Origin of the sequence: Micromonospora sp. H33 (genome assembly GCF_052068455.1) — a bacterium.
GTDB lineage: Bacteria > Actinomycetota > Actinomycetes > Mycobacteriales > Micromonosporaceae > Micromonospora.
Genome location: NZ_JBQHDE010000007.1, coordinates 228,292 through 284,220 on the forward strand (window position 1 = coordinate 228,292; position 55,929 = coordinate 284,220).

Annotated in this window: 52 protein-coding genes and 4 pseudogenes (1 of these 56 only partly in view); 29 read left to right on the top strand and 27 right to left on the bottom strand. The window is 69.2% G+C overall.

Annotation, left to right across the window (positions count from 1 at the left end; genetic code table 11):
- Positions 1-408: 408 nt before the first annotated feature.
- On the bottom strand, positions 409-1,227 hold the full coding sequence (gene map / locus ACTMS0_RS18180) for a type I methionyl aminopeptidase (protein ID WP_441156396.1): 819 nt from the start codon (positions 1,225-1,227) through the stop codon (positions 409-411).
- An 89-nt stretch (positions 1,228-1,316) separates the two neighbouring features.
- On the opposite strand from map, the gene ACTMS0_RS18185 reads away from it, so the two are divergent.
- On the top strand, positions 1,317-1,583 hold the full coding sequence (locus tag ACTMS0_RS18185) for a helix-turn-helix domain-containing protein (RefSeq protein WP_089011556.1): 267 nt from the start codon (positions 1,317-1,319) through the stop codon (positions 1,581-1,583).
- A gap of 85 nt (positions 1,584-1,668) precedes the next feature.
- On the opposite strand, the gene ACTMS0_RS18190 is transcribed toward ACTMS0_RS18185, so the two are convergent.
- The 3 genes from ACTMS0_RS18190 to ACTMS0_RS18200 form a co-directional block, all read right to left on the bottom strand.
- Complete coding sequence (locus ACTMS0_RS18190; protein ID WP_441156397.1) at positions 1,669-2,847, bottom strand: low temperature requirement protein A; 1,179 nt, start codon at positions 2,845-2,847, stop codon at positions 1,669-1,671.
- Positions 2,848-2,990: 143 nt separating this feature from the next.
- A complete protein-coding gene (locus tag ACTMS0_RS18195) occupies positions 2,991-4,304 on the bottom strand; it encodes a low temperature requirement protein A (protein WP_441156398.1) in 1,314 nt (437 codons plus the stop codon).
- A 143-nt stretch (positions 4,305-4,447) separates the two neighbouring features.
- Entirely contained in the window at positions 4,448-5,167 is a 720-nt protein-coding gene (locus ACTMS0_RS18200) for a hypothetical protein (RefSeq protein ID WP_441156399.1), read from the bottom strand.
- 88 nt (positions 5,168-5,255) lie between these two features.
- On the opposite strand from ACTMS0_RS18200, the gene ACTMS0_RS18205 reads away from it, so the two are divergent.
- Both ACTMS0_RS18205 and ACTMS0_RS18210 read left to right on the top strand, forming a co-directional pair.
- Positions 5,256-5,933 carry a TetR family transcriptional regulator C-terminal domain-containing protein gene (locus tag ACTMS0_RS18205; RefSeq protein ID WP_441156465.1) on the top strand — a complete coding sequence of 226 codons (678 nt, stop codon included), beginning with the start codon at positions 5,256-5,258 and terminating at the stop codon, positions 5,931-5,933.
- Between the two features lie 222 nt (positions 5,934-6,155).
- Positions 6,156-7,394, top strand: coding sequence for a PucR family transcriptional regulator (locus ACTMS0_RS18210; protein WP_441156400.1), 1,239 nt, complete (start codon positions 6,156-6,158; stop codon positions 7,392-7,394).
- A 4-nt stretch (positions 7,395-7,398) separates the two neighbouring features.
- On the opposite strand, the gene ACTMS0_RS18215 is transcribed toward ACTMS0_RS18210, so the two are convergent.
- Both ACTMS0_RS18215 and ACTMS0_RS18220 read right to left on the bottom strand, forming a co-directional pair.
- Positions 7,399-7,629: a potassium transporter TrkA gene (locus ACTMS0_RS18215; RefSeq protein WP_441156401.1), complete on the bottom strand. Its 231-nt coding sequence runs from the start codon at positions 7,627-7,629 to the stop codon at positions 7,399-7,401.
- Between the two features lie 52 nt (positions 7,630-7,681).
- Positions 7,682-7,906 carry a hypothetical protein gene (locus ACTMS0_RS18220; protein ID WP_441156402.1) on the bottom strand — a complete coding sequence of 75 codons (225 nt, stop codon included), beginning with the start codon at positions 7,904-7,906 and terminating at the stop codon, positions 7,682-7,684.
- 509 nt (positions 7,907-8,415) lie between these two features.
- Here ACTMS0_RS18220 and ACTMS0_RS18225 point away from each other — a divergent pair.
- The 6 genes from ACTMS0_RS18225 (at position 8,416) to ACTMS0_RS18250 (ending at position 13,075) form a co-directional block, all read left to right on the top strand.
- The gene (locus ACTMS0_RS18225; protein WP_441156403.1) at positions 8,416-9,231 is read left to right on the top strand and encodes a cell shape-determining protein MreB; all 816 of its coding nucleotides are present in this window, start codon (positions 8,416-8,418) and stop codon (positions 9,229-9,231) included.
- Between the two features lie 35 nt (positions 9,232-9,266).
- A complete protein-coding gene (locus ACTMS0_RS18230) occupies positions 9,267-9,581 on the top strand; it encodes a TraR/DksA family transcriptional regulator (RefSeq protein ID WP_441156404.1) in 315 nt (104 codons plus the stop codon).
- 255 nt (positions 9,582-9,836) lie between these two features.
- Positions 9,837-11,099 carry an NAD(P)/FAD-dependent oxidoreductase gene (locus ACTMS0_RS18235; protein WP_441156466.1) on the top strand — a complete coding sequence of 421 codons (1,263 nt, stop codon included), beginning with the start codon at positions 9,837-9,839 and terminating at the stop codon, positions 11,097-11,099.
- A gap of 195 nt (positions 11,100-11,294) precedes the next feature.
- Complete coding sequence (locus ACTMS0_RS18240) at positions 11,295-11,666, top strand: TraR/DksA C4-type zinc finger protein (RefSeq protein ID WP_441156405.1); 372 nt, start codon at positions 11,295-11,297, stop codon at positions 11,664-11,666.
- 237 nt (positions 11,667-11,903) lie between these two features.
- Positions 11,904-12,656 carry an FUSC family protein gene (locus tag ACTMS0_RS18245; RefSeq protein ID WP_441156406.1) on the top strand — a complete coding sequence of 251 codons (753 nt, stop codon included), beginning with the start codon at positions 11,904-11,906 and terminating at the stop codon, positions 12,654-12,656.
- Positions 12,599-13,075 carry a hypothetical protein gene (locus ACTMS0_RS18250; RefSeq protein ID WP_441156407.1) on the top strand — a complete coding sequence of 159 codons (477 nt, stop codon included), beginning with the start codon at positions 12,599-12,601 and terminating at the stop codon, positions 13,073-13,075. Before ACTMS0_RS18245 ends, ACTMS0_RS18250 begins: the two co-directional genes overlap by 58 nt.
- A 166-nt stretch (positions 13,076-13,241) precedes the next feature.
- On the opposite strand, the gene ACTMS0_RS18255 is transcribed toward ACTMS0_RS18250, so the two are convergent.
- The gene (locus tag ACTMS0_RS18255; RefSeq protein WP_441156408.1) at positions 13,242-15,026 is read right to left on the bottom strand and encodes a sigma-54-dependent Fis family transcriptional regulator; all 1,785 of its coding nucleotides are present in this window, start codon (positions 15,024-15,026) and stop codon (positions 13,242-13,244) included.
- 192 nt (positions 15,027-15,218) lie between these two features.
- Between ACTMS0_RS18255 and ACTMS0_RS18260 the strand changes: the two genes are divergently transcribed.
- The 6 genes from ACTMS0_RS18260 to ACTMS0_RS18285 all read left to right on the top strand — a co-directional run bounded on the left by ACTMS0_RS18260 (position 15,219) and on the right by ACTMS0_RS18285 (position 21,867).
- Positions 15,219-16,244, top strand: coding sequence for an NAD(P)-dependent alcohol dehydrogenase (locus tag ACTMS0_RS18260; protein WP_441156409.1), 1,026 nt, complete (start codon positions 15,219-15,221; stop codon positions 16,242-16,244).
- Between the two features lie 21 nt (positions 16,245-16,265).
- On the top strand, positions 16,266-17,867 hold the full coding sequence (locus ACTMS0_RS18265; protein WP_441156410.1) for an ABC transporter substrate-binding protein: 1,602 nt from the start codon (positions 16,266-16,268) through the stop codon (positions 17,865-17,867).
- A 77-nt stretch (positions 17,868-17,944) separates the two neighbouring features.
- Positions 17,945-18,841 carry a carbohydrate ABC transporter permease gene (locus ACTMS0_RS18270; RefSeq protein ID WP_441156411.1) on the top strand — a complete coding sequence of 299 codons (897 nt, stop codon included), beginning with the start codon at positions 17,945-17,947 and terminating at the stop codon, positions 18,839-18,841.
- A 2-nt stretch (positions 18,842-18,843) separates the two neighbouring features.
- Positions 18,844-19,686, top strand: a complete 843-nt coding sequence (locus tag ACTMS0_RS18275; protein ID WP_441156412.1) for a carbohydrate ABC transporter permease — start codon at positions 18,844-18,846, stop codon at positions 19,684-19,686.
- The gene (locus ACTMS0_RS18280; RefSeq protein ID WP_441156413.1) at positions 19,683-20,771 is read left to right on the top strand and encodes an ABC transporter ATP-binding protein; all 1,089 of its coding nucleotides are present in this window, start codon (positions 19,683-19,685) and stop codon (positions 20,769-20,771) included. Before ACTMS0_RS18275 ends, ACTMS0_RS18280 begins: the two co-directional genes overlap by 4 nt.
- A 1-nt stretch (position 20,772) precedes the next feature.
- The gene (locus ACTMS0_RS18285; RefSeq protein WP_441156414.1) at positions 20,773-21,867 is read left to right on the top strand and encodes an ABC transporter ATP-binding protein; all 1,095 of its coding nucleotides are present in this window, start codon (positions 20,773-20,775) and stop codon (positions 21,865-21,867) included.
- A 113-nt stretch (positions 21,868-21,980) separates the two neighbouring features.
- On the opposite strand, the gene ACTMS0_RS18290 is transcribed toward ACTMS0_RS18285, so the two are convergent.
- The 3 genes and pseudogenes from ACTMS0_RS18290 to ACTMS0_RS18300 all read right to left on the bottom strand — a co-directional run.
- A complete protein-coding gene (locus ACTMS0_RS18290) occupies positions 21,981-23,111 on the bottom strand; it encodes an acyl-CoA dehydrogenase family protein (RefSeq protein WP_441156415.1) in 1,131 nt (376 codons plus the stop codon).
- Positions 23,108-24,301 carry an acyl-CoA dehydrogenase family protein gene (locus ACTMS0_RS18295; RefSeq protein WP_441156416.1) on the bottom strand — a complete coding sequence of 398 codons (1,194 nt, stop codon included), beginning with the start codon at positions 24,299-24,301 and terminating at the stop codon, positions 23,108-23,110. The genes ACTMS0_RS18290 and ACTMS0_RS18295 overlap by 4 nt, the downstream gene beginning before the upstream one ends.
- Positions 24,294-24,593: pseudogene (locus ACTMS0_RS18300) on the bottom strand (acyl-CoA dehydrogenase family protein); the annotation flags it as partial. The gene ACTMS0_RS18295 and the pseudogene ACTMS0_RS18300, both read right to left, overlap by 8 nt.
- Positions 24,594-24,836: 243 nt before the next feature.
- Between ACTMS0_RS18300 and ACTMS0_RS18305 the strand changes: the two are divergent.
- Positions 24,837-26,066 carry a trypsin-like serine peptidase gene (locus ACTMS0_RS18305; protein WP_441156417.1) on the top strand — a complete coding sequence of 410 codons (1,230 nt, stop codon included), beginning with the start codon at positions 24,837-24,839 and terminating at the stop codon, positions 26,064-26,066.
- Between the two features lie 176 nt (positions 26,067-26,242).
- On the opposite strand, the pseudogene ACTMS0_RS18310 reads toward ACTMS0_RS18305, so the two are convergent.
- A pseudogene (locus ACTMS0_RS18310) lies at positions 26,243-26,713 on the bottom strand (hypothetical protein).
- Here ACTMS0_RS18310 and ACTMS0_RS18315 point away from each other — a divergent pair.
- From ACTMS0_RS18315 to ACTMS0_RS18340, 6 genes and pseudogenes are all read left to right on the top strand, one after another.
- The gene (locus tag ACTMS0_RS18315; protein ID WP_441156418.1) at positions 26,706-27,005 is read left to right on the top strand and encodes a hypothetical protein; all 300 of its coding nucleotides are present in this window, start codon (positions 26,706-26,708) and stop codon (positions 27,003-27,005) included. The pseudogene ACTMS0_RS18310 and the gene ACTMS0_RS18315 sit on opposite strands and share 8 nt — an antisense overlap.
- 102 nt (positions 27,006-27,107) lie before the next feature.
- Positions 27,108-27,341: pseudogene (locus ACTMS0_RS18320) on the top strand (Tn3 family transposase); the annotation flags it as partial.
- 844 nt (positions 27,342-28,185) lie between these two features.
- Complete coding sequence (locus ACTMS0_RS18325) at positions 28,186-29,283, top strand: L-dopachrome tautomerase-related protein (RefSeq protein ID WP_441156419.1); 1,098 nt, start codon at positions 28,186-28,188, stop codon at positions 29,281-29,283.
- Between the two features lie 330 nt (positions 29,284-29,613).
- Entirely contained in the window at positions 29,614-29,982 is a 369-nt protein-coding gene (locus ACTMS0_RS18330) for an SCP2 sterol-binding domain-containing protein (protein ID WP_441156420.1), read from the top strand.
- A gap of 5 nt (positions 29,983-29,987) precedes the next feature.
- Positions 29,988-31,985, top strand: a complete 1,998-nt coding sequence (locus ACTMS0_RS18335) for an amylo-alpha-1,6-glucosidase (RefSeq protein ID WP_441156421.1) — start codon at positions 29,988-29,990, stop codon at positions 31,983-31,985.
- Positions 31,986-32,099: 114 nt separating this feature from the next.
- Positions 32,100-32,276 (top strand): hypothetical protein, encoded by a 177-nt coding sequence (locus ACTMS0_RS18340; RefSeq protein WP_441156422.1) that lies wholly within the window; start codon positions 32,100-32,102, stop codon positions 32,274-32,276.
- Between the two features lie 21 nt (positions 32,277-32,297).
- Here the strand turns inward: ACTMS0_RS18340 and ACTMS0_RS18345 are convergent, their stop codons facing one another.
- Together ACTMS0_RS18345 and ACTMS0_RS18350 are read right to left on the bottom strand one after the other, a co-directional pair.
- Positions 32,298-32,504 carry a hypothetical protein gene (locus ACTMS0_RS18345; protein ID WP_441156423.1) on the bottom strand — a complete coding sequence of 69 codons (207 nt, stop codon included), beginning with the start codon at positions 32,502-32,504 and terminating at the stop codon, positions 32,298-32,300.
- A 49-nt stretch (positions 32,505-32,553) separates the two neighbouring features.
- Complete coding sequence (locus ACTMS0_RS18350; RefSeq protein WP_441156424.1) at positions 32,554-33,045, bottom strand: MarR family winged helix-turn-helix transcriptional regulator; 492 nt, start codon at positions 33,043-33,045, stop codon at positions 32,554-32,556.
- A gap of 109 nt (positions 33,046-33,154) precedes the next feature.
- On the opposite strand from ACTMS0_RS18350, the gene ACTMS0_RS18355 reads away from it, so the two are divergent.
- The 3 genes from ACTMS0_RS18355 to ACTMS0_RS18365 are packed head-to-tail and all read left to right on the top strand — an operon-like array spanning position 33,155 to position 35,985.
- Positions 33,155-34,204 (top strand): LLM class flavin-dependent oxidoreductase, encoded by a 1,050-nt coding sequence (locus tag ACTMS0_RS18355; RefSeq protein WP_441156425.1) that lies wholly within the window; start codon positions 33,155-33,157, stop codon positions 34,202-34,204.
- Positions 34,197-35,228: an LLM class flavin-dependent oxidoreductase gene (locus ACTMS0_RS18360; protein WP_441156426.1), complete on the top strand. Its 1,032-nt coding sequence runs from the start codon at positions 34,197-34,199 to the stop codon at positions 35,226-35,228. Before ACTMS0_RS18355 ends, ACTMS0_RS18360 begins: the two co-directional genes overlap by 8 nt.
- Before the next feature lie 40 nt (positions 35,229-35,268).
- Positions 35,269-35,985, top strand: a complete 717-nt coding sequence (locus tag ACTMS0_RS18365) for an NADPH-dependent F420 reductase (protein WP_441156427.1) — start codon at positions 35,269-35,271, stop codon at positions 35,983-35,985.
- Between the two features lie 121 nt (positions 35,986-36,106).
- Here the strand turns inward: ACTMS0_RS18365 and ACTMS0_RS18370 are convergent, their stop codons facing one another.
- Positions 36,107-36,280, bottom strand: a complete 174-nt coding sequence (locus tag ACTMS0_RS18370) for a hypothetical protein (protein WP_441156428.1) — start codon at positions 36,278-36,280, stop codon at positions 36,107-36,109.
- 155 nt (positions 36,281-36,435) lie between these two features.
- Here ACTMS0_RS18370 and ACTMS0_RS18375 point away from each other — a divergent pair, with 155 nt between their 5' ends.
- Entirely contained in the window at positions 36,436-37,419 is a 984-nt protein-coding gene (locus tag ACTMS0_RS18375; RefSeq protein ID WP_441156429.1) for a 2-dehydropantoate 2-reductase, read from the top strand.
- 931 nt (positions 37,420-38,350) lie between these two features.
- Here the strand turns inward: ACTMS0_RS18375 and ACTMS0_RS18380 are convergent.
- The 4 genes and pseudogenes from ACTMS0_RS18380 to ACTMS0_RS18395 all read right to left on the bottom strand — a co-directional run bounded on the left by ACTMS0_RS18380 (position 38,351) and on the right by ACTMS0_RS18395 (position 42,055).
- The gene (locus tag ACTMS0_RS18380) at positions 38,351-38,821 is read right to left on the bottom strand and encodes a (2Fe-2S)-binding protein (RefSeq protein ID WP_441156467.1); all 471 of its coding nucleotides are present in this window, start codon (positions 38,819-38,821) and stop codon (positions 38,351-38,353) included.
- 70 nt (positions 38,822-38,891) lie between these two features.
- A pseudogene (locus tag ACTMS0_RS18385) lies at positions 38,892-39,670 on the bottom strand (transposase family protein).
- A gap of 201 nt (positions 39,671-39,871) precedes the next feature.
- The gene (locus ACTMS0_RS18390; protein ID WP_441156430.1) at positions 39,872-39,997 is read right to left on the bottom strand and encodes a hypothetical protein; all 126 of its coding nucleotides are present in this window, start codon (positions 39,995-39,997) and stop codon (positions 39,872-39,874) included.
- Positions 39,998-40,984: 987 nt separating this feature from the next.
- Positions 40,985-42,055, bottom strand: coding sequence for a hypothetical protein (locus ACTMS0_RS18395; RefSeq protein ID WP_441156431.1), 1,071 nt, complete (start codon positions 42,053-42,055; stop codon positions 40,985-40,987).
- 1,219 nt (positions 42,056-43,274) lie between these two features.
- Here ACTMS0_RS18395 and ACTMS0_RS18400 point away from each other — a divergent pair.
- Positions 43,275-43,823, top strand: a complete 549-nt coding sequence (locus ACTMS0_RS18400) for a hypothetical protein (protein ID WP_441156432.1) — start codon at positions 43,275-43,277, stop codon at positions 43,821-43,823.
- A gap of 210 nt (positions 43,824-44,033) precedes the next feature.
- Here the strand turns inward: ACTMS0_RS18400 and ACTMS0_RS18405 are convergent, their stop codons facing one another.
- Together ACTMS0_RS18405 and ACTMS0_RS18410 are read right to left on the bottom strand one after the other, a co-directional pair.
- A complete protein-coding gene (locus tag ACTMS0_RS18405) occupies positions 44,034-45,044 on the bottom strand; it encodes a hypothetical protein (protein ID WP_441156433.1) in 1,011 nt (336 codons plus the stop codon).
- A 283-nt stretch (positions 45,045-45,327) separates the two neighbouring features.
- Positions 45,328-46,038 carry an SDR family oxidoreductase gene (locus ACTMS0_RS18410; RefSeq protein WP_441156434.1) on the bottom strand — a complete coding sequence of 237 codons (711 nt, stop codon included), beginning with the start codon at positions 46,036-46,038 and terminating at the stop codon, positions 45,328-45,330.
- A gap of 116 nt (positions 46,039-46,154) precedes the next feature.
- Between ACTMS0_RS18410 and ACTMS0_RS18415 the strand changes: the two genes are divergently transcribed.
- Positions 46,155-46,502, top strand: a complete 348-nt coding sequence (locus tag ACTMS0_RS18415) for a MerR family transcriptional regulator (protein ID WP_441156435.1) — start codon at positions 46,155-46,157, stop codon at positions 46,500-46,502.
- Between the two features lie 1,041 nt (positions 46,503-47,543).
- Here ACTMS0_RS18415 and ACTMS0_RS18420 read toward each other — a convergent pair.
- Entirely contained in the window at positions 47,544-48,743 is a 1,200-nt protein-coding gene (locus ACTMS0_RS18420; RefSeq protein WP_441156436.1) for a CapA family protein, read from the bottom strand.
- 373 nt (positions 48,744-49,116) lie between these two features.
- Between ACTMS0_RS18420 and ACTMS0_RS18425 the strand changes: the two genes are divergently transcribed.
- On the top strand, positions 49,117-49,476 hold the full coding sequence (locus tag ACTMS0_RS18425) for a hypothetical protein (RefSeq protein WP_441156437.1): 360 nt from the start codon (positions 49,117-49,119) through the stop codon (positions 49,474-49,476).
- A gap of 1,038 nt (positions 49,477-50,514) precedes the next feature.
- Here ACTMS0_RS18425 and ACTMS0_RS18430 read toward each other — a convergent pair.
- The 6 genes from ACTMS0_RS18430 to ACTMS0_RS18455 form a co-directional block, all read right to left on the bottom strand.
- Positions 50,515-51,117, bottom strand: a complete 603-nt coding sequence (locus ACTMS0_RS18430; protein ID WP_441156438.1) for a glycoside hydrolase family 15 protein — start codon at positions 51,115-51,117, stop codon at positions 50,515-50,517.
- Complete coding sequence (locus ACTMS0_RS18435; protein ID WP_441156439.1) at positions 51,114-52,322, bottom strand: glycoside hydrolase family 15 protein; 1,209 nt, start codon at positions 52,320-52,322, stop codon at positions 51,114-51,116. Before ACTMS0_RS18435 ends, ACTMS0_RS18430 begins: the two co-directional genes overlap by 4 nt.
- The gene (locus tag ACTMS0_RS18440; protein ID WP_441156440.1) at positions 52,319-53,275 is read right to left on the bottom strand and encodes a TIGR03885 family FMN-dependent LLM class oxidoreductase; all 957 of its coding nucleotides are present in this window, start codon (positions 53,273-53,275) and stop codon (positions 52,319-52,321) included. The genes ACTMS0_RS18435 and ACTMS0_RS18440 overlap by 4 nt, the downstream gene beginning before the upstream one ends.
- Positions 53,276-53,612: 337 nt before the next feature.
- Positions 53,613-54,242, bottom strand: a complete 630-nt coding sequence (locus ACTMS0_RS18445) for a universal stress protein (protein ID WP_441156441.1) — start codon at positions 54,240-54,242, stop codon at positions 53,613-53,615.
- A gap of 358 nt (positions 54,243-54,600) precedes the next feature.
- Entirely contained in the window at positions 54,601-54,876 is a 276-nt protein-coding gene (locus ACTMS0_RS18450) for a hypothetical protein (protein ID WP_441156442.1), read from the bottom strand.
- Between the two features lie 475 nt (positions 54,877-55,351).
- Positions 55,352-55,929, bottom strand: partial view of an FUSC family protein gene (locus ACTMS0_RS18455; RefSeq protein ID WP_441156443.1) — the 3' portion only. Its footprint extends 553 nt past the window's final position; 578 of the gene's 1,131 nt are visible here — the last part of the coding sequence; its start codon lies beyond the right edge, outside the window — the gene reads right to left on this strand; it ends in the stop codon at positions 55,352-55,354.

Below are 55,929 nucleotides of genomic sequence, written 5' to 3' on the forward strand. Positions count from 1 at the left end.
CTCATGACAGCACGCTACCCAGGCCTTCTGGTCCCCGAGCCACCGGCCTGGCCGGCCGATCGGCCCATCCTCACCCGTCAAGTGACCGCCATATCAGGACAGCGTCGACCGGAAGTGCCGCGCTGGCGCGCTGTGGGCCGCCCACCTCGGTCTCAGCCGAAGGTTCGACCGGTGCGGCCCGGGCGGGAGATCCGTATTGACCTGCTGTGGCGGTGTGGTTTTGTCCGTGGACAGCAAGCAGCCACCGCCGAGTCTCGAAGGTTGTGTGGACCCGATGCGGCGGTGGCTGCCGCCGACAGAGTAGACAGCGATGGTCTGAGCTGGTCGGCGAGTTGATGGACACGATCGAGGCACGCTAAGGCCCCATGCCCGGAACGCCCTGAGTCACGCCCGAAGGCGGGCAGTGGGTCAGGAGGCTGTGGCGGGCTTTTTGGTGGGATCGGCCGAGGTGGCGCCGTGAGTGGGGCGGCGGGTCAGGATCTGGGGGCCGGAAGCCGTGATGGCGACTGTGTGTTCGGAGTGGGCGGTGCGGGAGCCGTCGGCGGAGCGGATCGTCCAGCCGTCGTTGTCGAACGTGATTTTGTCGGTGGAGCGGCAGAACCAGGGCTCGATGGCGATGGTGAGGCCGGGGTCGAGTTTCATGCCGCGGCGGGCGCGGCCGTGGTTGGAGACGTGCGGGGCCTCGTGCATGGTGCGGCCGATGCCGTGGCCGCCGAACTCGGCGTTGACGCCGTAGCCGTAGGAGTGGGCGACCTCGCCGATCGCGGCGGAGATGTCGCCGAGGCGGCCGCCGGGCTGGGCGGCGGTGATGCCGGCCTCCAGTGCGACCTCGGTGGCCTCGATCAGCTTCAGGTCGGCCGGGTCGGGGGTGCCGACGATGACGGAGAGCGCGGAGTCGGCGACCCAGCCGTCGATGCGGGCCGCCATGTCGATGCTGAGCAGGTCACCGTCCCGCAGGACATAGTCGTGCGGCAGGCCGTGCAGCACCGCGTCGTTGACCGACAGGCACAGCACGTTGCGGAACGGGCCGCGGCCGAACGAAGGGGCGTAGTCCCAGTAGCAGGATTCGGCGCCGCGTTCCTTGATCCGGCGGCGGGCGTGGTGTTCGAGGTCCATCAGGTTGACGCCGACTGCGGCGACACCGCTCAGCTCGGCGAGCAGCTCGCCGACGAACTGGCCGGTCACCGCCATCCGGCCGATCTCCTCGGCGGACTTGAGCTCGATCACGACAGCCTCCCTCTCCGGATGCCGTATTTTTATACCGGTATTTTTATACCACGCCGGGTCGGGGATGCCTGGAGGGATATCCTGCTGGCATGGTTCGCCAACCACTCACCGCCGAACAGATCGCAGCGGGCCAGCGCCTCGGAGCCGCCCTCCGGGCCGCGCGGGCCGGCCGTAGCCTCGTCGAGGTGGCCCTGGCAGCCGGCATCTCCCCCGAGACGCTGCGCAAGATCGAGGCGGGCCGCCTTCCCGCACCGGCGTTCGGCACTGTGGTCTGCCTCAGCCAGGCCCTCGACGTCCCCCTCAGCGACCTGGCCGACGTCTGGCTGGCCGACATGCCCATCCGCCAGGCGTCCTAGAGACCAGCCGCCCTAGTTACTCCAGCAGGAGATCCGTTTCAGGGCTCCGTGAGGGCTTGCCGGGTGTACCCCGAAAGCGCCGGTCCTACGGGTGACGCCGCCGGAACCAGGTTGCATCCTCGTCGGCCGGGCGTGGCTTTTCTGGCGGGCGGTGAGCAGAACGGCGGGCGTCGATAACGGCAATGGCGAGCAGGACCACGATGGCAGTGATCCCAGCGGCTAGCGGCGGAGCGGCCAGTAGTGGCGCACCGGCGGCCAAGAGAACGGCAATACCGACCCAGCGGCGTAGGGAGATTCTGGAGAAGACCGCCCGCTCTAAAGCAGCCCGTCCGACCATGTAGCAGGCTGGCCCGCCGAGGATCATGGCCAACCATGCGGGGTGGCTGTGCGATGAGGGGTAGCTCTGGATGATTTCGTGCCCGATCGCGGCGACCACAATTCCGAAAATCATCACCATGTGGGCGGAGGCAACGAATCGCCCCACGCCTGCCGGATCGCGGGCGGCTGCGACGGCATCGCCGAGCACCTGACCGGCGCGATGGAAGTAGATGCGCCATAACAGCACCACGGTGACGAACGTGACGAGCAATCCGATGCTCTCGTAGCCGCCGGCCCGACCTGATCCGCTGGCGTACGTGATGCCGACGGCGAGGATCGTCTCGCCGAGGGCGATCAGGAGCAGCTGCTGGTACCGGTCGGCGAGATGGTGGGGCGCGTGCGCCCACACCGTCGTCCTCCCGCGTCCCAGACGGGGTACCGGCCAGCCCAGCCGCGCCGAGCCGAAGTCGATGACGACTGCCAAAATCCACAGCAGCACCTGCGCCCGGACGGAGGTCAGCGCGCCGAGGATCCAGAACAGTCCACCGACGCTGGCCCAGACCGTGGCTCGGAAGTACAACCGGGCCAGCGCATGCCCGCCGAGGGCATAGCCGAATATCAATGGACGACCGACCTGGATGAATACGTATGCCAGCGCGAATGGAATGCGGTCGGCGGTAAAGGCGTGCGGCACACTCGTGCCCATGACCACCATCGCGAAGGCGGTGACCAGGATCGACCACTGCGTCCCGGTCGCCCGTGGGTCGAAGCGCGAGGTCATGTAGGCGGTGATCGTCCAGGTCCAGATCAATGGCGCGAACAGCAGCAGCGTACGGCCAACTGCGATCCACGGGGTGAACAGGCCCGAGCTGCCAAGGCCCGGCACCGCGCCGGCGACCACCTGGCTGAGGGCGAACACCATCATCAGGTCGAAGAACAGCTCCACGTACGTGGCTTGCTGTGAGCTCTCCGGACTACGCAGCAACCTGACGGCCCGGCCGCGACTCCGACGCCTCCGATCTCTCGCCACGTCCCCATCGAAGCCGAGCGCCACCGGCGGTGCGGCGACAACTGCAGATGAATCACCCCTCAACCCGGGTCGTGCCAGCGGGCCCGCCAGTCGGCCTCGTGTTTCTCGTAGGTGGTCTTCTCCTCGAAGACGGCGCTGAGCAGGGCTCGGCGGGCGTCCGCCATGACCACCATCTCGGTCGCCACCAGGCCGACGCAGATGGCCGTTAGCAGGGCGAGGGCCGCCATTGCGGGGAGGTGTGTGGCGAGGGGGATGGCGGCCGCGAGCACGAGCACGGTGCCGACGCGGGTCCAGGAGAGCGTGCCGAGGGTGCGCAGTTGGAACAGCATGCCGCCGACGAGGTAGACGATCACCCCGACGAACAGCAGCGGTACGCCCGGGCCGTGCGTCGGCTCGGTCAGGCTGATGGAGCGGTCGGCTATCTGCCGCACGATCTCCTCGGCTCCGAGGGCGAACAGGATGATCCCGCCGATCATGACGAGCTGGCAGTACGTGTAGGCGACCCGCGCCATGGCGACCCGGGAGCGCCCCTGCGCCGCGTGCTGGGCGATCCGGGCGGCCGGAGCGATGACGTCGAAGTGCGTCCACCACAGGGCGGCGGTGAAGAAGATGCCGAGCACCGCCGCCGCTACCGCCGGCCAGGTGACCGGCTCACCGAGCAGGTTGCCGCCGACGCCGACGGAGATGATCGACTCGCCGAGGGCGATGATGAGGATGAGGTCGTACCGTTCGGTCCAGTGCTCGGCGGAGGTCAACACCCAGCCCCACGCGCCGGCGACCAGGCTGGCGCCGTACTGCAACAGGACGACGGCGATCCAGAGCCCGTCGCGCACCATGTCGGCCAGCCACTGGTCGTCGATCTGCGGCGGGACCAGCGCGGCAGCCAGCAGCAGAAGGGTACTCAGCACCAGCTCAGGGGAGTACTTCAGCAACAGGCGACGCTCGCCGGGACTCTCCCCGGCGACGTGCCAGTACAGCAGCAGGTGCACGCCGCGCAGCACCACGTAGCTCACCGCGAGCACCACCGGTCCGACAGCCCACCGCACCGGGTCACCAAACGCCTGCGGCAGGGACAGCGCGAAGCAGAACAGCGCGGCCATCGCGACGACCATCAGCGCCGGGACGAAGCCCACGCCGAGTCGGATCCGGGTCGCGACCACGGTGTGCGTCACCCATACCCGCCAGAGCACGGCGAGGACCAGCATGCCGTGCAGCAGACTGTCGGCGGTGATGTTCACCGCGGTGGCCCGGGTGATGATGAAGAACGAGAAGACGAAGACCAGGTCGAAGAAGATCTCGAACCGGTCCACCCGGGTGCCGGGGGCTACCGGGACGGCCGGCCCCAGCCGCTCCGCCCACCGCCTGCCACCCACCGACCGAGTGTCGCAACGCACGAGCCCTGTCCGGGCGCGATTCGCGTCAGCCCGCGAGGCGGACACTGCCTGAGCCCAATAGTCGGCGGCGGATCCCCCCGACCGAGAGCCCATGGCCGGGGGGACAGCGGCGGTTTCAGGCGTCAGATGAACAGGACACTGTCGATGTCGATGGTGACGAGTTCGATATCACGCGCGACTGCTCCGTCTTCACCCAGTGGGTAGACGCGCCGCCGGGTCGGGACCATGATTCCGCCGAACTCCTTGTGGTCGGAGCAGTAGTGTGCGGCCGGCCCGGCGTTGATGACCTCGGCTGTGTAGTCATGCCTGCGCAGCAGCCCGTCCTGGTCGAAGTAGAACGTCTGTTCCCGGCAGTGGGTGGCGATGTGGTCGGGAAAGGTGACCTTGAGACGGTTCCAGGTCTGTCCCTCCTCTGTCACGGGGGGCAGGTCCTCGGTCTGGAAGTCGGGCGATGCGAAGGAGAACGGGGACGTCAGGTACGTCCACATGGCGTAGCCGGCGAAGTAGGCGACGTGCAGGTCGTCCCACGGGGTTTCGAGGACGTGGCCCGCGAAGGCGGCACGGGGGTTGAGGCGCTCGGCCTTCACCTCGCCGGTGTCGCTCTCCACGGCCACTCGCTGCGCAGTGAACGAGGTGTGCAGATCGGGTGCCTTGAATGGGTAGTGACTGGCGTGCTGTCGGCGCAGGTCGACTCGTACGCCAGCCTGGTCGAAAATCCCTTCGTGGCCCTTGATGGCCCACAGCGCTCCTCCCGACCGGAAGTGGACCGTGGCCGATCTGAACCCCTCGTAGCGGTCCAGGCCGCCGTGGGCCTTGATGACGGCGTTCGTAAGGTCGTTCACAACGAATCTCTCCTCGTGATGTAGGTCGGTCTGTTGCCTGGGGTGGGGGCAGTCCCACCAGGCGCTCCTCAGCCACGACAAGTTGAATATGACCGGTCGTCTTACCCGGGTCAACGAGAGCTGGATCACGGCACCGCGGGCTTGGTGCAGCGGAGACGACCGGTCATATTTGCACCGGAGGTGGTATGACTTGGCCAGGAAGAGCATGCGCGAAGAAATCGTCACGGCCGCGCTCGAGCGGTTCCATGCCCGCGGGTACAACGCCGCCGGCGTCAACGACATCACCCAGGCGGCCGGCGTACCGAAGGGGTCGTTCTACAACCACTTCGACAGCAAGGAAGCCCTCGCCATCGTGGCGCTCGAGCGGTACGGCGCCGGACGCCGGCTCGAGGACCTCACCGACAGCTCAGTCCCGCCGGTGCAGCGGCTCCGGGCACACTTCGAGTTCCTCCGCGACGAGGTCGTCCGACACGGGTACAACCGCGGCTGCTTGTACGGCAACTTCGGCACCGAGATCGTCGACCACCGTGACGCCATCCGAGATGCCGTACGGCACAGCCTCGACACGTGGGTTGACCTCGTCGCGACAACCCTGACCGAAGCGCAGCGTGCCGGGACGGTCCGCACCGACCTCGACCCCGAGGTCACCGCCGGCTTCCTCGTAAACGCCTGGGAAGGCACGCTCATCCGGGCACGCACCGACCGCTCCCCCGCCGCCTTCGACGCCTTCTTCTCGGTATTCGACACCCTGCTTGCGCCGGTCTGAAGCGTGCCGGTGTGGTGGCCGCCGGAGCCATGCACGCGCGGCCATGGCGAGGGTGAGATGGGCTTAAGCGCTCCTAGCGAAATGATGTTGGGCGGGGAGAACACGGTCACGCGGACGAGTAACAACTGCGCCCCCGGCCGACCGTGACCGTACTTCGCCGCCATACGCTGGCCGGACTGGGTCGGCGGTCGGTGCCGGCCCCCGCGCCGGGAGGTGTCCGCGATGACCGGGAGCGTCCGCCGGTCGGGCCCGGCCGGGGCCCGCTCCGACGACGCGTGGCTGGTCGAGGTCGCCCGCGCGGCCAGCGCCGACGCCGGCGGGGTACCGGTGGAGCTGCTCGGCGACTACCTGCGGCTGCTCGCCGACGCGGCGGCGAGTGGGCGGCGGCCGCGCCGCGGCGAACTCGACGCGGTGGGTGTGCTCGGGCGTCGCGCCGCCGAGCAGGGCGTGTCCGCGGGGCGGGCGGTACGGCTCTACCTGTCCGCGGCCGGGCGGCTCTGGCAGCAGCTGCCGCATCTGGTGCGGTCCACCGACAGCGAGTCGGTCCGGGCGGCGGCGGAGGCGGTGCTGCACGTCGTCGACGCCGCGGTGGCGACGCTCGCCGAGGGGTACGCGGTGGCCCGTCGGGAACTTGTCCGCCGGGAGGAGGGGCTTCGCCGGGAACTCGTCGACGACCTGTTGCGGGGCGACTCAGACCTGGGCGGGCTGGTGGAGCGGGCTGAACCGTTCGGGCTGGACCTGGCGCGGGTGCACCAGGTGGCGCTCGCGTCGCCGAACCGGCGGCTACCGGACACCGATGCGGCGATCAGCGCTCTGGAGCGGGTCATCTTCGACCGGCTGGGCGACCGCGACGTGTTGGTGGCCACGAAGGAGGGGCTGCTCGTCGTGATCGCTCCGGCGGACACGGTGATGCCCGACCGGAGCTCGGGCGAGGGCGCATCCGTGGGGGACCTAGGCCGGCTGATGCACGCCGAGCTGGACCGGCTGGCGCGAGGCCGGCCGTGGCAGGTGGCGGTGGGTCGCCCGCACCCCGGCTTGTACGGCATCGCCCGCTCCTATGAGGAGGCCCGTGAGGCGCTGACCATGGCGCAGCGGCTGCACGCCGACATGGCCGTTGTCGACGCGCATGACCTGCTCATCTACCGGGTCCTGCTGCGGGACCAGCCGGCCATGGTGGACCTCGTGCAGGCGGTGCTGAGCCCGCTGCGCCGGGCCCGTGGCGGGGCCGAGCCGCTGCTGGACACCCTGGAGGCGTACTTCGCGACCGGCGAGGTTGCCACCGAGGCGGCCCGCCGGCTGCACGTGTCGGTCCGGACGGTCACCTACCGGCTGGACCGGATCCGGACGCTGAGCGGCTACGACCCCGCCGATCCGCGCGACCGGTTCACCCTGCACGCCGCCGTGCTCGGCGCGCGGGCTCTGGACTGGCCGCGCCAACGGCTGCCGGGGCCGCCGGCGTAGCGGGTCAGGCCGCGACAGCGATCAGTTCCGGGAAGCCGAGCAGGGTGGCAAGCGCGGTCGCCTCGGTGCGGGTCAGGGTCAGGCTGACCATCCCGTCGGGGTCGTCCGGGTCGTCGTGGACGACGTCCCGGCGGTCACTCCCGTGGTACTCGACGATGCCGATCCGGCGGCCCTGTGCGGTGGTGAAGGTGTGCCGTACCCCAATTCCGGGCAGGGTTGTGCGTTCGATGTCCATCGGGGGCGCTCCAGGCGGGACGGCTGCCGGCGGCCGGCCGGAGCGGTCGGCCTCAGGGCAGCGCGGTGGACGGTCGGGCGGGGAACGGTACGCCCGGCGGGGCCCGGTCGGCGGACCAGGCGGGAACGCAGCCCGGAACGGCACGTGCCAGCCGGAACACGATGCACCTGCCCAGCGCGCGACCGGCACGGACTGCGGCGACGACCACCGCCAGCACGACCAGCATCGACAGCGCGAGCTGCCGCTCGACGCCGGCCGGGTGCTGTCGGTTCCGCATGTGGCCAACCATAGCCGCCCCGCGCGCGCCGGCCCGGGCCCGGCACAGGACAGCTGCGGGTGGGGCCACATCACGGTCCGGACCGTCACCGACGGTCATGGCCAGCCAACGGTGAGCGGTCGTGCTGTCCGGCAGCCGGCAATCAGGCGGACGGTTGTTGGCCGGCGCCGTGCAATGTCAGTCCCTGATTTTCGGCCGACGCTGGAGGTCCGACCCGTACCCGAGCAGCGAGGAGGCGGTGATGACGACCCGCACGCCGGTGGCTTCGCCACCCCTGCCCGCCGGTTGTCCGCCGCTGTCCCGGCCCACGCCGGCTCGGCTTCGCGGTCCGGCGGCGTCGCCCGACCGGCGGCGGGCGTCGGCGTTCCCCGGCCCGGTGATGACGACGCCGCCCGGAGCCGCGACCTGACGGTCCGCCCGCGCCCCGTCCCCGGCGTCACCGCCAACCTCCCGCGCCGTCCCGTCCGACGGCGGCGGGACCGTCGAATCCCACCGTGAAAGAGGTCGGTATGCCTGTCCACGCCACGCCCGTCCACCCCTCGGGGCGCACCGGGCTTCTCGCCGGCCGATCCCACACCAGCCGCCCGGCGGTGACCGTCGACCCCGAGCCGATCGCCGTGGACCTCGGAAGCGCCCAGCTACGGATCTGGGTGAGGCCGGGCGGGGTGCTGAGCGTCCCCATCGGCGAGGGGCTGCGGACGCCGGTGGTGCGGCGCGGCCGGATCGTCGACGGTCCCGCCTGCGTCGCCGAACTGCGGCGGCTGCTACGGGACAACCGCACCCCGGTGCCGGTCGGGGCGGTGGTCGTGGCCTGCCGCCCGGTGCTCTCCAGCCGGGCCGACCAGGAGGCCATGCGGCATGTGCTCGCGGCTGTGCTGGCGCCCTCCCGGCTGCTGTTCGTCGACACCGTACGCGCGGGCGCGATCGGCGCCGGCGCCGCAGCTGGCACATTGCTGCTCGCCGACGTCGGCGCGCAGCTCAGCGAGGTGGCCGTCCTGGAGGACGGCCGCGTCGTCGCCGCCCGGCGCGCCGAGGTCGGCACCCGCGACCTGAACCACGCGGTGACCGCCGCGATGCTCGCCGACACCGTCGCCCGGTTGGTCCGCGAGCTGCGGCGGGATCCGGCGGTGCGGCCTCTGGTCTCCGCGGCCCTGGCCCGCGGGGTGGTAGTCGTCGGGGACGGCGCCACCCGACCCGACCTAACCGCCCGGCTGGTCGCCGCCCTGGGCGCGGCCGTGCACAGCGCCGCGTCGCCCCGGACCGCCGCGCTGACCGGCGCCAGCCTGGCCGCCACGGCGGCGAGCCGGCACCCCGCCGGGAACTGAACCTGGACCTTCTCTCCGGTAAGGAGCCACCGACGATGAACCACACCCTGAACGACCGCACCGAGACCCTGCGCGACCTGCTGGAAAGCCAGTTCCGGGAGCACACCGACCAGCTCACCGAGCTGACGGTGTCCTCCCGGCAGCGCGACCACGGCGGGCACGACCCGGACACCCTGCGGCGGCTGATCGAGATCGCCCGGCAAGGCGTCGCCGACACCGCCCAGGCGCTGCGCCGGATGTCCGAAGGCACCTACGGCGTCTGCGAGGGCTGCGGCAGCGTTATCCCGACGGCCCGCCTGGAGATCCTGCCCTGGGCCCGGTACTGCGTGCCCTGCCAGCAACGCTGCTGACCTCGCGCGGCCCTCCCCGGGCCGGGCCGCCGCAGCCTCCTCACAGCGCTCGATGACAGCGAGTGCGTGGTCCGGCGTGGCGATGCCCGCGCCGACGACGTCCACCACGCCAACCATGGTGATCATGACTCTGTTGTGCGCCGGCCTTGTTCGTTTCGACCAACCGTCGAGGTCAGTCCTGGCCTGACGGAACAATGACGTCCCGGCGCGGTCGGGACAGGATTGCCCGAATCCCAGCTGCTCTGGAGAGAACGTATGCCTGCCATCAAGTCCGTGCCCGCCCCCCAGCACGTCGCGATCGTCGGTGCGGGGATGGTGGGGCTGGCGACCGCCTGGTTCTTGCAGGAGCGGGGGGTGCAGGTCACCGTGCTCGACCGTACGGGTGTGGCCGCGGGCGCGTCGTGGGGAAACGCGGGCTGGCTGACCCCCGGCATCACTACTCCCCTACCGGAGCCGGCGGTACTCCGGTACGGGCTGCGCGCCGTTCTGAGCCCGTCGTCGCCGGTTTACGTACCGCCGCGCGCCGACGCTCGGCTTCTGCGGTTCTTGGCGGGCTTCGCGCGGCACAGCACCGCCTCGAAGTGGCGGACCGCGATGAAGGCCTACATTCAGATGAACCGGCGCGCCTTCGAGGCCTTCGACGCATTGGAGGCCGGCGGGGTCGCGTCGACGACGAACGAGGCGAAGTCGTTCATCGCGGCGTACCGGACCGAGGCCGAACGGTCGGTCCTCTTGGATGAGCTGACGCACATCCGCTCCGCGGGTCAGGAGGTCGAGTTCGACGTCCTGACCGGCGCCGAGGCGCGTGAGGTGGAACCGTCGCTGTCGGACAGCATCGGCGCCGCCATCCGCCTGCACGGTCAGCGGTTCATCAACCCCGGGGATTACGTCCACGCGCTGGCTGCTTCCGTTCGCGCACGCGGAGGAGTACTCCTGACCGGGGCGGAGGTCGTGAACGTCCGCGACGAGGTGGCAGGGGTCCGGCTGGTGACATCCGCCGGCACGGATGAGCGCTACGACGCGGTGGTGCTGGCAACCGGCACGTGGCTAGGTGAGCTGGCCCGACGCTTCGGCGTCCGGACCGTCGTGCAGGCCGGCCGCGGGTACAGCTTCAGCGTCACGATCGAGCACCTCCCGGCCGGTCCGGTGTACTTCCCAGCGCAGCGCATCGCGTGCACGCCGCTAGGCGACCGGCTGCGCGTCGCCGGGATGATGGAGTTCCGCACCGCCGACGCGCCGCTGGACCGCCGCCGTATCTTGGCCATCGCCGAGGCCGCCCGACCGCTGCTGCAGGGCGCCGACCTTGACGCCCGCGCCGACGAGTGGGTCGGCGCGCGACCCTGCACCCCTGACGGGCTGCCGCTGATCGGCCGGACAAGGTCACCTCGTGTCTTCGCTGCCGGCGGTCACGGCATGTGGGGCATCACCCTCGGCCCACTCACCGGCAAACTGCTCGCCGAGCAGATCACCAGCGGCAAACAGCCCGCGGAGATCCAACCCTTCGACCCACTGCGCTGATGCGTCACCTGCTCGTGCCGGCGGTCGCCAGCGTTCGCCGGGGCACCGTCACGCCGATTGCCGTCCCGCCGACCCGGCGGCACCTCGGCCAGCGCCGCCCACCACCACAACGGCCGACATTCACATGACGGCACCAGCGGGCGGAGGCTTCAGCGCTCCGCCCTTCTGTCACCTCTGATCGGAAGGAGATCAACCGTGTACGTCGTCAGCAGGCAGGACGAGCTGGGTGTGCTGCGGATCGTCCTGGAGGAGCAGTACGAGCGGCACAGCACCCAACTGGCGCTGCTAGCCCGGCAGGCACGCCAGATGCCGTGTCACGGGGCGGACGTCGAGGCTGCTTCCGCATTGGTGGCCACCACGCGACGGGCCTTGGGCGACATCGCCCGGGCATTGCATTACCTGGAACAGGGCCGCTACGGGACCTGCGACGGGTGTCACCGCGACATCCCGATCGAACAGCTGGCGCACCGGCCGTCCGCCCAGTTCTGCACCACTTGCCAACCCGAACCTCATTACCACCCCGGCCATATCAACGGCTCCGCACGCACCGACACGCGCACCCCTTGAGAACAAGGTGGGTGCCCGCCCGCGGGTAACCGGCTGATCGGCGGATGGCGGGTTTGAGAAAGCCTGTTGCTCTGTGTGACGGGCAAATTTGGGGAGCGTTGGCGGGTTTCGTCCCGTGCATCCGAGTAGACGATCAGCTATGCAGTCGATTTCAATACCCCGGGACATCGGTCCGAGGTGGTGACAAGGCGCTGGGCCCGCCGAGGTTCGCGAGGAACAAGCGGGGTAACCCCGGTCATGGCCGCTGATCGAGATGGCCGGCCTGGCCCCGACACCGTTACTGAGCAGGCCAAGGGCATCACGGTGCGGGCCCGACGCCGCGGCGGTGAGGCCGGCAGGCTGCGGCTGCGACAGCTCGAGATCGTCCTGGTCGTCGCCGTTCAGTGCGGGCTTGCCGCCGCGCTGTCCTGGGTGATCGCGCACGAGGTGCTGGACAGGCCAGCGCCGGTCTTCGCGCCCAGCGCGGCGGTCGGCACGATCGTCGCCGCCCTCGGGCAGCGCGCCAAACGTACGTTCGAACTGATGCTCGGCGTCGGGTTGGGTCTGTTGACCAGCGATCTTCTGGTGCTCGTCATCGGGTTCGGGCCCTGGCAGATCGGCTTGGTGGTGACGCTCGCCATCGCCGTCGCACTGTTGCTGACCGGACGAAGCGGCGCGCTGGTCGCCCAGGCCGGCAGTACCGCGGTGCTGATCGCCACGCTGTCACCGACCACACGAGAGCTCGAGTTGCCCCGGATCCTCGACGCCGTGGTGGGCGGCATCGTGGGATTGGTGGTGAGCGTGGTGCTGCTGCCGATCAACCCAATGCACGTACTCGATCGCGCCGGCGCGCCGATAGTCGAGACCCTCTACGCGCAGCTTCGGGAGGTCGCACACGCACTCAGACAACGTGACCGGACCGCGCGACGCGGGCACTCGACCAACTCCGCGGCATGGAACCCGACCTCGCCCGGATGCACGAGGCCCTGGCTGGCGCCGAGGAGGTGGTGACCATCGCGCCGGCTCGCTGGCGTCGCCGACACGATGTCAAACGTTACGAGCGGGGCAGCCAGCACTTCGACCGGGTGGCGCTCGAGTCCCGGGAGCTGGCCCGCTGGGCCACCACCAGCCTCCAGCACGACGAGCCGGTGCCAGAGGAACTCATTGCCGCCGTGGAGCGGCTCGCCGACGCGCTCCGGCTACTGCGCCAGGAGACCCGGAAGGGCCAGCCACCGGAGCAGACACGCCAGGTGGTTCTGGACGTCGCACGCCTGGCCGGCCAGGCCCGCGTAAGTGGCCTGCAGTCGTACGCCGACGCGATGGTGACCCAGCTCCGCACGGCGGCGAGTGACCTGCTCCGAGCGACCGGGCACGAGCCGGACACGGCCAACCGGATGGTGCGCGAGGCGGCGCAGGAGGGCTCCACGTAGAAGTCGTTTCACCATGAGGGTGTCACGGTCGACGTGCTGGAGACGGCCGGCCCGCTGGCAGGAGCACGGCGTGGTAGAACCCGGCCCTCACAAATCAGCCGGGAGCAGATCACCTCGGCGGGGACCACACGGGCTACCAGCCTCCCCGAACAGGTTAAAGACCACGTTAGCTGAGACTCGACGGGACGATTCCGTAGTAGCGCAGCTTGCGGTACATGGTGGCGCGGGAGATCCCGAGATCCCGGGCGGTGCGTTGGACGTTGGCGTTGCGATGCATCAGCCCGCGTAGGATGGCGTCGCGCTCCAGCAACTCGATCGCGGTCAGGACGTTGCGGGATGACACCCGGCACTCCGGCGGAAGATCCTCCACGCCGATCACTCGTCCGGCATGTCGCCGCACGAGGCCACGGATCACCGACTCCATCTGCCGGATGTTCTCCGGCCACGGGCACCGCTGAAGGATCGCGAGCGCCTCGGGGGAGCATGTTCTGTCCCCGTTCGGCTGGTACCGACGCAGGAAGAACCGCACCAGCTGCTCGACGTCCTCGTAGCGGTGACGGATGGGCGGCAGCTCCACGCAGGTGTCGAGCAGGTCGCCGAGGTGGTCGTCGGCGCCCACCGTGGCCGGTTGGCTCGTCATGATCAGCTGCCCCGTGGCGGCTCGGTCGAGGTCCGCCAGGAGACCTCGCAGACCCCGGCGCAGGCCGTTGCCCAGGAGCTGCACATCACGCAGGACGACCACGTTCGACGACTCGGCCAGTCGATCGCGGACCTCGTGCAGCCACTGCTCGCTTGCGTGCGGCGACTCCGACGACGGCGGCTCGGCCACCACCAGCCGGCGCCCCGCGCCGTACGCGCGGTGCACGGCCTCGACCAGCGTGGTCTTGCCGACACCCGCCTCACCGACGACGAGGAACCATGAGCCGGAGGTGAACGCCGCTTCACACTCCGTCACCGCGCGGAGCCACTGGGGGGAGGAGCCCACCAGTCCCAGGTCTGCTCGTCTGCCCCCCGGTGTGGCCGGTCGGAGCTGGGGACGTCCGATGAGCCGGATCCGGAAGATGGCACCGGCGTCGCTGTCCTCCCGGCGGCAACGGCTGACCCGCAGCTCGGCGACTCGACCGGAGGGAAGGGCGATGCTGCGCCTGCCCTCGAACCGGGAGTCGTCGGCAATCTCCCGCGCGTGGTCGAGCAGGGCATGCTGATCCGGGCCGATGACGGCCGCGCTGAGCTGCTCGTTCATCATCAGGACCTCCCGGCTGACGGCCAGCACGGGCCCCGGGCGCACCGAGGAGCACGCGGCCAGGTAGTCCTGGAACAGCGCCCGCTCCCGTCGTGAGCTGATCGCGGCGATCTCGCTCTCGATCTGCCTCACGGTGGAGGAGGCCAGCGCCATGAGCATCCCAGCGGAGCCGTGGCGGGTCGCGGTCAGGTTGAACGCCCCGAGCAGCGTGCGCCGCGTCGGGTGCACGATCGGCACGGCCGCGCACTGGAAGTACCGGAGCGCCTCGACGTAGTGCTCGTTCCCGGCGATCACGGCCGGGCGACCGCTGGCCAGCGCGGTTCCGATGCCATTGGTGCCCACGTAGCGCTCGGAGTACACGTGGCCGGGCACCAGCTGCACGCGGCCCAGGCGCGTGGTCAGCCCCTCATCGGAGACCATCCGGGAGAGCACCACGCCCTGATGATCCGTGATCATCAGGGCCACCACATCTCCGGCGAGCTGCTCGAACAGCCGGTCCAGGATCGGTAGCGCCGCCTTGGTCAGCGGCACGTCCAGGTTGGGGTTCTCGATGTACGGGGGCGAGATCTCCCCCGTCTTCACCCCGTACTCCATCGACCGCTGCCACGAGGCCACGACGAGCGGCCGGACGCGGCCGGGATCCTCGGCCACCTCCAGGTAGCGCTCCCGGGCCTCGGCCAACGAATTTCCAGGCTGAGGTTGCGGCATCTCAGGCACCTACTCCCGCGCTGTGAGCATCGCCTCCCGCGATCGGGTCCCATTGGAGCAGACCGACGGGTGCAGCGGCGATGGCCTGTTTCAGATTGAGACATCCCCGGACTCGTTCTGAGACATCGAGGAAACCGCCGACCTCCCTGTAATGGCAGGACCAGTCTGCCCCTCGTTCTCAGGAGCGTCGCGATGAAAGCCGTGCAGGTCACCGGGTACGACGAGCCGCCAGCCCTGGTGGATGTGCCCGATCCGGAAATCACCGGTCCGCTGGATGTGATCGTCAAGATCGGCGGCGCCGGCGTGTGCCGCACCGACCTGCACATCCTGGAAGGGCAGTGGAGGGAAAAGAGCGGCGTTGTCCTGCCGTACACCATCGGTCACGAGAACGCCGGTTGGGTGGAGGCGGTGGGTCAGGCCGTCACCAACGTCCGGGTGGGCGACCCGGTGATTCTGCACCCGCTCGTCACGTGCGGTCTGTGCCGGGCGTGCCGTGCCGGGGACGACGTGCACTGCACCAATTCGGCCTTTCCGGGCATCGATACCGACGGCGGCTACGCGACCTACCTGCGCACCACGGCCCGCTCGGTCGTGAAGCTGGACCCGTCCCTGGAGCCGGCGGCGGTGGCGGCCCTGGCCGATGCCGGGCTCACGGCGTACCACGCCGTGGCCAAGGCTGCCCGGCTGCTGCGACCCGGCGATCGGGCGGTCGTCATCGGCGCCGGCGGACTCGGACACATCGGCATCCAGGTGCTCCGAGCGCTGTCACCGGTCGAAATGATCGTGATCGACCGTCGCCCGGAGGCGCTCGTCCTGGCCGAGGAGCTGGGAGCCGACCACACGCTGCTCGCCGACTCCGATACGGCGGACCGGGTCCGGGAGCTCACCGGCGGCCACGGGGCCGAGGCGGTGCTCGACTTCGTGGGCGAAGGGGGCGCCGTCGAGCTCGGCGTGGCGTGCCTGCGCCGCAACGGCAGCTACTACGTCATCGGCTACGGCGGCGACCTCGTCGTCCCGACGATCGACATCATCTCCACCGAGATCAACTTCATCGGCAACCTCGTGGGGTCCTACAACGACCTCGCCGAGCTGATGGTGCTGGCAGCTCAGGGCAAGGTCAGCCTGCACACCCAGCGGTACCCCCTGGCGTCCTTCCAGGACGCGCTCGACGACCTGGCCGCCGGTGCCGTCCGCGGCCGCGCCATCTTGATTCCCTGACCTCGTAGAGGAGCAGCAGCCGTGAACCGCAAGCAGCTAACCCAGAGTCTGGCCGTCCCGGTCGCCGTCCTGGCCATCACCGTGGCGGGATGTAGCGGTAGCAGTGGGCCGGAGCAGAAGCCCGACAAGCCCCCGCTGTTCAAGCCCGGCTCCGAGATCAGCTACGCCAAGTACGGCAAGGACTACCCGACCACGAAGGTCAAGGACGTCCCCGGTCCCTGCAGCTACGAGTCGATCAGCCGCAAGGACTACTCCGGCCAGACACTGAAGATCATCTCGCACGCCGTCCCCGTCATCGGCGAGCCGACCCAACTGCACGCCAGGCAGTTCGAGGAGATCACCGGGGCCAAGGTCGAGGTGGTCAACGTCCCGTTCGGCGAACTGCACCAGAAGATCCTCACCCCGCTGCAGGCGAACCAGCCGGCGTACGACGTCATGTTCTACCCCTCGCTGTGGATCGGCGACATGGCCCGCTACCTGGCGCCGGTGCCCCAGGAGTACCTGGACACGCCCGGAATGAAGGACGTCACGAAGGCCTATCTGGGCGTCGCGACCTGGAACGGGAAGGTGGTGCAGTACCCGGTGGACGGCGACCGGCACTACCTCAAGATCCGCACGGACGTCCTGGCGGACCGGAAGCACCAATCGGCCTACCTGGCGGCCACCGGCAAGCAGCTGCGCGCTCCGCAGACCTGGGCCGAGTACCAGGAGATCGCCTCGTTCTTCGGCGGCAAGGATGTCGACGGCGACGGAAAGCCCAACTTCGGCAGCGCCGAGGTGACCAAGCGCGATGACCTGGTGTTCTCCGCGTTCATCAGCCGCGCCGCACCCTACGTGAAGCACCCCGACGTCACCGGCGGGGTCTTCTTCGACGTGACGACGATGCAGCCGTTGATCAATACGCCGGGCTTCGTCCGCGCCCTCGAGGACATGGTCAAGGCCAAGTCGACCTGGCCCGCCGGGGGCGCCAACTTCGGCCTGGGTGACGAGATCTTCTCCTTCGGCGGCGGGCAGGCGCTGATGTCCTACAGCTGGGACGACGCGTTCATCCAGGCCCAGCAGACGGACAGCAGGATCCGCAACAGGGTCGCCGCCGCGCCGCTGCCGGGCTCCGCGGAGGTCTACAACCGCAACACCAGGACCTGGGACAGGATCCAGAACCAGGCACCCTACTTCACCTGGGGATGGACCTCGGCCGTCGCCAAGACCGCCCGCAACCAGAAGATGGCCTTCGACTACCTGTGCTTCTTCAGCAACGAAGCGAACACCGCCCTCGACCTGACCATCGGCCGGTTCGGGGTCAACCCCTACCGCAACGCCCACTTCGACCCGGCGTTCTGGCAGGCGCAGGGGTGGAGCAAGGACGTCGCGACGGCGTACGTCAACACCCTGTCCGGAATGGAGAAGAGCACCAACCGCGTATTCGACCTACGGGTGCCCGGCGTCAACGAGTACATGTCCTCGTTGGCCAACGGCGTGGCCGCGGCTCTGGCCGGCCAGCAGACGCCGCAGCAGGCGCTGGACGCGGTGGCCAAGGAATGGACCGAGATCACCGACCGGGTCGGCAAGGACACGGTCCAGGAGGCGTACCGGAACGTGGTCGCGCTGGAAGACAACTCCTGACCCACCCCACGGCGGCCGGGCCGGCCCTGCCACGCCAGCCCGGCCGCCGTGGCCCAACCCCTCGCGCAAGGAGAACCATGGACGGCCTGCGCCGGCACAAGAGCATGTTCCTGCTCCCGGGTCTGCTCACGCTGCTGCTGATCATTGTCTTCCCGCTTCTGTTCACGATTCGCGTCAGCTTCTCCGGGTGGAACGTCAGCAACCCCGAGATGGACTTCGTGGGCGGAGCGAACTACGTCAAGGTGCTGCACGACAGCCGCTTCTGGGCCGCGAACCTGCGCCTGGTCCTGCTGGCCGGCGGCACCGTTCTGATCCAGTACCTCATCGGCTTCGGCCTGGCCCTGCTGGTCTGGCGCAACGTGCGCGGCCGGCGGTTGTGGCGGGTGCTGTTCCTCGTCCCGATGATGACGACCCCCGTCGTGATGGCCGCCGTCTGGCAGATGATCTTCCACGAGTCTCTCGGCCCGGTGAACGACCTGCTCGCCAAGCTCGGCATCGCGCCGGTCCACTGGCTCACCGAAGCCGGTCCGGCGCTGGCCGCGCTCATGACCGTCGAGATCTGGCAGTGGACCCCGTTCATGTTCCTGCTGATGCTCGCCGGCCTGTTGAGCCTTCCCAAGGAGCCGTTCCTGGCGGCCGCGATCGACGGCGCCGGCGCCTGGCGCACCTTCTGGAAGGTCACGTTCCCGCTCATGGCGCCGGTGTCGGTCTCGGCGATCATCATCCGGCTGATCGAGGCGTCGAAGCTCTCCGACACCGTCTACGTGCTGACCTCCGGAGGTCCCGGCTCGGCCACCGAGAGCCCCGGCTACTACCTCTACCTGCGGGGGCTCAAGGAGCAGCAGACCGGCTACGCCGGGAGCCTGTCGCTCACCTACCTGGTCCTGATGGTCGTCACGCTCACGATCGTCGCCGCCCTGCTCGCCAGGGCGTTCAAGGTGCCCAAGCAGTCGTCCAAGGCAAAGGAACAGTAGCGATGTCTCGGCTCTACGCCACCTTCAAATACACCCTGATCTCGGTCTGGGCCGGTTTCGTCGTCGGACCGTTCATGTGGGCCGTGCTGACCAGCTTCAAGGACGCCAACGGGGTTCAGGGCGGTGCCACCTACCTGCCGTGGGTGCAGTACGAACCCACCCTCACCGGCTGGCAGAACATCTTCGGGGGTGCCGGCGGCGTCGACGTCGTCCGTCCCTTCCTGAACAGCGCCGTCATCACGCTCGCCGCCTCGATCATCAGCCTGGTCCTGGGCGCCCTGGCGGCATACGGACTGTCGCGCTACCGCTTCAAGATCGGCTTCATCGCCAACAGCGACATCGTCTTCTTCTTCGTGTCGCAGCGGATCATGCCCCCGGTAGTCCTGGTGGTGCCCTTCTTCTTCCTGCTGCAATGGGCCAACCTGCTGGACACCATCCCCGGCCTGGTCATCGTCACGGTCGCCCTGCTGCTGCCGATCGCGGTGTGGGTGATGGTCGACTTCTTCAACGGGATCCCCCGCCAGATCGACGAGATGGCGATGCTCGACGGTTGCGGCCCGTTCGGGGCCTTCGTACGGGCAATCCTGCCGAACTCGGTGCCTGGGCTGACCGTGGCCGCGATGTTCTGCGCGGTGTTCGGGTGGAACGACTTCTTCTTCGCCTTCCGGCTGACCTTCACCGAGATCCAGACGTTGCCCCAGGCGGTCGTCGCGCTCAACTCGTCGATCCCACCGTGGTGGACCCTGTCGGCCGCGGCGCTGTTCGGGATGTCGCCGCTGATCCTGCTCGCCGTCTGGGTGGAGCGCTACCTGTCGAAGGGCAGCCTGCCGGGGGTGATCCGGTGACTCTCGACGCTACCGACCTGTCGCTGACCGTCGACGGTGTCGACCACCTCAAGGACGTCACCGCCAGCTTCCAGCCCGGCCGGCTGCACACCGTCATCGGCCGGACGCTGGCCGGCAAGACCACCCTGCTCCGGGTGCTGGCCGGCCTGCAGCAGGTCGACTCCGGGTCGTTGACCCGCCACGGCGCGGACTTCCTCACCACTCCGGTCTGGCGCCGCGACACCGCCATGGTCTACCAGCAGTTCATCAACTACCCGCACCTCAACGTGTTCGACAACGTGGCCTTCCCGCTCAAGCGGGCCGGCGTGGCGCGCGACGAGATCCGCCGACGGGTCCAGGAGAGCCTGGCGCGTGTCGGTCTGACCGAGTTCCAGCGACGCAGACCGTCACAGCTGTCCGGCGGCCAGCAGCAGCGGGTCGCGCTGGCGCGCGCCCTGGTCCGTGGCGCCGGCATCCTCCTGCTGGACGAACCGTTCGCCAACCTGGACTACAAGCTGCGCGAGCAGTTGCGCGAAGAATTCAAGACCCTCTTCTCCGACCAGGGTGACGCGGTGGTGATCTACACGACCACCGAACCCACCGAGGCGATGATGCTCGGTGACGTAGTGCTGGTCATGCACGAGGGACGCATCATCCAGACCGGCCCTCCCGGCGAGGTGTACGACCGACCGGCGACGACCACGGTGGCGCGGATCATCAACGACCCGCCGATGAACATCTTCACGGGCCGGATCGCCGACGGCCGGATCACCGTGGACGACCTCCCGGTCACGCACGTCCCGGCCCACCTCGCCGACCTGCCCGCCGGCGCCTACCAGTTCGGACTGCGCGCGCCGGACATCGCGCTCGCCTCCGCGGGGCTCCCGGCAGAGGTCACCTTCGTGGAGATCTCCGGGTCGGAGACCTTCGTCCACCTGATCCTCAGCGGGACCGGATTTGTCGTACAGATCGACGGCGTCCACAACCTCGCGCTCGGCGACCGGGTGGCGATGCGGCTCCGTCCCGAGAATCTGTTCGCCTTCGACCACTCCGGGACGCTCGTGCGGTCACCGTCGAGCGGTCCCGTCTCACCGAAAGGGCACTGACATGGCGCAACTCGACATCGTCGACGTCGGGCACACCTACACCGCCGAAGCCGAGCAGGAGCAGTGGGCGCTCAAGCCGATGCGGCTGACCCTCGAAGCCGCCAAGACCTACGCGCTGGTCGGACCCTCGGGCTGCGGCAAGACCACCCTGCTGAACATCCTGTCCGGGCTGGTCAAACCAGCACAGGGCCGACTGCTGTTCGACGGCGCCGACGTCACGGCGCTGCCCACGAAGGTTCGCAACATCGCCCAGGTGTTCCAGTTTCCCGTCATCTACAACTCGATGACGGTCTACGAGAACCTGGCCTTTCCACTGCGCTGCAGGCGGTGGGACAGGGCCAGGATCGAGGCGAGAGTCCACCAGGTCGCCGAGGCCCTCGGACTGGACCATCGGCTCAGGCAGCCCGCCCGGCGGCTCACCGCCGACGACAAGCAGCTGATCTCGCTCGGCCGCGGTCTCGTCCGTGACGATGTCGCGGCGGTGCTGATGGACGAGCCGCTGACCGTCATCGACCCCCAGCTGAAGCTCTCGTTGCGGCGCCGGATTCGTGAGATCACCGAGCAGTTCCGACCCACCGTGGTCTACGTGACCCACGACCAGTACGAAGCGATGAGCTTCGCGCAGGAAGTGCTCGTCATGAAGGATGGCCGGGTGATCCAGCAGGGCACTCCCGAGCAACTCTTCGAGGCGCCCGCCTCGACGTACGTGGGCTACTTCATCGGGTCACCGGCGATGAACTTCCTGACCGTCGAACGGGTCGGCGGCCAGGTCACGTTGGCTGGCCGGCCCCTGGCCATGGCGTGGGACGTCCCCGACGCCCCGCAGATCCAGGTAGGCGTTCGGCCCGAGTACGTCGCGATCGTCGACGCGCCCGCGGCCAACGTCTTTCCGGCCCGGGTGCGTGGCGTCCGGGACCACGGACCGCAGCGGGTGCTCGAGGTCGAGCTTGCCGGTCAGCTCATCAAGCTGAAGACGCCGCGCGAGGACGGCGTCCCGGCGGCGGAGCAGATCCTGGTGGAGCTACCGCGCGCCAAGGTTCTCCCATACGTGGACGGTCATCTGGCGACCATGCCCCGGGCCGCGGACCCCGAGTAATGGCCCACCCGCTGTCCCGGTGCTCGGTATCCGGGGCAGGTCGCGATGTTCACCCTGCGGCGAACGGTTGTCGCGCCAACGGTGCCGTCGACCCGTTCGCCGTACTCCACCAGCTATGACCGTTCGCCAGGCGGGCTGGCCGACGTGGAGGCCGGCGGCAGGAGGTCGACCAAGCCGGCCAGCCTGGCACGGTGAGCCCCGGCGGTGCCCAGGGCGATCTGGTCGGCCTTGGCGCGCTTGAGGTAGAGGTGCACGGGGTGTTCCCAGGTCATGCCGATGCCGCCGTGAAGCTGGAGCGCCTCCTCGGCGGCCCGGACGGCGACATCACTGCAGTACGCCTGTGCGACGGTGGCGGCGATCTCCGCGTCGGGGTCACCGGCCGCCAGGGTGGCGGCGGCGTAACGGGCGGCCACGCTGGCCTGCTCGACGTCGGTGAACAGGTCGGCCAGCCGGTGCTTGAGGGCCTGGAAGCCGCCGACGATCCGGCCGAACTGCCGGCGTTCCTTCAGGTAGGTGATGGTGGTGTGCAGGCACCACTGTGCGACACCGACCTGCTCGGAGGCGAGCAGGGCCGCCCCGGCGGCGAGTGCCCGCTGGACAGCGGATTCCGCGTTGGCGACGACCGTCTGACCGGTCACACCGTCGAAGCGGACGTCGGTGAGCTGCCGGGTCATGTCGAGGGAGACCACCGGGGTCAGGACGGCCTCGGTGGCGGGCACGGCGCACACCGAGACACCGTCGCCGGTGCTGGCGGGCACGAGCAGCACGTCGGCCTCCAGGGCGCCCGCCACGCTGGTCACCGTGCCGGTCAGGCGTCCGTCCGCGTCGGCCCGTAGCACCGGCAGCGCGGACGCCGGCGCCGTCGACAGGGGTACGGCGAGGGCGGCGGTCCGCTCCCCTGCGGCGAGGGCCTCCAGCAGATCACTGTCACTGCTCAGCAGGACGGTGGTCGCCATCACGGCGCTGGTGAGGAACGGGACCGGGGCCACCGCGCGACCAAGCTCCTCCAGGACGACGGCGGCCTCGCGGGCCGACGCTCCGGCGCCGCCGCGCTCCTGGCTCACCAACAGGCCGGCCAGGCCCAGGTCCGTGGCCAGCGCCTTCCAGAGCCCACCGACGACCGAACGGTCGCCGTCGTACACAGCGGTCACCGCGGTCGGGTCACAGCGGTCGGTGAGCAGGTCGCGCACGGCGGAGCGCAGGTCGTCCTCGATATCGGTGGAGAGCAGGTTGACCTCGCTCACTTCCGGAGCTCCTTCCAGGGGATGTCCTTGTCGACACGGGGCTCGGTGGGCAGCCCGAGGACCCGTTCGGCGACGATGTTGCGCAGAACCTCCGAGGTGCCGCCCTCGATGGAGTTGCCCTTGGCACGCAGGTACCGGTAGCCCGCGTCCCGACCGGTGAAGTCGACCCGCTCGGGACGGACCATCGCCCAGTCGGAGTAGCGCAGGCCGTCCTCACCGAGCAGCTCCAGCTCGAGACCGGACAGCTGCTGATTGAGCCGGGCGAAGGCCAGCTTCATCGTCGAGCCCTCCGGGCCCGGCTGGCCGAGCGCCAGCTTCTGCCGCAGCCGCTGACCGGTGAGGCGGCCCACCTCCGCGTCCACCCACAACCGCAGCAGCCGGTCGTGCAGCTCCGGGGTGCGGCGCTCGGGGTGCTCGCGCCAGGTGCGCGCGACCACACCCACCATGCCGCCCTCCCGCGGCGCGGCGGCGTCGCCGATCGCCACCCGCTCGTTGTTGAGGGTGGCCGTGGCGACCTTCCAGCCCTCCCCTTCCGCACCGAGGCGATGACTGTCGGGGATCCGCACGTCGGTGAGGAACACCTCGTTGAACTCCGCCTCGCCGGTGATCTGCCGCAGCGGACGGACGTCAACGCCCGGAGTGGTCATGTCGCAGAGGAAGTAGGTCAGACCGGCGTGCTTGGACACGTCGGGGTTCGTGCGGGCGACCAGGATGGCGAACCGGGCGAGGTGCGCGACCGAGGTCCACACCTTCTGGCCGGTGACCACCCAGGTGTCACCGTCACGCACGGCACGGGTGGCGACCGCGGCGAGGTCGGAGCCGGCACCGGGCTCGCTGAACAGCTGGCACCACACCTCCTCGCCGGTCCACAGGGGCTTGAGGAAGCGTTTCTTCTGCTCCTCGGTGCCGAACGCGAGAATCGTCGGCGCCGCCATGCCCAGCCCGATGCCGTTGACCTCCCGGTTGTTGTCCGGTGCACGCGCGGACTCGAACAGCCGGTCGACCTCGGGCTGCAGGGCCCGGGGAAGGCCGAGACCCCCGTAGCCCTCGGGGAAGAACACCCAGGCCAGCCCGGCGTCGTACCGGGCCCGCAGGAACGCCGACCGCTCGGTCGTGGCGGGGTCGTGCGCGGCGAGGAAGTCGGCGATCCGCCGGCGCAGCTCCTCGCGCAAAATGCTGTGATCAGACATGGCTGCTCCGCCTCGCGAGAGCCTGGCGACGCAGTCCGGGGCGCGCCAGGGCGTTCTTGTGCACCTCGTCGGGTCCGTCCGCGAAGCGCCGGGTACGAATGCGGGCGTAGGTAGCCGCCAGCGGGAAGTTCTGGGAGAGACCCGCGGCGCCATGGACCTGGATCGCCTTGTCCAGGCTCCACTGCACCGTCGCCGGGGCGGCGACCTTGATCCCTTGGATCTCTGTGTGCACGCCCTTGTTGCCCGCGGTGTCCATCAACCAGCCCGTCTTGAGTTCGAGGACATCGCTGCGGCTTCAGACATGGCCTCCCCCTTAAGGTTACTAAGCGCTTGCTTACTCGGCTTGAGGCAGTGTGCGACAGAACACCGGCCCCCGTCAACAGGACCCTGCCCGATGACTGATCCCCAGCCGGTCCACCAGCGCTGTGACGGTGTCGCAGACTGCCATCGCATAGATGTACTTGCATGTATCGCTCGACGTCGTGTATGAAGGCCGAAAGCGCGTCTAGGTGCTGGTTCCTGGGGAGGAGCGACAATGAAACATGCCCTGCGCCGCCTGCGGACGGCGGCGGTCACGCTGGGTGCCTGCACCCTTGGGCTAAGCCTGGTGTCGGTGCCCGCCGCCGAGGCGTACTCGGTTCGACCTCTCGCACCACACTCCGAGCGGGCACCCGAATCGGATCAGTTCTCGGCGGAGGGTGTCACCACAGTCGGTGAACTTCGCACCGTGGACGGCTCGCTGTCCTACGCCCGCGACGGCCGGACACAGATCATCCGGCACCCGGGCGCGGCATACGTCAAGGTGCACTTCGGCTCGCTACGACTGGCTCACGGCGACTACGTCACCGTGTCGAGCCCCGACGGCCGGGAGAGTTACCGGTACGACCGCTACCTGAACCGGGCGACCGGCTCGGACTACACCACCGACGGACAGCCGGGCTTCTGGGCGATGTCGGTTGAGGGCGACACCGCAGTGGTGACGTTGCACAGCAGCCGCCCCTCGCGTGGCAAGGCCGCGACCATCGACCGGTTCTGGCGCGGCTACGACCGGACGGAGATCACGCAGTACAACCTCTCCACGCTGTCTGTCTGCAGCACCGACGCTCGCCGCGACGTGGTCTGCTACCAGAACAGCCACCCCAGCGAATACGCCCGCAGCAATGCGGTGGCGCGGCTGCTGATCAGCGGCGGTGGGATGTGCACCACCTGGCGGGTCGGCAACACCAACCGCATGCTGACCAACAAGCACTGCATGTCGACGCAGTCCACCGTCAGCGGCAGCGAGATGCAGTTCAACTACCAATGCGCCACCTGCGGCGGCGCGAACCCTGGCCCGGGCACCAAGGTGAGCGGCGCAACCCTCTACAGGGTGAGCAGCGGTGGCTCCAGCCAACTGGACTACACCCTGTACTCGGTGAACAACTTCGCCAACATCCAAGGGTTCGGCACGCTGTACCTGGCGACGACCGCCACCAGCACCGGCGCGCAGATGTACATCCCCGGACACGGCGACGGCAGCCCGAAGCGACTGTCGATCTACGAAAACACCCAAGGTGGCACGAGGTGCACCGTGCGGAACGCGAACTACAACACCTGGAACATCAGCTACAGCTGTGACACCTCTGGCGGCAACTCGGGCTCGCCGGTGCTGAACGCCAGCCACCGGGTGATCGCCCTGCACCACCTCGGCGGCTGTCCGTCAAACCAAGGCGCGAAGGCACACCTGATTTACAACGAAATCGCCAGCCTGATCGACAACGGCTGACGACAACGGGGCGTTGAGGCGCAAGCGCGCCCAACGCCTCGCTTCGCATCCGGCACCTGCCGCCACACCAGGCAGCAGAGGAGGGCCCGGCTGGATGCTGCTAGTCGCCGTGTACTGGCGCACCAACCTCACCATGCGGCAGATCGGCCCACTGTTCAACGGGGGTAGCAATATCTCTAACTCGGGCTGACCGCTCCACGCACCGCGACCGCGATGGCGAGCCAGACGACGTACGCGACGACACTGACGCCAACCATGATCAGCGCCTTGACGACGGATGGGGTCCGCGTGCGGGCGACGGCCAAGTTCGCCACGAAGCCCAACGCTCCGATCAGTCCACCGAGGGCACCACCGACAGCGACCAGCAGGATCGGCAGCGGGGCCAAGACTCGCAGGACGACCGGTATCGAGGGCCCGGTTCGATGCTGTACGCCGTTGACCTCCACGATCGGGTAGGGGTCGGCGAACGCGCTGCGTACAGTGGCTTGGACCGCACCACCGGCCACTGCCGGCAACGCCTACTGGCGCTTCCCCCTCCTGGAGGCCGGCACTCCACTAACGGTGACGGCAGGGCGGCCCCAGAAGGCGTTGGTAGTAACGACAATCGGGCCAGCTACGCCGTCGATGCTGATAGGCTCCGTGTTCACCGGCGTGATCTTAAGAAGCGCGCTCAGCCGCGTCTACCCCGGCTGTTCGGCAATCCGGCCGTGCCGCCCGTCTTCCTCCCTCACTCCCCCGGCGATCGTCGGCTCGCCTGATGGCCTCGGTGATCCATATCGTGGACTTCTTTTCATCGTCGCCTTCCTGCTGACCGTCGCGGTGCTCGTAGCGATTGGTCTGTTGAAGCCAAAGCGGTCCCGGCCCGATGATGGATCCACTGGTTACCCGCTCTATCCCCTGCTCGACGGTGGCGGCGATGCAGGCCGCGGCAGCGACTAGGAATTCAAGCGTCCGAACGCAGATCTTGATCCGGCTTCGATGCGGTGCGGCGGCCGCGGCGCTGAGAGGCCGGACCTGCGCGCGCTTGCCGAACCCGATGTGCAGCGCGGCGAGCTGCGCCACTCCTACCGCGAGGGCCAGGAGGACGTCCTTGGCGCGCTCGGTCTGGCTCTCAACGCCGTGGTGTTGTGGAACAGCCGCTACATCGACGCCGCCGTCGACCGGCTGCGCGCCGACGGGCACCCGGTCCGCAATGAGGACGTTGCCCGGCCGTCCCCGCTGGGGCACGCCCACATCAACATGGTCGGCCGCTATGCCTTAGCCAGCAGTTTGCCACCCCTCCCGAGGCGAAAAGGCCCTGCCACATTCGAACGTGGCGAGATAACCGATCAGCCGACAGCGCTCAGATCAGGCGGTCCGGGTCGGTCCGGGGCGAGCCGGACCGACCCGGGGATGCCGCCGGCGGTCGCCGCCGCCAACGAGGCCGCTGTCCGGCAGGGCCGCACCCTCGCCGACCCGGTAGCCATGACGGTGTACGTCGCCGCCACACACGTTCACCGAGCACACCGCGGTCGCCGACGGCGCGTGGGCGGCACTGCGACGCGAACTCGGCGGCACGGAACTACCCGCACGGGCGGCGGTCGGCGTAGCGAGCCTTCCCGGCGGCGCCCCGTTCGAAGTGCAACCGACCGTGGCGTTGTCTCTCCCCCGATTGGTGAGGCGTCCGGCGCGGATGGGCGCCGGCCGATGACAGTGCCGTGGCCGATCTCCGCTGCGGCAGCCCGTCCGGCCGGCGCCTGCTCGGTCGGCCGGTTCGGCGCGGCGCGCCGCTGCGGCTTAATGGTTGCGGCTGCAACGGCAGCCTCTGCCCAACTATGACCGGCGCGCCGCCACCACTGCCCAGCCCGCTGCCGTCCGCGCCTACGCCATGGGCGCAGCAAGCCTCGCCGGGACCGCACCCACCGCAGAAAACGCCGAAACCCGCGCAGGAGCCGCGCACACCCCTTACTGTTCGCCACTGAACGGCTACGAGTCGCGGCGCGCTTACCGCTGGCACGGAAGGCGCCGGGTCCACGCGGTCACGTTGGCGGTTCCGAGCGGTGATCAGGAGGCGAAGCATGGGACTGACCCATTACCTGAATCTCACGGGCGACGCCCATCCGGGGGCCGGTGATTCGTCATGACAGCGCCGGTCGACGAACCGGTCGGTGAGCTGGAACTTGTGCACTCCTTCACCGGACCGATGCCGACCGGGGTAAGCGTGTCGCACACCGGCCGCATCTTCGTCAACTTCCCGAAGTGGGGCGACGAGGTGCCGGCCACCGTAGTCGAGCTGCGCGACGGCAGGGAGATGCCCTTTCCAAACCAGGCATGGAACGACCCCTCGGGAGACAACGACGCGAGCGCGTTCGTGTCGGTGCAGAGCGTTGTTGTGGACCCAGCCGACCGGCTCTGGGTGCTCGACACCGGCAGCCCGATGTTCCAGCCCACCCGCCCGGGCGGGCCCAAGCTGGTCCGTATCGACCTGCACACGGACACCGTCGCGCAGGTGATCACCTTCCCGGCCGATGTGGCGTTGCCCTCGACGTACCTCAACGACGTCCGTTTCGACCTGCGCCGCGGCGACGCCGGCGTCGCCTACATCACCGACTCCTCCGGCTCCGGCCCGAACGGGATCATTGTCGTCGACCTCGCCAGCGGCGCCTCCTGGCGCCGGCTGCACGACCATCCGTCCACCAAGGCCGAACCAGTGCACAGCTTCCGGGCAGTGGTGGAGGGACGACCGTTCCTGGAACGGCCAGGCGACGAACCACCCAAGCCGGTGGCCCTGGGCTCCGACGGCATCGCCATCTCCGCCGACGGCACCCGTCTCCACTACTGCCCGCTCGCCTCCCGCCGCTGGTACAGCGTCGCCACCGACGCGCTGGCCGACCGGACGATCACCGACGCTGAGGCCGCCGCGACGGTCGCGGACGAGGGCGACAAGGGCGGCGGCTCCGACGGCCTGGAGACCGACGACGCCGGCCGGCTCTACCTGACCTCGTACGAGAACAACGCGGTGCTACGGCGGCGGCCGGACGGCGAGTTCGAGACCGTGGTGCACGACCCGCGGCTACTCTGGCCCGACACCATGTCCGTGGCCATGGACCGCCACCTGTACGTGATCGCGAACCAGCTGCACCGGCAGGCGAAATACCAGCGCGGACAGGACCTGCGCCGCAAGCCGTACGCCCTGTTCCGCACCCGGATCGACGCCGGACCGGTGCTGCTGCGCTGAGCGGCCGACGGCCGGTTGGGCGACCGCCCGCCCGCCTGTCAGCCAGCCGGTCACCCGCTCTGCGGACGTTCCAGGTCTTGAGGGTGGCGACGGCCCGCACCTTCAACGATCACCGTCCGCACCAAGGCCGGCAGCACGCTTCGGAGGGCGAAGACGGGCCGTGATGTACCCAGCACTCCCGGCGGCAGACTTTCACCCCTTCCGGGTGATGCTGGCCTCACCCTGATCCGCAGGAAGCTCTGTTCGCACGGGGGAGAAGCTGCTTCCGCCGCGCAGCCGTCCATTGCGACTGTCAGCAGGCAGCGGGGTGTCAACTGGAGGAGAAAGCGGATGGCGGATCCGATCGCAGAGTTCTTCGACGAGATTGGCCGCCGGCAGCATGAACAGTACCGCCGGGTCGAGGGCAGTGTGCGCCTCGACCTGGCGCGGGGCCCTCAGCAAGTAGACCACTGGCTCCTGCAGATCAACAACGGCCGGATGCAGGTGTCCCGGAAGGAACGTGACGCCGATTGTGTCATCCGCTCGGACCGGGCGTCGTTCGAACGGATCGTCCGTGGCGAGGTGGACCTGCGATCGGCGTGGCTACGCGGCCAGGTCAAGCTCGTGGGCAGTGCGTACTGGTTGCAACTGTTCCGAAAACTGCTTCCGGGACCAGCCGGGGCCCGTGACACACGAGTCATCACCGCTAGCGAAAGGTGATCGTCATGGGCCCCAGCGCGGTCCGGATGCTGAACGGCAACACGTTCGTGGTCAGCGACGGCTGCGGCGACATCGACCCATCCCCCAGCATCCCGACTGGCCTCTTCGCCTTCGACACCCGCTACCTGTCAACGTGGCGACTGACCGTCAACGGGGAAAAACTCCAGGCGCTCTCGGTCGACGACGTCCAGTACTTCGAGAGCCGCTTCTTCCTGGTCCCCCCGGGGGCGAGTCACTACGTCGATTCCCAAATGTCCATCATCCGCCAACGGTCGGTCGGCAACAGCTTCGACGAGCAGGTGAAGATCCTCAACCACACGGGCGAGCCGATCGACCTCACGCTACGGGTCGAGGCGGCCAGCGACTTCGCCGATCTGTTCGAGATCAAGGACGTGCGGCAGAAGAAGGGGCGGACCTACGTGCGGGTCGAGGAAGGCCGCCTGCGGATGGGGTACGAACGAGAGAGCTTCCGACGGGAGACGATCATTTCGGCCACGGCACCGGCCACGGTCGACAAGCAGGGCATGACCTTCGACGTCCATCTCGACGCGCACGGCGAGTGGATCGTCGATCTGCATGTGCAGACCCTGGGTGCGGATGGCCGCGATATCCGGACCAGCCTGCTGGGCCGACCCGGGCCATCCAAGCCCCGACTTCAGCAAGAGTTCGATGAGTGGCTCGCTGGCGCCCCCAAGCTCGACGCCGACAGCGCCCTCGAGCGGACGTACCGGCGCAGTCTGATCGACCTTGCCGCGCTGCGGCTCGCGCCGCTGGCGTTCGGTGGACCCAGTGTGCCGGCGGCCGGTCTGCCCTGGTTCATGGCCATCTTCGGCCGGGACAGCATCTTCACCAGCCTCCAGGCACTGCCGTTCGCACCGGAACTCGCCCTGACGACACTGCGCAGCATGGCGATGCTACAGGGCAGCAAGCTCGACGATTTTCGGGACGAGGAGCCGGGCAAGGTGATGCACGAGTGGCGCTACGGCGAGCTGGTGGCATTCGATGAGCTGCCCTTCTCCGCGTACTACGGCGCCGCTGACTCGACGCCGCTGTTCGTGATCCTGCTCGACGAGTACGAACGCTGGACCGGAGACGCGGAGGCGGCCCGCGGGCTGGAGCCGGAAGCCCGCGCGGCGCTGGAGTGGATTGACACCTACGGCGACCTGCTGGGTAACGGTTACATTTGGTACCAGCGCCGGAACGAGCAGTCCGGCCTGGAGAACCAGTGCTGGAAGGACTCGTGGGACTCAATTTCCTATCGGGACGGCACGTTGCTCAAGACGCCGCGCGCCACCTGTGAGATTCAGGGCTACGCGTACGACGCGAAGAGGCGTGGCGCCCGCCTCGCCCGGGAGTGCTGGAACGACGCCGCGTACGCCGACCGCTTGGAGCGGGAGGCCGCGGACCTCAAGCAACGCTTCAACCGTGACTTCTGGGTCTCTGACGGCGAGTACTACGCACTTGCGCTGGACTGCGACGGAAGGCCGGCCGACGTCCTCTCCTCGAACATCGGACACCTGCTGTGGAGCGGAATCGTCGAGCCGGACCGGGCTCCGATGGTGGCGCGGCATCTGCTCGGTCCCCGCCTCTTCTCCGGCTGGGGGGTGCGGACGCTCGCCGAGGGGGAGGAACGGTACAACCCCGTCGGATACCACGTCGGGACGGTTTGGCCGTTCGACAACTCATTCATCGCCTGGGGCCTGTGGCGGTACGGCTTCCGTGAGGAGGCGGGCCGGATAGCCGAAGGCATGATTGAGGCGGCGGAGTTCTTCGACGGTCGTCTTCCCGAGGCCTTCGCCGGATACGGCCGGGAGTTGACCAAGTACCCGGTCGAATACCCGACCGCCTGCAGTCCGCAGGCCTGGTCCACCGGAACTCCTCTCCTCCTGCTGCGGACGATGTTGGGTCTGGAGCCGGACGGGGACCGGCTGGTGACCGATCCGGCGGTGCCCGACGGCCTGGGTCGGATGGAGTTGACCGGTGTCCGCGGGCGATGGACGTGAATGGCCCGACCGTATAATCACCGCTTGGAGCGATCGCTGAGGTTGAGGCCGGTCGCCACCGCGCCCTCGCGGTGCTGAACGAGCCCAAGCCGAGGTCCGCTCCCAGGATGAGCCGTGAGCAGATCCCTCGTTCAGCAACTGGGCGACATCGCCGCCGCCTGGGGCGAGGCCGACCCAGCCGACCGCACGGAGGTCTACCGCCAACTCGGACTGCGGCTGACCTACCATTCGCAACAACAGAAAGTCCGCGTCCAGGCACAGCCTGTCGCGGACTTTCATGGAAATGGATGACGCGGTCGGCCGACCGCCCCGTCAGTCAGTTGCGCTCGACGTAGGCATGGCGACCAGCAGGGCCACGGCGGTGATACCAGCTAGCACGGCATCAGGCACGATCGTGCCGAAGGTGATGACGTGCGAGACGAGGAACGCTGGATAGATCCACAGCGCGGTCCAGGCCCAACGCTCACCTCGGCGGTAGGGGCCGAGGATGATGGCGAGCCCGAGCGCGCCACCCAGCAAGGCGTAGCTCGCGATGAGGACGCTCGCGTAACCGACGCTCTGGTCCGGCTCATTCCTCGTGGTGCGTGTCGAGGTGCGCGCGAAGCGCCGCCGCGATCTCGCCCGCCGCGAGGAGTTGCTCCGGCGTGAGAGCGTCGACGAAGAGTTCGCGGATGGCGCGCAAGTGCGGAACCGTGGACCGCCGGAACGCCTCGGCTCCGGTCGGCGTGAGGAGTACCTCCGCCCCTCGAGGAACGGTTGCGCACTCCTGTCGGCGGATGAGTCCGCGCCGCTCCATCCGCCCGAGGTGGTGGGAGAGCCGGCTCCGCTCCCAGCCGATGTGTGTCGCGAGTTCGGACGAGCGCATCTGCCTGTCCTGCGCCTCGCTGAGGGCGAGCAGTACGGCGTAGTCCCCGGGCGAGAGCGAGGACTCGATCTGGAGGCGTGACGCGAGCTGGGACCTGAGTGCTCCCGTCGTCTCGATGAAGTCCCGCCAGATCCGTAGCTCCTCCGCGGTGGGCAGTCGGCGTCCTCTCCGCCGTTCGGGTGTGGCCTTCGTCATCTACTCTCCCGGGTTGACGTGTCAATTGCCAGGCTAGCATTGCTGACGTGTCAACCGCTAAGGCCCCTGTTCCGGGGATCGCCGGCTGAGAGCGCGTGAGGAGGGGACGATGACGGCTGAAGGCTTCGAACTGGGGCTCAACTCGTTCGGGGAGGTGGCCACCGACGGCGGCCGGGTCCTGAGCGACGCCGAGACCGTGCGGCTGCTCGTCGACGAGGCACGGCTCGCGGAGTCGGTCGGACTCGACGTGTTCAGCCTGGGTGAGCACTACCGGGAGGGCCACACCGACTCGGCGACCCCCGTGTTGCTCGCGGCGATCGCGACGGCGACCGACCGGATCCGCCTCGGCACCTCGGTCACGGTGCTCAGCACGAATGATCCGGTACGGCTCTACCACGAGTTCGCCACCCTCGACGCCGTGTCCAACGGCCGGGCCCAGATGGTTCTCGGACGGGCGTCGGCGACCGAGTCGTTTCCGCTGTTCGGGTACGACCTGGCGGACTACGAGCGCCTGTTCGAGGAGAAGCTCGACCTCTTCGTCCGGCTTCAGCGGGACGAAGAGGTCACCTGGTCGGGTACCGTACGCAGCCCCCTGGTCGCGCAGCGGCTGCACCCACGGATGCCGGCGGGTGGCATCCCCACCTGGATCGGCGTCGGCGGGAGCCCGAACTCGGTCATCCGGGCCGCTCGCTACGGCCTTCCGCTCATGCTCGCGATCATCGGCGGGCGTCCGCAGCGGTTCGCCGGCCACGTCGACCTCTACCACCGGGTGCTGGAACAGTTCGGGCATCCCGTGCAGCCGATCGGGCAGCACTCGCTCGGCCTCGTCGCGGACACCGACGAGGAGGCCGTGGAGACCTGGTGGCGGTACTGGCAGCCGGTCGTGGCCCAGGTGGCCAAGGAACGCGGCTTCTACAAGCCGGACCGCAAGCGCTACGAGGCCGAGCTCGACCACGGCGCGCTGTTCGTCGGTTCGCCGGAGACGGTCGCGCAAAAGATCGCCACGATGGCCCGCGACCTGCGGCTGAGCCGCTTCGACCTGAAGTACGACATCATGCACCTGCCTCGCGAGGCACGCGCGCGCACCATCGAACTGCTGGGCAGTGAGGTCGCGCCGCGCGTCCGGGAGCTGCTGGCAAAGGAGCCCACCCATGTCTGATCTCGAGTTCGGCCTCGACACTTTCGGCGACGTGCCGGAGGACGACTCCGGCAAGCTCGTCTCCTACGCCGCGGCGATCCGTCAGGTCGTCGACGAGGCGGTGCTGGCGGACGAGCTGGGCGTCGACGTCATCGCCCTCGGCGAGCACCATCGGCCGGAGTACTCAGTGTCCACGCCGGAGACCGTCCTGGCGGGGATCGCGGCTCGTACCTCGCGGATCCGGCTCGCCTCCGGGGTGACCGTGCTGAGTTCGGACGACCCGGTCCGGGTGTTCCAGCGCTTCGCCACGGTCGATGCGCTGTCGCGCGGCAGGGCCGAGGTCATCCTGGGGCGCGGCTCGTTCACCGAGTCCTTCCCGCTGTTCGGCCATGACCTGCGCGACTACGACGTGCTGTTCGAGGAGAAGATCGAGCTCTTCGTGAAGCTGCTGGACGAGAAGCCGGTCACCTGGAGCGGCACCGTGCGTGCCCCGCTCGAGCACGCCGACGTCTTCCCGAAGACGGAATCGGGACGCCTCACCACCTGGGTGGGCGTTGGTGGCTCGCCGCAGTCGGTCGTGCGTACTGCCCGGTACGGCCTGCCGCTCATGCTCGCCATCATCGGCGGCGCCCCGGAGCGCTTCGCCCCCTACATCGACCTCTACCGGCGGGCGGCCGACCAGTTGGGCACCACCGCGCACCCGGTCGGGATGCACTCGCCAGGCTTCATCGCCGACACCGACGAGGAGGCGAAGGAACTGTACTGGCCGTACTACCGGGTCATGCGGGACCGGATCGGCGCGCTCCGGGGCTGGCCGCCGGTCCGCCGCGCGGAGTTCGACGCCGAGGTGGAGCACGGCTCCCTCTACATCGGCTCGCCGGAGACCGTGGCCCGTCGCGTTGCGCGCGCGATCCGCAGCCTGGGCGTCGGCCGGTTCGACCTCATCTACACCGCCGGCGCGCAGCCGGTGAGCGCCCGGTTGCGCGCCGTGGAACTGTACGGCACCAAGGTGATTCCCCTGGTCCGTGACATCCTGGCCAGTTGACCAGGCCCACGGCCGCCCCATCGGCACCCGGAAGGAAGACATGAACGACAGCGCCCCGAGCGGACCTCAGACCCTCGGCATCCTCGGTGCCGGCAAGGTGGGCACCGTGCTGGCTCGGCTCGCCCTCGCCGCCGGCTACCGGGTACTCGTCGCCGGCTCCGGCGACCCGGCGAAGATCGCCCTCACCGTCGAGGTGCTCACGCCCGGAGCGGTCGCCACCACCGCGGTCGACGCCGCAGCCGGCGCCGACATCGTCATCCTCGCCCTCCCGCTAGGGAAGTACCGGAACATCCCCGCCGAGGCGTTGCGCGGCAAGCTCGTCGTCGACGCCATGAACTACTGGTGGGAGGTCGACGGCATCCGCGACGACCTCACCGACCCGCGTACCTCGTCGAGCGAGACCGTCCAGGCGTTCCTGTCCGGCTCCCGTGTCGTCAAGGCGTTCAACCACATGGGATACCACGATCTTGAGGACGAGGCGCGGCCAGCTGGAACGGCTGGCCGCAAGGCCATCGCGATCGCTGGTGACGACGCCGCTGATCTCACCGTGGTGGCGTCCCTTGTCGACGCACTCGGCTTCGAACCGGTCGTCGCCGGCCCCCTCGCCGAGGGCGTGCGGCTCGAACCGGGCAGCGAGATGTTCGGCGCCAACGTGAGCGCTGACGAGGTGCGCGCCATGCTCGACCGCTTTCCTGAGTCGGAGCGTGCAAGTCGGACGGCCGAGCGCACGACTCGCGGCACAAGCGGATCTGCCTGAGGCTCGTATCCGAGGGGTCGAGGCTCGTCAGCTGCCTTGTGCCCGTTGGAGCGGCCTGTCAAGATCCGACGATGGATCGCGCAGAGGTGGCAGAGACCGCGCTGCCGTTCGTGCGCTTCATTCACCGTTCGCGCAGGTAGGTCAGCTCGAAGTCGACGGTCCAGGGCATGCCGTCCTCCGATATCTCCCATAGCCGGTCCACCGTGTCGCCGTCGGCGCTCACCGTGCCGCTGAAGCGCTGGTTGAATCCCGCAGCGTTCCGCCACAAGGTCCACACCCCGTCGGCGAACGTCATCCGGTACACCCGGTGAACACCGCATGCGTCGGCATAGGTGTCCGGAGTTGAAACGATTGCCCCGATCACCCCTGTTATCGAGCACGCTCTGCCCGGGCCGGACGGCGGGCGTTGACTCGGCCGGCGACGCTCCGGGCGGGTGTAGTTTCGGCTCCGTGCGAAATGTCTGCGTGGTCGGGGCCGGCGCGGTCGGTGGTGTGATCGGGGCTCGCATGGCCCTGGCTGGGCTTCCCGTGTCGGCCCTGGCCAGGAACGAAACGCTGGCGTCGCTGCGTACCCACGGCTGGTTGTTGAACTCGCTCGACGGCGGGCCGCAGGCCGCCCCGGTCGCCGCGGCCACCGACGACGCCGCGGCACTGGGCCCGCAGGACGTGGTGATCCTCGCGGTGAAGGCGCATCACCTGCCCGCGCTCGCGCCCGCGCTGGCGCCGCTGCTCACCCCGGAGACCGTGCTGGTACCGGCGCTGAACGGGGTGCCGTGGTGGTTCTTCCACGACTTCGGCGGCCCACTGGCCGGCACCGGCCTGGCTGCGGTGGATCCCGGCGGCGTCGTATCGAAGGCGTTGCCACCCGAGCAGGTGATCGGGTGCGTGGTCTATTTCGCCGCCCGCGCCCTCCGGCCCGGGCACGCCGTGCACACCGCAGGTGACAAGCTGATCATCGGCGAGCCGTCGGGCGCGCCGTCCCCGCGGGCGGCGGCGGTGGCCACACTGCTGCGCCGCGGCGGGTTCACGGTGACGGTCTCGGAGTCGATCCAGCGGGACGTCTGGTTCAAGCTCTGGGGCAACATGACCATAAACCCGATCTCCGCGCTGACCGGCGCCACCGCCGACCGCATCCTCGACGACGCGCTGGTCAACGCGTTCGTACAGCGGGTCATGACGGAGGCGGCCGAGATCGGTGTGCGGATCGGCTGCCCAATCACGCAGACCATCGCGGAGCGCACCGAGGCCACCCGCCAGCTTGGAGCCTTCAAGACATCCATGCTCCAAGACGCCGAGGCTGGTCGCGCCATCGAGCTGGACGCCCTGGTCACCGCCGTCGGTGAGATCGGCGCGCTGACCGGCACGCCCACCCCGCACCTGGACGCGTTACTCGGCCTCACCCGCCTCGCGGCCCGCGAGCGCGGCCTCTATTGATCGAGGCCCGGGGTAAGACGCTCGCGTTCGCACACCTGAGGGCCCTCGGCGTATCGCGGTTGCTCGACGTGCGGCTGACACCGACTTCCCCGAGATCCGCGGCATTGTCGGCACGGCCGCGAATGGATCAAGGGCCCGAATCGGGACTGCTACCAGCGCAAACGCGCCGAGGAACGCAAGCACCCGCAGGCGCTCATCGCCCTCGCCCGCCGCCGCGTCGACGTGCTTTGGGCCCTGCTCCGGGACAACCGGCGCCTCCAACTCCAGCCACCAGCATCGATGCCCGCCCAACGCAACCGAAGAACGGCCCACCTGCCGGTCACCTGGTCGGCGGGGCGCTGCCCCGCACCCCGACCCTCCCTCAGAAACCGCCAGCGAGGCTCTCCCCGGCCGGGCACCCACAGGGCTGCCCGAGAACCCCGGCCAGACCGAGAACCTCGGGCAGGGGCGAGCCTGACCGACCGAGGAGACCCCCACCATGGGGACGCATGGAACGTCCGCGCTCGAGATGCCCGAAGGAAAGCTGGATCTTGCCAGACGGTCAAGGGGCTGACATTGCTGGCGGGCGTGGTGCGCGCAACACCTCTGCCGCGGCATGCTGAAGGGGACGCCAGGGCAACTGCGCGGCAGTTGGGCCGTCCCCCGTTCGAGGAATGCATGGGAGCCAGCCATCGAAGCCGAGACCGCGATCTACCCGCTCAACCCCGCGGGGGGCTTCCTCGCCACCACAGCGAAAATCCCCGCCCAGCGGGACGGGGATCAGGCAAATCGTGAAGAAGCGTCATGCTTCGTGTGGAAATAACGTGTCCGAGGGTCGACACTTACCCGATGCCTACGCCGTCCGGCTCACGGGCGTGGTGTTTCCACGCGACGCGGATCACGCGGCGCTTCAGAAGTCGGTGACGGACTTCCACGGCGGGGAACACATTCGTTAGAGCATCCTAGGAGGATGTGATTCCGGATGCGTCGCAGTGTGCCGTCGAACGTCGTCAGAGAGGAGGACACAGTCGCCGCATGTGCCGCCGCCCGGGATGCGGTAGAACAGGCAGCACGAGCGGCGCACGAAGAACCGGCGCGGCTGGCGGGGGTTTGGATGCTCTAGCCGGCCGGTGCCGAGCAGCGGCGACACGGCCAGGACAAGCTCGGCAAGGTCCGCCGTGCGGTTGGCGAGTTCCGGCCGGACGGTGGTCAACATGTGGACCGCCCCGCCGAGCGCGGATCCGACGTTGCCCCACAGCACCTTTTCCGACAACCGATACTGCTCGGCGAAGACGGCGAACACGGGCGCCGCAACACCGGCCACGAACTGCTCGGCGAACTGCGCCGCAACGGTCTCCGGCGACGGTGCCCGTCGGTCGTGGCGGTTCCCCGGCCGAGGTGGCCAGTGGCCAGGGACCGCCAGCGACCGGTTTCCACCACATTAAGCAGTGTCTCGTAACCCGGTGAAGGGTTGCCCGGCAACGCCCTGGCGGTCAGCCGGCGAGGGCGATGTTGTGGAGGTTGGCGATGCCGGAAGCGGCATCGGTCAATGTGTGGGCGGCGCGGCGGTAGTCGCGCAGGATCTTCCAGTTCTTCATCCTGGCCAGGGCGTGTTCGACCTGCGCTCGGACGGTGCGGTGCTGCTTGTTCAGGTCTGCCTTCCAGTCGGGCAACTCGCTGCCGTCGAGGGGCTTGCGGTACGGGATGATCACCTCGGGGTTGCCGCGGTATCCGCCGTCGGCCATGACCGTCCGTCCGGCCGTTTCTGGTCGATGCCGCTGGTGCGGTAGACGATCGTGTCGTTGCGGTTGCCGGGCTGTGGGTCGCCGACGGCGATGACCAGGCGGGTGCTGGCGTCGATGGCGACCTGCAGGTTCGTGGAGTAGCGGTAGTTCTTGCTCGGCGCGGCCAGGCGGTGGTCCCGGGTCGGGATGAGGGTGCCGTCGACGATGGCGATCTGGTCGACCGGTCGCCGGCGCACCGGGGCGAGGGCCAGCAGCGGCCCGAGGGTGTCGATGACCCGGTGGGCGGCGGAGTGCGACACCCCGAACAGTGGGCCGATCTGCCGCATCGTCAGGTTCGTGCGCCAGTAGGTGGCCACCAGCAGCACCCGATCGGCGAGGTCGAGGGCCCACTGCCGGCCCGGCCGACCGTCCGCGACCGCGTCGCCACCACGCTCGGCGACCAAGCGGACCAGCTTGCGGAACTGGGCAGGCGTCAGCCCGGTGAACGGGAAGATCCACTCCGGCCGGGCTGAGGTGATCACCTGCACCCAAGCATCTTCGACGATCGTCCTCAGCAGACAGACGTCGGGGCTACGAGACATCCCTTAGACGTCCGTACCCAAATGGAGGATGACCCATATCTCCAGGCCATCCACAAGGCTGCCCGCATGCGCACTGGTAGCTAGTCTCGGCACCCGACACGAACGCCCCCACCCGTCGGACGGGGGCGTTCTCTTCGTGTATGGGAGTCATGGTGACTGCATCTTCATGATCGCAGTGATCAGGGTTGCGGCGACGACGGTACTGCCAACGATGCAGAGCAGCAGCACGACGGCGGCGACGCTGGCGAGGATCCGCGGCAGACGCTCGCGCATCACGGAGGGGGTTCGCGGTGTGGCGGCACGCGGGACGGGCGGGGGTGCGGCGGACGGCGGATTGGGGGGCGGGGTCATGCCCGGCACCGTACCGCCGAGTTAAGGAACCTAAACCAAATGCACTAGCTTTCGGGCCGTCAACGCGTTCTTTCAGAAGGTGGTCCCCGCCGCTGGCGGCCGCGCCGAAGGACGAGCCGCCGCGAGGATCCACGGTGTGACCAGCAGTCACGGGCTGGCGATTCGCCGTCAAGTTTGGACGGCGGTTGGCGTGGCCGTCGGACTGGATGGCGCGATGGTGGATGGCGTGACGGTTGGAGACGAGCCGGGCGCCGGGGCGTCTCGCCCGATGTCCTTCAACAGGGCCGCTGCTCCAGCTGTCAAACCAGCGAGAATGAGGCCACCCACGACCGTCACCACGAGCTGCCCGAAGATTCCAGCAACGAAAGCAGCTTTCCCCATACCAGGGTGTTGCTCCATTGCGATTGCGCGCACGCGAGCCGGAAAGCCTACGAACCGCTCAAGCCTGCCGGCCAACGTCCGACAGCAGCCGCCCTGGACGTGGAGGCGGCAAGTACGTGCCGCGGCGAAGGTGCTGATCAGGAGGACCGCAGCGACCGTGACTGCGACGAGGGTCCTTCTCGTCGGCTTGTTCAGCCGCTCGCCAGATATGCGCCCTCCGCTCCAACCGCACGAGGTGGTGACTCAGTCTTGACGCGGCATGTGATGCAGACAACCGGTTGGCCGCTTTTGGCGATGACGGCTGGCCGATCGCTCGGGTCGCCGAGCGGTTGTGATGTCCACGCAGAGCTCACAGGTGGCGGGCTAGTAGGATTTCAACCACTGCTGTAGTACCTGGAGACCGTTGCCGTGGGCGTCTACCTCGAGGCTGTAGTGCTTGAGGAAATCCCACACGGACGCCATTCCTCGCCATGGCGTTGTGCGATGCGGCGAGAGATCTGGCAGCAGTCGTGGAGCCGCGGGTGGTGGTCAGCGGTAGCACCGCCAGGCGTATGGATCCCCAGAATTCGATGTCCGGGCGTAGGCGCCCGCACCGTACGTGTCGCGGCAGGCGACGTCCATGTCAACGACGGACGCGAAGAGAAGCCCCCTACATTCCCAACCGCCGTCGTTGCGAGGCTCCGCTGAGCCCCCGCCGTGCTGATCGCAGTACCGCTGGGCCATGGTCGTCACCCCGTCGTCGCTCGATGGGCCGAGCAGGAGCGGACTCGAGCTTTGGGTCTGCGTCGGCGTAGCCCTGGTCCGTGTCGGGGGCGGCGTGGCGGATTGTGTGACTGACGGTGCGGTGCTGGGCGTGGTGGAATGTGTGACCGACCGTGTGGGCCTGGGCGCGGCGGATGAGCTGCGGGGTATCGCGGAACTTGGCGCCGTCGACGGCATCTCCGGGAGGGTGATCGGCTCCGCAGACGGGTCCGGCGGGATGGTCGCCGTCGACAGCGGCAGTTCGCCTTCCGGCGGCCGGTCCGACCCCCACATGAACGTCAGAGCGCAGAGCAGCGTCCCCAACGCGAGTCCGCCGACCGCGATCAGGCGGCGCCGCCGCTGGGCCTGTCGTGGGCGGGCATCAACCTCCCGGTTGAGCTGCACTCGGGGCTGGCCGCCCTCGACCGGCTCGGGGTGCCGGGCGTCGGGCTCCTCCTGGCGGTACTCGTCGCGGCGGGCGAGATCGTCGTGCGGGTAATACTGCTGGTGGGCGTGGCCCACCTCCGGTAGGACGTATGTCTCCTGCAGCGCGGCGTACGGGTCCTCGTGGACCGGACCGGCATCGACCGGTCCGTACGGCTCCTGGGCCCGCTGTTCCTCCCGGTAGTCCAGCCCGTGCTCGTCGTACTGATGGGTCTGGTCGGACTCGTAACGCTCCGGTTCGCGGTAGGCCATCGGGTCGGACCGCCGGTACGCGTACTCGTGCTGACCGTACGCCCCGCCGTACTGCTCGTGCTCATCCTCGTACTGCTGGTGTGCGCCGTGCCTTGCGTGCCGCTCTTCGTGCTCCTGGTTCGTCTCCTCGGGTCGGTACGACTCCTCGTCCGGGTCCGACACATCCTCGCGCCACTGCGGCGCGGCAGCCGGCTGCCACTCCGAGTACGTGTCCGAGTCGCTTGTTGCCGGTCCCGACAGTTGAGAGATCCAGCTGTCTATGTCGCTCGCCGGTTCGTGAAGTTGGGCAGCCCCATCGGCGGGGCGATTGGTCGATCTCTCGGCCACGGTCGCCTGCCTCCTCTGAACGCACAGGTGCGGACAGCTAGTTGACCTTACTCACCATCGGCCGAAAGTCCACCCAACTCATCGGGCGAACAGATGACAGACGACCGCGGTTGGCTGCCCCCGACCCGCGCGACAAGATCCGGAACAGGCGCTGCTCGAGCGACCAAGCAGGACCGGGCCCGAACTCCGGATCGGCGGCTCGGCCGCGGTGGACGTGGGGGTCGGCGTGGCGGAACGCGCGAACGAGGGTCTGGCGCTGCGGGGTGACCGACGGCTTCGCGCTAGCCGTCGCGGAGGACCTGCGGGGCGTCGCGGAGCTTGGACTGGAGCGTCGGCGTATCGGAACATGTGTGCGAGGCCGATCTCGCCGGGTCGCAGCATCTGTAGCGCTTCGACCGGGTGACAGTCGATCATACTCAGCCCGATTCCCGGGTATGCCTGCGCCAACATGGCGGCCGCCTTGGGCACGATTGTGCTCAGCGCCGGCGCGTTGGCAGCCACCCGGATCCGCCCTGCCTGCAATCCGACCTGTGCTGCGAGCTCGTTGGTCGCCGCATCGACCCGTCCCCCGATCTCGCCGGCCCGGTTGGCCAGCAGCCGCCCTTCCGGTGTCAATCGGATCCCACGACCGATCCGCTGAGCGAGCTTGATGGCATGAAGGCGCCTCCCCGACGTCGTCTACCAAGCGCTACACGCCGGCCTCGTCACCGGCCAACCAGCCGCCGCTCGACAGAGGAGCAATCCACACTCCCGGTCCTCGCACAGCTGCTTGAACTGCACCACCCGTGAGCCCTCCGCAGCCTGACGAGGGAACCGCAGCAAGCCCGCGACTGCGGGCCATCGTCTGGGTGCTGCCCAGTGCCGACGGGCACACCACGCACGGCATGACCGGACCGCCCGCCCGCCGAGCCGGTGCCCACACCGTCAAGAAGAACGATCTCCATCAGACCAGCCACTCCAGCGCAGGCTCAGCGCTCACAGGTCTACTTACGCGTTTACAGATCAGCTAACGCCGGAGTAGACGTTGGACACGGCTACTACAGGGTGGAGAGACATGAAGATTATCGAGGGCACCGTCGACGAGATCATCGAGTACCAGACCCGCACCAATCAGGCGCCGCCGGCAGACGACGACGAGACCGCAGCTCCCGAAAAGGAGGCAACGCCAACTCGGAGCACGTCGGCCCTCGACTCGGACGACGAGGAGGCGTTCTTCATCAAGCAGTTCGTCTACACGCGCGCCAAGGACGGCGGCACGGCCAACCGGGTGCTCACGTTCCTCAATCGCGCCCTGGACCTCAAGACGGTGGCGGCAATCGGCGAGTCCGACAGGACCCACGACGGCTACACCGACTACATCATGGTCCGCGACGAGGGGCCGAAGAAGTACGGCGCCGTCGTCTATGTCAAGCCGGGAAACGGAGGCCTTACGCTGCGCCTGCGCCCGGAGGATGTCGCTGACCTCGACAGCCACCGGATCAAGCTCCGCAACGTCGCGTCGACCCAGAAGTACGCCGTGAACTGCCCCCTGAACGACGATGAGGCTGTTGACCTCGCGCTCCTCCTGACCGAGCGCGCCCTCGACAAGGTTCGCGGCAACTGACTACCCCAGCGCGGGCCCGACCGGAGCCCCGCATGACGGGGCTCCGCCGGGCCGCGGCGCTTTGCTGCCGGCCATAACCGCTCGTCTCGCATGCCAGGCGTCGCTCGGCGGGACGGACAACCACCCCTGTAGTGGCAACGGGGGAGGTCCGAGGTGCGCTGCCGGAGACTGCGCCGATGGCGATGTACGTCGAGCACATCCTCGTTGACGTCAACTGGTTACTGGTGGACCCGGTGGAGTAAGGCGCCGGATGATTTCCTGGACTTCCTCGGCGTCGGCGGTGCCGGTGACTTCGACGCAGGTCCGATTCACAAGCATGGGAGAGCCGGGATGTGCGGCGTGTTGGAAGAGCACGACGTTCCGGCCGGACGGCAGGTCGACCTGTACCAGCATCTCGTACCGACGTGAGGGTTCGATGGGCGGTCGGTGCCAGACGCGAAGCACGGCACCGGGCGGAAGCGGCTGCGGTAGCAGGAGGTCGAATCCGTGTTGCTGGGCCCGCCGGCGGGCTCTTGATGGCGTTGTCAAGATCCCCGGTCCCGTTTCGCCCCTGCGATGCAGCACGTCCAACGGGCCGAATGGTGGGGAAAAGACGCCTGCGGGTAGGTCAGGGTTGACCTCCATGTCGATGACCTCATCGAGGTGGAAGATCGCGCCATGGTGTCGGGCGGCGCTGCGCAGCACGATCCCGGTCGCCCGGTCGATGTGCATCTCGTACTCCTCGGCGCCCTGCCCCCAGTGGCCCAGGCGGTTCGGGGGGACGTCAGGGCGGGGGCGGGCGATGGCGATGTCGGCGGGACGGCCGATGTGCTGCCCGCTGCCGGCCGCCGTGACGGCACAGTGGGTCAGCAGTGTCTCCGGCTGAAACAGGTGGCGAAAGGTCGGGGGAGCACCATCTGTGGCGTCGCCGTACTCGACCGCGTCTTCGGGCTGCGCCCAGTACCAGCGATCCCCGTCGACGAACCGGTCGTCCCGCTCCACCGCGTTGCCGGGCACGTCCTTAATGCGGCGCATACGCCAGCGGCGTGGTGGCTGCGCCCACAACTCGAATTCAATCCCTACCAGTCCCGGAGGGTCGTATTCAACCCCTACCAGTCCCGCAGGGCCCGGTCGATACGGCCGGCCCAGGGCGGCCCACTGGCCAGCAAAGTCATGCAGCTCACGCAGGCGTAGCCGGTAGCGGACCGTCGGGTCGCTCGCTGCGGCGGGACGGGCCGGCATAGCCGGATTGTAGCCACACAGCCCGCCCCGCCGAAGATCATCCATCGAGTTCGACTGCCATGCACTGTTCACCGAAGACCAGTCACAGACCCTGCTCGTGCTGACCGTGCCCCCTCGCAGCCCAGCCGAAGAACAGCTCGAACTGCTCCGGGTCATCGGGCGGTCGTAGACGTCCTGGCGCAACTTCCACACGTCAGCAGTAGTAGGTGATAATGGCGTATTCGGCCAGCCGAGGTGAGGTGCTTTGGCCGATGCGTCCGTCACGGGGAGCGGTGCGGTCTGCTCACGCGGCTCCCACCACCTGTGGGTAGGTCTCGGCGGGGTCTCGCGACAGCGCGGCCTTCAGGGCGATGCTGTCGGCGTCGGCGAGGACCTCGAGCCGGCCGGCCTCGACGCCGTCGAGGGCGGTCCGGGCGACGTCCTCGAGTCGGTTCTTGGGCACGTCGAAGCCGGCCATCATGTCGGTGTCCGTGCTGGCCAGCACCAGGCCGGTCACGTGCGTTCGCTGCGGGGCCAGTTCGACCCGGATGCCGTTGGTGAGTGCCCACAGCGCCGCCTTGGACGCACCGTAGCCGTTGGAGTGCTCGTAGCCGAGCCAGGCCATGACCGACAGCACGTTGAGGATCGCGCCGCCACCGTTGGCGGCGAGTACGGGCGCGAACGCCCGCACGATCGACAGCGTGCCGTAGTAGTTGGTGTCCATCTCCTGGCGGATGTCGGCCAGGTTCCCGGTCACCAGCTTCGAGTACTTGGTCACCCCGGCGTTGTTCACCAGCAACGTCACATCGGATGCGACGCGGGCGGTGTCGGCGACCTGCTCCGGGTTGGTGATGTCGAGCCGGAGCGGTACGACGCCGGGAAGATCGATCTGCTCGGGGCGGCGTGCTGCGGCGTAGACCTTCAAGGCGCCCCGGCCGAGCAATTCCTGCGCGAGGGCGCGGCCGATGCCGCGGTTGGCGCCGGTCACGAGGGCGACGGATCCTTCGATATGCACGGGAATTCCTCCATGAGTCAGCCCGGTGGGCCTCGGTGGGGCCCAAGGGACCGGGACGCCGTATACGCTAGAACCTGACGTTGGCGTCAAGGGCAAGTCTGGTGAGGAGGGGCACAGTGCGCATCGGCGAGGTGGCGGCCGCCGCGGGCGTGAGCACCCGGGCGCTGCGTTACTACGAGGAGCACGGCCTGCTCAGCTCAGAGCGCAGCCCAAGCGGGCAGCGGCACTACACCGAGGACGCGGTCGAGCGGGTGCGTTGGATCCAGGCGCTCTTCGCCGCTGGCCTGTCCAGCAAGGCGGTCGTCGAGCTGCTTCCGTGCGTCCACACCGGGTTCGCCACCAGCGCGATAATCGAGCGCCTCGAGGAGGAACGCGCCCGCATCGACGCCCAGGTACGCGACCTGTGCGCCACTCGCGACCGGCTCGGCGAGATCATCGCCGCCGCCCGCGACCACCGCCGCTGACCCGCCCGCGACGGGCCTCAAGCTCAGGCAGCCGCTGATCGCCACCGCCGTAGTCGGCCGGTGCCGCCCGACAACCTTCCGACGCCCCCGCCTGTGCAGGGAGCTACGGGGCCTCGCTGCGGAGATCCGCACCGCCCTCGACACGCCAGCGGGCACCGGCGGACTCGCCGCGGCGGCCGGGACGGCCGCGCACCTCACCGCCCACGCACTGGGTGCCGTCCCCGGCCACGTTGACGACAGCGACGACGGCCGGTGACGGTGCCGAGGTTCACGGGGGATCGCCGGAGCGCGGACGGTGGGTCGGGCTGGCACGAAGGGCCGCTGACACTCGCGGCGAGCGCTGAAGGCCGTCGCGATCCTGCAGTCCGACATCAGTGGCCGGTGGCGGCACACCTGGGATGCAGGGGGCGACGGTGGCCAATGGCCTGATCGTCATGACCTGGAACGTGGAGAACCTGTTCCGGCCCGATGACACGGACACCTCGGCGGCGGAAACCTACGCCGCGAAGCTCACCTACCTTGCCGCGCTCATCCTCGGCACCGGCGCGGAGTCATCGCCCTGCAGGAGATCGGCTCCGCTGCCGCCGCCGAGGATCTCAGGGCAGCCCTGGGCGAACCGTGGCAGAGCATCGTGTCGGCGCACCCGGACGGCCGCGGGATCCGCGTCGCCGTACTCGCCCGGCACCCCCTCACCGAGGAAGCGCAGATCATCCTGCTGCCGCCGGCCGGCCTGCCGGCGGCATGTCGACGGCAGCCCTCACCCACCTGGGTCGGGGAGCGTTGCAGGTGCATGTCAACTGCGGCGGCCAAGGCTTGCGGCTGCTCACCGCCCACCTCATAAGCAAGCTGCTCACCTACCCCGGCGGGCGCGCTACCCCGCAACGAAGACGAACGCGCCCGCGGCGCCGGCTACGCGCTGCGGCTCTACCGAGCCGAGGACATCGCCCTGCAACGATTCTTCACCGGGCGGGGCACCTGACCTGCACGAGCTGCGCGCCTGGCGACATACGCCGCATCGCCGACCTGCAGTCGTGCGTGAGATCACCGCGCACCGCTCGGACGTGCGGACGGTCGATCGTGCGGCGTGCGCAGTCCCGCTGCGAGGGCTCCCCTCATACCCAGGTAGCCGATGATCCGCTTCTGGATCCGGGCGTAGTCGGCCCGCCGCCAAGTGGGCAGCCTCGGATCCGTGCTGGCGGCGAGCAGGTCGATCACCCGGGCTGCCGGCCGGTACTCCATCCAGGTCGGCAGCACCGTCACATCGGTCACCTCCCATCGTCCCGACGAGGTGCGGCGAAACGTGAACTCGGGGATGACCGAGTCCTGTGTGTTTTCCGGCGAGTCGTCGCTGAACCGGGTCGTCAGGTTGCCCATCCCGTAGGCGACCCACTTCGAGCCGATCTTCTCGAAGGGCTGCACCACGTGGGCGTGATGGCCGATGATCAAATCAATGTCGGGTGAGGCCAGCAGTTGCTGGGCGAGGTCGAGCTGATCGCCGTTGGGATCGTTCTGGTACTCGGTGCCCCAGTGCATGGAGAGGATGACCACCTCCGCTCCCGCTGCGCGGGCCCGGTGAGCTTCGTCGAGAATGGCGTCAGGGTCGATCCGGTTGGCCGCCCACGGCCGGCCCGCCGGCAACTCGATGTCGTTGAAACTCAGGCTGTAGGACAGGTGCCCGACCTTCACACCGGCCACGTCGAGGATGTTCGGGCGGGCCGCCTCCGCGGCATTGCGGGCCGTGCCCGTATGGCGGATTCCGACCCTGTCCAGGTTGTCCAGCGTACGGGCGATGCCGTTCACTCCGGTGTCCAGTGAATGGTTGGAGGCGGTGGAGCAGGTGTCGAAGCCCGCCCAGGCAGCGGCGTCGGCCAGTTCAGGTGGGACGCTGAAGGCCGGCCAGCCGGTGAACGGACCGTCGGTTTCGGCCAGCGGAGTTTCCATATGGCAGATGGCGAGATCAGCGGCGCTCACCCGGGGGCGGACCGCCGCGAGCACCTGCGTGAAGTCGTGCCCGTCCCGTCCTCTCCGCCGCGCGTCGGCTGCGGCCTGGTCGGTGAGCGGCGGATGGACCAGCAGATCACCCGCGGCCACCACCGTCAGCGTCGTCCTGGGCGGGGGCGCCGCAGTCGCGGTCGCCGGTCCCGTGGTCGACGCGACGGCCTGATCGGCCTCCCGCTCCGGCCCTCCACAGGCCGCGACCAGCAAAACAGCGGACAGGATAATACTGGCTCTAACCGTCATACCGGACATGCTGGTCGCCAAACCCGGTTTCAGGATGGGCAAACGCCGAAAGCACCCCGCCGGGGGGATGAGCCCTTTCCGGTCACTTGCGTCAGTTGTTTCAGGGTCTCAGCGACGAGGCCGGGACCTCGGCTGCTCTGCGGACGCGTGGCCAGGCGGTCCCACAGTGGGCGGATTGTCCGAGCCACCGCCGAGGGCGAGCACCTGGCCAATCCGACGATGAGGGTGGGGCCAGCGGCGACGGTCCCTGCGCGCAACCGGTTCGCCCAGTATGGCCACGCGACAGCGGTCCGGGGTGTTCCGGCCGTTCCACCAGGGCGGTCAACCGATCCGGCTCCTGGGCACCGTTCGGGACCGTCTCACCGTTGGCGCAGTGCCCCACCATGCCGCGCTCGCGATCGCCGCATGGATGGTGTTCGTCGCCCATCGGCACAACGGGGGGCTGCCGTTGGCGGGCCCGTTGGCCGCCCGGCTACGGGCCGCGGTGACGGCCAGTCGTGCCGATCCCCAGCGCCTGGTCGGCTCCTTCCTGGACATCCAGGAGATCTTCGGGCCTGACCTTCGCGACAACGGCGGCCTCCGGGCCACACTGGTCGACCAGGTCACCCGGCTCACTGCCCGGTCACCCGGCGCCGCCGCGCCGCCACCGAACACGCTGCCGGCGAGAAGTTCTTCAGCGGCAAGCTCATCGCCCTGCCCGGCGGCCTGCGAGTGGAGTCTCACCAGGCCCTAAAGACGATCAAGGCCGACTACTGACTCCGGACGAACCACGCTCACGGCGGCAACTACCGGCTAAGATTCACCCCCGCTAAGCGGTCGGGCTACGCCCGAGCCTTGACCTCGACGCCTCACCTCAGCGCATCCACAACACGACGGAGAAGCCAACGGCAACGGCAGCACACCCCTTGAGCGGCCCCGCTCCTTAAGGGATGACCTGCGAAAACGTTGGAGCCGTAGGTAGAGCGGGTGCTGTTGGGTGCGGTTCAGCGCCGTTCAGCGCACCCCGTTGCTCCCAATCCGCACCCCGCTGCGACCGGTCCGGCGCTTGCCTCAGCTCATGCCATCCTGCGCACCGGCGATGACGGGGTTCCGCAACGTCCCGATCCCGTCGATCTGGCACTGCGCCACATCGCCGGGGTGGACCTGCACGGCGCGGCGCTCTGGCGGTGCTGGTGTTGTCAGTGCCGCGCAGCGGCGACGCTCCGCACGTGATCGGCCAGCAGGAACGCCTGGGAGTACCGTACCGGTCGGGGCCGGAAACCCACTGGATGCGGGAGCGCGACCTGGAGCGCGCGCACGCCGACCGGTTCTCGCGGCGCGTGTCGGAGTCGGTACGGCGGTCCACTTCGCATCACCTTCGTTCCTCTGGCCGGTGCTGCGCCCGAGCCGGGTTGCGCTTCATTCGAGGCAGGTGGGTGTGTGTCTAGGGGCCGCCCGGGCGGCCCCTAGACAGCGATCACCAGTCGCCGACGGCCCTGAATCCGTAGTACTTGCCCATGTCGATGCGGAGCCAGATGTAGAACTTGGTGCCGTCCTTGACGTTGGTGGCGAGGTTGCGCCACTGGCCGACAGGCACGTAGGTCCAGTAGTTGCAGCCGGAGCGTCCGTAGAAGTTGACGCAGGCGTAGAACGGGCCGAAGGTGACCCGCTCATCATCGTGCTCGGTACCGGCCCGTGGCAGACGGGACTGATCATCTTTCTGGCCATCACCCTGGCGGCAGCAGAGCGTTGCTGGCCCAGGCAAGGGTTACCGCGGCACTGTTTGCCACGCTCACACCCACCGCGCCCGGGTGCGTGCGGCCCAGGCGTGCAGGGCGTCGCGGTCGCCGGCCGCGTCCAGGTTGAGTGCCGCCTCGATCAATGCGAGGTGGGTGAAGGCCTGCGGGTAGTTGCCCAGGGCGGTGCCGTCGGTGGCGAGCTGTTCGGCGTACAGGCCGAGCGGTCCGGCAGATGCCAGCAGCTGGTCGAACAGCCGGCGTGCGTCGTCGTGCCGGCCGGCGAGGACGAGGGCGGAAACCAGCTCGAACGAGCAGAGGAGGAACGCGCCTTCCTCGCCGGGTAGTCCGTCATCGACGTTGTAGCGGCGGACGAGCGCCGGACCGGCGGAGAGCACGCGCCACACCCGCGTGATGGTGCCGACCACCCGGGGGTCATCGCCGGGAAGGAAGCCGACCAGCGGGATCCGCAGCAGCGATGCGTCTAGCTCGGTGGAGTCGTACGCCAGAACGAAGCTGCCGACGCGCGCGTCGTACCCCTGGTCGAGGATGTCGGCGCGCAGCTCTTCGCGGGCGGTGCGCCAGCGGTCCACCGACGCGGAGCGGTCCCCGAGGAGGTCGGCGAGTTGGACGCCGCGGTCGAGGCAGACCCAGGTCATGACCTTGGAGTTGACGTAGTGCCGCCGGGGCCGCGGATCTCCCACACGCCGTGGTCGGGTTCGCGCCACCGATCGGCCATCGTGTCGACGTGCCGGCGCAGCAGCCGCCACTGGTCGTCGGTCAGCTCCCCAGTGAGCTGCTGGTAGGTCAACGCGGCGTCCAGGATGTGGCCGTAGGTGTCGAACTGGACCTGCTCGGCGGCCTTGTTGCCGACGCGCACCGGCGTCGAGTTCGCGTACCCTGACAGGTGGGGCAGCTCCCGCTCGTCGGTGGTGTGCCCGCGGATGCCGACCAGCGGGGCGAGCAGGTCCTGACCGGCACATACGTCGAGCAGGAAATGCAGGTAGCGGCGGCCCTCCTCGGCATGGCCGAGCCGGAACAGGGCGAGCAGCAGCAGCGCGGCGTCGCGGTGCCAGGTGTAGCGGTAGTCCCAGTTGCGCACACCCCCGAGCGTCTCCGGCAGGGACGTGGTCGCGGCGGCGAGCAGCGCGCCGGTCTCGTCGTACGACAAGCCACGCAGCACGAGCGCGCTGTGCCGGACCGCATCCGCAGCGAAACCGGAGTACGCGCTGCGCGACGCCCAGTCCCGCCACGTCCGGCAGGTCCGCTCCACCAGCGCGGCGGGATCGGCGGCGGTCGGCGTGTCGCCGTAGGACAGCAGCAGGTCCGCCGACTGACCGGTGGACAGCTCCCCGTCGACCACCAGCGCTCCGTCGTCGGCGGTGACCATCAGGTTGGTGACGAACCGGAGCAGTGTGTCGTCGGCGTGCCAGGCCCCGTTCACCCGCTTCCACCGCACCGGGCGGGCACCGTACTCCGGACGGGGTTCCAGTCGCGCGCGGACCCGGACGGTCCCGCGCTCGGCCGTCACCCGGCGGACCAGGACCCGGCCCGCCCGGACCGGCTGCTGCGGCGATCCTGGACCGCCGGCGAGGCAGTCGAGGCCGACGGCGCTGCCGTCGGGGCCGTCCCAGCGGCTCTCCAGTACCAGTGTGCCGGACAGGTAGCGCCGGGTGGGCGTGGGAGCGCGGTCGACGGACAGGGTGAAGCAGCCGCCGACATCGCGGTCCAGCAGGCGGGCGAGGACGGCGTCGCCCCCCGCGTCCGGCACGCAGAGCCACTCGACCGCGCCGTCCGGCCCGACCAGCGCCGTCGTGTGGGTGTCCGAGAGGAAGGCGTACGCGTCGATCGGCGGGAAGCTCACGTCAGCTCCGGCAGGACGCGGGTGCCGAAGATCTCCAGGAACCGGTCCTGGTCCCGCCCGACGTGGTGCAGGTGGATCTCGTCGAATCCGAGGTCGGCGTACTCCCGCAACCACTGCGCGTGCCGGCCCGGGTCGGCGGTGACCAGCACGTGCGCGCGCATGTCCTCCGGCCGGACGTACGCGGTCGCCTCGGCGAACTCCGCCGGGGTGGCCAGTTCCCAGCCGAGGTCGCTGCCGAGGATGGCGGTGCGCCACTGCTCGTGGGCGATCCGCAGGGCGGTCGCCTCGTCGTCGGCCCAGGACAGGTGCACCTGCAGCAGCAACGGACCGGTCCCGCCGCCCTCCCGGTACGCCCCGACCACGCGCCGCACCTGGTCGACGCTCTGGTTGATGGTGATCAGCCCGTCCGCCCACGATCCCGCCCAGCGCGCGGTCGCCTCGCTGACCGCAGCCGCGTACAACGGAGGCGGGTCCGCGGGCCGGGACCAGAGCACCGCCCGATCGACGACGACCCGCCCCCGGTGGGTGACGCACTCACCGGCGAACAGCGCCCGGATGACATCGACGCACTCGCGCAGCCGCGCGTTGCGCTCCGGCTTGGTCGGCCACGGCTCCCCGGTGACGTGCTCGTTGAGCGCCTGCCCGCTGCCCAGCGCGACCCAGAACCGCCCCGGGAACATCTCGGCCAGGGTGGCGGCGGCCTGCGCGACGACCGCCGGGTGGTACCGCTGCCCGGGGGCGTTCACCACGCCGCAAGGCAGGCCGGTGCGGGCCAGCGCGGCACCCAACCAGGACCAGGCGAAACCGGAGTGACCCTGCTCGGCACCGAACGGCGCGAAGTGGTCCGAGCACATGGCGCGGGTGAACCCGGCCCGTTCGGCAGCGGCCACGAGGCGCAGCAACTTGCCCGGTGGGAACTGTTCATGCGAGGCGTGAAACCCGTAGGCCGGCACGCTTCCCTCCCGCCCGTCGAGTCTTCCGGTGACCGATCCCGCGCCAGCGCCCGCGGGGCGCCGAGGTCTACCCGCGCAGCGGCGACGGAAACGGTCACCGCCGGCAAGGCCGCCGAGCAGCACGGCGATTGTTCACCGGTGCGGCTACGGCCACGGGTCTCGGCGACATCGATTCGTCCACCGCCGCACGGATGCGGGTTCGCCACCAGCCGAGCGATAACGCCTCCTCGGCGCGGGCCTGGCGTGCCGGCCATTACGGCAGGCGCAGGTGCGCGACGGGTACCCGTACGGCATGTTGATCTCGCGCCCAGCGCTGACGAAGTGGCCGGCGAGCGGCTCACCGCTCGGGCAGGCTGCCGAGTAGCAGGGCCCGGGAGGAACGGCGGGTCAGCTCCTCAGCCACGCTGCCGAGCAGCCGGTCCCGCATCCCGTGGCCGTGCCGGCCGACCACGAGCAGATCGACGTCGTGCGTCTCGGCGGCAGCCAGCAGCGCGTCCACCGGGTGACCGCGAACGACCTGGGTGGTCGGCGCTGGCAACTCGTCAGGTAGGGCCTCGACGCGCTCGTCAAGCATCCGTCGGGCTGCCCGCTGCTCGGTCCTGACGTCATCGCCCACCAGGTCCGGGCTCGTCACCGTGATGAGCACCAGCTCGCTGGCGGTACGGCCGAGGGCCCGGGCAATCGCACGCAGGGCCCGGTCGGACTCGGGCGACCCGTCCACGCCGACCGCCACTCTGAGGCCCGTCCCCTGCCTAATCTGCGGCCGGTGCACGACGTCAACCACCGTCGCATTGGCGCGTCCCCGTTCCACCGCAATCGGGATGAACAGCGGGCCGAGCAGCCCTCCAACGACGTACCACAGCCGGTGGGGATGGCCGGCCCGGATAACGAACCAGGCCGCGGTGAGCAGGCCGACGGTCAACCAGACCACGGCCACCAGGAGCACCCACCACCAGGAAGTCACCATCGGCTCCGGGTAGCGGCTGGCGGCAACGGAACCATGCCGGTTACTACCCACGTTGCCGACTGGTAAGCCCGCCGCCAGCCGGCGGGTGCGTCACATGAGGTGCTGCCGCAGGCGCTTGTCGATGACGACCAACCTGTAGTCACGACGCCGATCGCGAAGACGCCCAGCCGCGCCGTAGTAGGCCGCCGTGCTGGATATCCCTTTTGGAGGGCAGATAGGTGATGGCGAGCTGGCCGGCAACCTGCGCCGTCACGCCACCAAGATCGACCGGTTGGACAGCAGACCGTTGCGCCAGACCGGCTGGCTTTCAGCATGCCCGAACCCACCGTGCTCAGCCATAGCCGTCAAATCGCTGAGGTCAGCACGCCGAGCCTCGACGGACCCTCTGGGTCGCCTCGTTGGGTGGGCCGTACTGCGTGATCATCTGCTGCGCGACCTTCTTCGGTGCCGCCGGCCACTGCTCTACAAGAGCTGTCGCGTCGACGACGTCAACCCCGTATCGAAGGCCCGGTTCGGTCTGCTGCTCGCCGCGCAGCTTGTGGTCTTTAACGCTGCTCTTGGCCGTCGCCAACGTCGCCATCCGCCCACTGGTCTTGACCTCAGCCGGACCGCACCCGCCCTGGCGTCCCGTCATGTCACCACCTCCGGCAGCTACCCGAAACCGGGGGACAAACTCGGATGCGAGGCCTTCCTCCTGCCGTCTGCCAGCCCCACTCAACCCCGTCATCGCCGGGCCGGTCGGCATGGTTCACGAACGCGCGTCCCTGCCCCGAGCAACCCCAGGCGCGACTCGTGGGCACATCCTGATCGCCCACCCCGCTCTCGGCCCGATACCCACCAAGGCACCGACCACACCCCCGGCACAACTTCGCCACAATCTACGGGCCGGCCACTCCGCGCGGAGTGCGCGCCGTCTACAGCATCTCATCGACGCGCTCTCCCCGGAGCGGGCCGGCCTGGTCAACAAGGCCACCCTCCAGGCCAACCGGTCCTCGGCGCGGACTCGCTGATGGGCCGGTGGCTGGCACTGACCGCAGTGTTCTTACTGCTGAGGGCCGCCCCCTACGCGGTCGGACGATGGCGCTAACGGTAGGACGGGGACGGCTCGGTCAGTAGCCGGCGGCGGCACGGCGCACCAACCGGCGCGCCTCGTCGCGCCGCACACCGGTGGCCCGCAGCAGCTCGTTGGCGACGATCCGCAGCTGGGAGACCACGATCGTCCCGGAGAACCCGATGTCCTGGCGGCACGCCTCCCCGGCGTGGCGCACCGCCTGCAGTGCGCGCTCCCGGGCCTGCACCGGCTCCTGCCCGGCCAGGAACTCGCGGTGCAGCAGCCGCACGGCCGCTGCGTAGTGTTCGAGCGCGGCGGGCAGGTCCGGCGGCACCGGCTCGGCGTCCCGCAGGGCAGTGCCGGCGCGGCGGACCAGGGTTCGGCTGTTGCGGAACGCCCGCTCCATGTGCTTGGCACCGTGGCGGTAGGCGTGCACGATTCGGCGGCGGCGCCAGCGGAGCGGTGAGAACCGGACCACCTCGTCGGCCGCGGTCACCACCTCGGTGAGCTGGGTCAGCTTCGGCTCCGAGTCACGCATCTGGTCCAGCACCGCCTCCGCCAGGCGAGCGTCACGATCGGTGAGAGACTTGGCACACACAGTCATCTGATGGGCGAACAGGTCCAAGGCGGTGTCGG

Excerpts from the sequence above, each read along its gene's own strand:
- ACTMS0_RS18245 (WP_441156406.1), top strand. The coding sequence starts at position 11,904 with ATGGCCGCTGATCGAGATGGCCGGCCTGGCCCCGACACCGTTACTGAG.
- ACTMS0_RS18365 (WP_441156427.1), top strand. The coding sequence starts at position 35,269 with ATGAACGACAGCGCCCCGAGCGGACCTCAGACCCTCGGCATCCTCGGT.
- ACTMS0_RS18370 (WP_441156428.1), bottom strand. The coding sequence starts at position 36,280 with ATGACGTTCGCCGACGGGGTGTGGACCTTGTGGCGGAACGCTGCGGGA.
- ACTMS0_RS18185 (WP_089011556.1), top strand. The coding sequence starts at position 1,317 with ATGGTTCGCCAACCACTCACCGCCGAACAGATCGCAGCGGGCCAGCGC.
- ACTMS0_RS18420 (WP_441156436.1), bottom strand. The coding sequence starts at position 48,743 with ATGACGGTTAGAGCCAGTATTATCCTGTCCGCTGTTTTGCTGGTCGCG.
- ACTMS0_RS18220 (WP_441156402.1), bottom strand. The coding sequence starts at position 7,906 with ATGCGGAACCGACAGCACCCGGCCGGCGTCGAGCGGCAGCTCGCGCTG.
- ACTMS0_RS18285 (WP_441156414.1), top strand. The coding sequence starts at position 20,773 with ATGGCGCAACTCGACATCGTCGACGTCGGGCACACCTACACCGCCGAA.
- ACTMS0_RS18450 (WP_441156442.1), bottom strand. The coding sequence starts at position 54,876 with ATGACGGGACGCCAGGGCGGGTGCGGTCCGGCTGAGGTCAAGACCAGT.
- ACTMS0_RS18445 (WP_441156441.1), bottom strand. The coding sequence starts at position 54,242 with ATGGTGACTTCCTGGTGGTGGGTGCTCCTGGTGGCCGTGGTCTGGTTG.
- ACTMS0_RS18255 (WP_441156408.1), bottom strand. The coding sequence starts at position 15,026 with ATGCCGCAACCTCAGCCTGGAAATTCGTTGGCCGAGGCCCGGGAGCGC.
- ACTMS0_RS18335 (WP_441156421.1), top strand. The coding sequence starts at position 29,988 with ATGGGCCCCAGCGCGGTCCGGATGCTGAACGGCAACACGTTCGTGGTC.
- ACTMS0_RS18355 (WP_441156425.1), top strand. The coding sequence starts at position 33,155 with ATGACGGCTGAAGGCTTCGAACTGGGGCTCAACTCGTTCGGGGAGGTG.
- ACTMS0_RS18210 (WP_441156400.1), top strand. The coding sequence starts at position 6,156 with ATGACCGGGAGCGTCCGCCGGTCGGGCCCGGCCGGGGCCCGCTCCGAC.
- ACTMS0_RS18350 (WP_441156424.1), bottom strand. The coding sequence starts at position 33,045 with ATGACGAAGGCCACACCCGAACGGCGGAGAGGACGCCGACTGCCCACC.
- ACTMS0_RS18205 (WP_441156465.1), top strand. The coding sequence starts at position 5,256 with ATGACCGGTCGTCTTACCCGGGTCAACGAGAGCTGGATCACGGCACCG.
- ACTMS0_RS18295 (WP_441156416.1), bottom strand. The coding sequence starts at position 24,301 with ATGTCTGATCACAGCATTTTGCGCGAGGAGCTGCGCCGGCGGATCGCC.
- ACTMS0_RS18235 (WP_441156466.1), top strand. The coding sequence starts at position 9,837 with ATGCCTGCCATCAAGTCCGTGCCCGCCCCCCAGCACGTCGCGATCGTC.
- ACTMS0_RS18360 (WP_441156426.1), top strand. The coding sequence starts at position 34,197 with ATGTCTGATCTCGAGTTCGGCCTCGACACTTTCGGCGACGTGCCGGAG.
- ACTMS0_RS18225 (WP_441156403.1), top strand. The coding sequence starts at position 8,416 with ATGCCTGTCCACGCCACGCCCGTCCACCCCTCGGGGCGCACCGGGCTT.
- ACTMS0_RS18405 (WP_441156433.1), bottom strand. The coding sequence starts at position 45,044 with ATGCCGGCCCGTCCCGCCGCAGCGAGCGACCCGACGGTCCGCTACCGG.
- ACTMS0_RS18250 (WP_441156407.1), top strand. The coding sequence starts at position 12,599 with ATGGAACCCGACCTCGCCCGGATGCACGAGGCCCTGGCTGGCGCCGAG.
- ACTMS0_RS18275 (WP_441156412.1), top strand. The coding sequence starts at position 18,844 with ATGTCTCGGCTCTACGCCACCTTCAAATACACCCTGATCTCGGTCTGG.
- ACTMS0_RS18430 (WP_441156438.1), bottom strand. The coding sequence starts at position 51,117 with ATGACCTGGGTCTGCCTCGACCGCGGCGTCCAACTCGCCGACCTCCTC.
- ACTMS0_RS18230 (WP_441156404.1), top strand. The coding sequence starts at position 9,267 with ATGAACCACACCCTGAACGACCGCACCGAGACCCTGCGCGACCTGCTG.
- ACTMS0_RS18400 (WP_441156432.1), top strand. The coding sequence starts at position 43,275 with ATGAAGATTATCGAGGGCACCGTCGACGAGATCATCGAGTACCAGACC.
- ACTMS0_RS18215 (WP_441156401.1), bottom strand. The coding sequence starts at position 7,629 with ATGGACATCGAACGCACAACCCTGCCCGGAATTGGGGTACGGCACACC.
- ACTMS0_RS18305 (WP_441156417.1), top strand. The coding sequence starts at position 24,837 with ATGAAACATGCCCTGCGCCGCCTGCGGACGGCGGCGGTCACGCTGGGT.
- ACTMS0_RS18390 (WP_441156430.1), bottom strand. The coding sequence starts at position 39,997 with ATGCGCGAGCGTCTGCCGCGGATCCTCGCCAGCGTCGCCGCCGTCGTG.
- ACTMS0_RS18270 (WP_441156411.1), top strand. The coding sequence starts at position 17,945 with ATGGACGGCCTGCGCCGGCACAAGAGCATGTTCCTGCTCCCGGGTCTG.
- ACTMS0_RS18325 (WP_441156419.1), top strand. The coding sequence starts at position 28,186 with ATGACAGCGCCGGTCGACGAACCGGTCGGTGAGCTGGAACTTGTGCAC.
- ACTMS0_RS18260 (WP_441156409.1), top strand. The coding sequence starts at position 15,219 with ATGAAAGCCGTGCAGGTCACCGGGTACGACGAGCCGCCAGCCCTGGTG.
- ACTMS0_RS18330 (WP_441156420.1), top strand. The coding sequence starts at position 29,614 with ATGGCGGATCCGATCGCAGAGTTCTTCGACGAGATTGGCCGCCGGCAG.